We start from the raw sequence: 57,671 nt of genomic DNA, 5'->3' as shown, positions 1-57,671 counted from the left end.
TGGATTCTGTAAGGCTGTGAATGAGGGGATTAAAGCCTCCAGAGCACCTTATGTGCTGCTTCTGAATAATGATATAGGGGTTACACGGGATTTTATTGAGCAGATGCTTCAGGGAATCAGGAGGCATCCGAAAGCTTTCTCCGGGGCAGCCAGAATGATACAGTTTCATGACAGGGACAGACTGGATGACGCAGGCAATTACTATTGTGCCCTGGGTTGGGCTTTTGCCAGAGGAAAGGGTAAAAATATTCATACCTATGAAAAAGAAGAGAAGATTTTTGCTTCCTGCGCGGGAGCGGCTATTTACCGAAAGGATATTTTTGAAAAAATAGGATACTTTGACGAGGAACATTTTGCCTATCTTGAGGATATGGATGTGGGATACAGGGCCAGGATCAATGGCTATGAGAACTGGTATTTTCCCTTGGCTAAGGTATATCATGTGGGCAGCGGTACCAGTGGATCCAGATACAACCAGTTTAAAATTCGCTATTCCTCCAGAAATAATGTGTATTTAATCTACAAAAATATGCCCTTGCTGCAGATCGTGTTAAATCTGCCTTTCCTGGTTATTGGCTTTGGGATTAAAATTCTGTTTTTTGGTCTGAAAGGATTTGGAAGGGAATACCTGGCAGGTATTAAGAATGGATTTCAGATCAGCAGGCGTGACAGAAAAGTAGCTTTCCGAGTGGAAAATCTGCCTCATTATCTGAAAATACAGATAGAATTGTGGATCAATATGTTCCGACGCCTGAGAGGATAATTTTAAAGTTCATAAAAATTTTATAAAATTGGGAAGAAGAATTTGTTGCTTTTACAAATCAACTATTATAATATAAATGCGACAGTAGCTGCCTGTCAGAGAGAATTCTGTGAGTGATGGGGCAGTTACAGGCAATAAAAATGAGGTGACAAAGAATTGTTAAAGGACAATGAAAAGAATTTTAGTCGTCTCCATATGCTGATAGATGCCGTTGTGCTTGCGCTTTCATATTTTCTGGCGTGGCTGATACGTTTTGTGGGTCCTATGTCGACAACTGCGGTAAGAACAAGGAGTTTTCAGCAGTATATGCTGATGCTTGTCCTTATCATACCGGTTTATCTGCTTTTGTATCAGGCATTTACTTTGTATACGCCTATGCGGATGCAGGGACGCAGGCTGGTTCTGGCAAATATTGTGAAGGCCAATTCCCTGGGACTTTTGATTCTTATGTTTACATTTTATATGATTGATGAGGGAGATTTTTCCCGATCCACATATATTATGTTTTATCTGATCAATATTGTTCTTCAGTGGGGAACCCGTATGCTGATCTTTGCCCTTCTCAGGGATATGCGTGAAAAGGGAATGAACCAGACACAGATGATTTGCGTGGGATACAGCAGGGCTGCTGAGGAATATATTGACCGTGTACTGGCCAACCCGCAGTGGGGTTATGTGATCCGGGGAATCCTGGATGATAATGTTCCGGCAGGGACTGCCTACCGGGGGATCAAGGTGCTGGGAAGAATCGCAAATCTGAATGTGATTCTTCCGGAGAACCGCCTGGATGAGATTGCCATTACACTGGGACTGAGTGAGTACTATCGACTTGAGGAGATTGTAGCATTGTGTGAAAAGTCGGGAGTACACACAAAATTTATCCCGGATTATAATAAGATTATTCCTACAAAGCCCTATACTGAGGATATACTGGGTCTTCCGGTCATCAATATCCGCTATGTGCCGCTGAATAATACATTTAATGCGATGGTGAAGCGCGCCATGGATATTGTGGGTTCAATTGCTGGGATTATTGTGACGTCTCCGATCATGCTTCTGATGTGTCTGTTGATCAAGCTGACCTCTCCGGGTCCCCTGATTTACAAGCAGGAGAGGGTGGGACTTCACAATCAGAATTTCCGGATGTATAAATTCCGCTCTATGGAAGTACAGCCAGAGTCGGAGGAGAAGAAGGCGTGGACGGTAAAGAATGATCCCCGTGTGACCGGAATCGGTAAGTTTATGCGGCATACCAGTATTGATGAGCTTCCGCAGCTTTTCAATATTTTAAAAGGTGATATGAGTTTGGTAGGTCCCAGACCTGAGAGACCGTTTTTTGTAGAGAAATTCAGAGAAGAAATCCCTAGGTATATGGTGAAACATCAGGTTCGTCCGGGGCTTACCGGATGGGCGCAGGTAAAAGGCTATCGTGGAGATACATCCATCAGAAAGAGGATAGAATGCGATCTTTATTATATTGAGAACTGGAGTATAGGCTTTGATATAAAGATTATTTTTCTTACCTTTTTTAAGGGATTTGTAAATAAGAATGCATATTAAGATAAGGGGAAAGAAGAGTATGGCTAAACCAGGAAAAAAGAAAAAAGTACTGTTTGTGCTTGAGATTGTTGTGCTTCTGCTGTTTATTGGCGGACTGTATGTCTACGGACAGATTTCTTCCAGACTGGATAAGATCCAGCAGCCGGAGCTGAAGCGTGAGACGATTCCGGTGAATCCGGAGGCTCCGAAAATGACAGGGTACAAAACTTATGTACTGTTTGGAATTGATACTCGTGGTGAGGGATCTAATCTGTCTGCGCAGAACAGTGATACCATGATCATTGTTAGTGTAAACAATGATACCGGTGAGGTGCGTATGGCCTCTATTTACAGAGATACACTTCTGGATGTGGGAGACGGAACCTATACAAAAGCAAATGCCGCCTATGCATATGGAGGACCGGAGCAGGCAATTGCCATGCTGAATACCAACCTGGATCTGGATATTTCCGATTATGCCACAGCAGATTTCTCTGCCCTGGCAGAGGTTGTAGATGATCTGGGAGGACTGGACATTCCTCTTTCCTATGCTGAAATTGTGCATATGAATAACTATTGTCAGGAGACATCCAAGCTGACAGGTAGGAGCTATACTCCGGTGGAAAAGCCAGAGCCAGAGCCAGAGGATCTGGAGGCAATCGTAGACACCTATCACCTGAATGGTGTGCAGGTTACCTCTTACTGTCGTATCCGTTATACTGCAAGCTTGGATATGGGACGTACAGAAAGACAGAGAAAAGTTCTGGGAATGCTCTTTGATAAGGCTAAGATAGCAGGTTTAACCTCTATTTTCAAGATTATGGATGATGTGTTCCCTATGGTACAGACCTCTCTTTCAAAGCAGGATATTCTTGGCCTGATTCCAACAGTGATTGGATATAATTTTTCTGACAGTACCGGATTTCCGGCGAAGTACAAATTCTCAAATATTAAGGGAAGTATCATTGTTCCTACTGATTTAGCAAGCAATGTAACAGAGCTTCACAAATTCCTCTATAATGACCAGGATTATACACCGTCCTCGGAGGTTCTTGACAGAAGCAATAAGATTCTGGAGATTGTAGGCGGAGAAGGAAAACTGGATGAAGCAGCATCTACCACACAGGATGATACAGCTAATACGGACGATAATACATTTGTATGGTCTGGAAATAGTTCTTCCACAGATAATAGCTATTATGATAATAATAGCGGAAGCACAGATTATGATAATGGCGGCGGCACAGATTATGATTACGGCGGCGGTTCGGATTACGATAATGGCGGCGGTTCGGATTACGATAATGGCGGCGGTTCGGATTACGATAATGGCGGTGATTCGGATTACGATAATGGCGGTGATTCGGATTACGATAATGGCGGCGGCTCGGATTATGATAATGACAGTGGTTCAGATTATGATAACGGTGGCGGAGATGACGGTGGATTTTCTGACGGAGCTGCTGAATCCGGAAACGATGATAACGAAGAATAATGGAATTATGCTGAACACAAAGGACCATCCGAACAACAGGATGGTCCTTTGCAAATAAAAAAAGCGGAGATAAATATGAAAAACAGAAATGTGGATGTGATTATTCCCACATACCGTCCGGGAAAAGAATTTATGGAATTGCTGACAAGACTGGAGAGGCAGGAATGTCCTCCGGACAGAATTGTAGTCATGAATACAGGAGAGCAGTACTGGAACCGGGAATGGGAGAAGTGTAAGCTGGTGGAAGTACACCACCTGGAGCAGAAGGATTTTGATCATGGTGGTACAAGAAGACGGGCAGCAGAGCTGTCAGATGCCCGGGTTATGGTGTTTATGACACAGGATGCTCTTCCGGCGGATTATAAGCTGATTGGGAATCTGCTGAAAGCCCTGGACCAGAATGAGAAAATAGGAGCGGCTTATGCCAGACAGCTTCCCAAATCGGACTGTGGTTTTCTGGAACGTTACACCCGCTCTTTTAATTATCCGGAACATTCATCGGTAAAAACCTTATCTGATGTGAAACAATATGGGATAAAGACGTATTTCTGCTCCAATGTATGCGCAGCATATAAAAGAGCGGCTTATCAGGATGTGGGAGGTTTTGTAAACAGAGCTATTTTTAATGAAGATATGATTTGTGCAGGGAATATGGTAAAGCAGGGATATTCTATTGCTTATGCAGCAGATGTCCGGGTTTATCATTCTCACAATTATTCCTGTGTCCAGCAGTTTCACCGCAACTTTGACCTAGGTGTTTCACAGGCAGAACATCCGGAAATTTTTGCAGATGTATCTTCTGAGGGAGAGGGCTTGCGCCTGGTAAAAAGAAGTATGGCATATCTGGTAAAAACCGGACATGTGTGGCTGATCCCCCAGCTGATCCTGCAAAGCGGAGCTAAATATGCCGGATATTTTCTTGGAAAAAGATACCATAAGCTTCCGAAAAAAATCGTACTTGCATGTACAATGAACCCCTATTACTGGAAAAAAGGCTAAGGTTTTCCTTCACGTCATTTTACGATTATTGTCACATTTTGAACACAATTCATTGCTATACTGTTTCCTAAAGAACAGGATATCAGAACAGGACTTTCAATCTGTTGATATCAGAATAAACGGGTGCGAAGGGAGCAGGTGATAATATGTATAATGAAGAAGACCGGAGGGAAGATCAACAGACATCCGGGGAGCAGGCTCCAAGATATGAACATTATCAGTTCCATGAGGAGACAGGAATTGTGCCTGACAGGGTGCCGCCTGTCCGGAATAAAAAAGAAACAGATTCTTTTGGAAAAAAGGCAGGGACGACAGTGGCTCTGGCAGTGCTTTTCGGGCTGGTAGCTTCTGCCGTTTTTCTATCGGTAAGCTTTGTAGCAGGTAAATATCTGAAAACTGATGAAAAAAGTACACATCTTGAAACAACCCAGAGTGTGGCTGGAACTGTGACAGATAACGGTTCTGACGGGGAGAATGGGGTTGATACAGAGTCCGGGAATGGGACTGTGGCTTCAGTAGCCCAGGCATCTATGCCTTCGGTAGTGGCTATTACTACAGTAAGCGTACAGGAAATACCAAGTTTCTTTGGCTATGGTTCGCGTCAGTACAAAAGTGCAGCTACCGGTTCAGGGATTATCGTAGGAGATAATGATGAGGAGCTTTTGATCGCTACCAATAATCATGTGGTAGACGGAGCATCTACTTTAAGCGTATGTTTTATAGGTAATGATGTAATGAATGCGGAAACGGAGACTGAGAATGCCGATGATACCGGCGACCTGAATCTGGAGGATGCAGTCAGCGCCAGAATCAAGGGTACAGATTCTGACAATGATCTGGCAGTGATCGCTGTAAAGAAGGCAGATATTCCTGAGGATACACTGAGCGAGATCAAGATTGCACAGATTGGAAGCTCAGAGGATCTGGTAGTAGGTCAGCAGGTAGTGGCAATTGGCAATGCGCTGGGATATGGACAGTCAGTAACCTCCGGATGGATCAGCGCGCTGAACAGAACGATTTCCACAGAGGATGGTACAAGCAGTTCCGGACTGATTCAGACAGATGCAGCCATTAATCCCGGCAACAGCGGTGGGGCACTTCTGAATATGAAGGGAGAACTGATCGGTATTAATTCTGCTAAATATGCAGACAGTACAGTGGAAGGAATGGGATATGCGATTCCCATTTCCAGGGCAAAGCCTATTCTTGAGGATCTGATGAACCGTCAGACCAGGGAGATGGTTTCCGCTGAAGAGAAAGGCTATCTGGGGGTAGTTCTTTCCAATCTTACTACAGAGGCCATACAGATGTATGATATGCCGGAGGGAGCTTTTGTCAGAGGCGTTGAGGAGAAATCACCGGCTGAGAAAGGTGGCATCTGTAAGGGAGATATTATTGTGAAATTTGATGGACAGAGTGTGACCAGCGGGGATGATCTTCTGGAAAAACTTCAGTATTATAAGTCTGGCGAGAAGATAGAAGCAGTGGTGGCCAGAGCTACTGACGGGGAATACCAGGAGAGCACAGTTGAGATTACTTTAGGATCCAGATCAGAAAACAGCTGATCTGCTTATAAGAAAGAGATACTGCAGAGAAAAGTGGTATCTCTTTTTGCTGATTTTATAAAACTTTAATTTTGAGATATGTGGGGAATATGATATAATTCTATATAATGATGTTAGGGTCAAAAGGCATTTTGCCCCTAACTTTATATCTACGAATTTTTATAGAAATGTTGAGAGGAAGGGAGTCAGTATGACTGATAACTATAATGATGACGAAGTGATAGATCAGGAAGAGAAAAAACAGGAGAAATTCTGTTTTCTCTGCCGCAGGCCGGAGAGCAAAGCCGGACCTATGATCGAACTGCCGAATAATATACATATCTGTACAGATTGTATGCAGAAAAGCTTTAATTCCATGAACCAGCAGTTTAATGATGGAAAATTTAATTATGCGGATCTGATGAATATGCCTAATGTGAGTATGATCGATCTGAGAAGTTTTCAGAATCCCGGACAGCAGCCCAAAAAGATCCATAAGAAAAAGAAGGAAGAAAAGGCAGAAAAACCGGTTCTGGATCTGAAAAATATTCCTGCACCACATAAGATCAAAGAAACACTGGATCAGTATGTGATAGGACAGGAGAAAGCCAAGAAAGTAATGTCAGTAGCTGTTTACAATCATTATAAAAGAGTAGCTACGGATACCATGGATGAGATTGAAATTGAGAAATCCAATATGCTTATGATCGGACCTACCGGCTGCGGAAAGACTTATCTGGTAAAAACTCTTGCAAAGCTTCTGGACGTACCTCTTGCCATTGCTGATGCAACTTCTCTTACAGAGGCTGGCTATATCGGAGATGATATAGAGAGTGTAGTATCCAAGCTTCTGGCTGCTGCAGATAATGATGTGGAAAGGGCAGAGCATGGAATTATCTTTATTGATGAAATTGACAAGATTGCCAAGAAAAAAAATACCAATCAGCGTGATGTCAGTGGAGAAGCAGTGCAGCAGGGAATGCTGAAGCTTCTGGAAGGCAGTGAGGTAGAGGTTCCGGTTGGTGCCAACAGCAAGAATGCCATGGTGCCTCTTGTGACGGTAAATACCAGAAATATTCTTTTTATCTGTGGGGGAGCTTTTCCGGATCTGGAGAATATTATTAAAGAGAGACTGAACAAACAGGCATCTATTGGATTTTATGCAGATCTGAAGGATAAATATGATCATGATCCTCACCTTCTGCAGAAGGTTACAGTGGAGGATATCCGAAGCTTCGGAATGATTCCTGAGTTTATCGGACGTCTGCCGATCATCTTTACTTTGGACGGGCTGTCTGAGGATATGCTGGTCAAGATATTGAAGGAGCCAAAGAACGCAATACTGAAGCAGTATCAGAAGCTTCTGGCATTGGACGAGGTAAAACTGGAATTCGAGGAAGGGGCCCTTCATGCCATAGCTGCGAAGGCACTGGAAAAGGATACAGGAGCCAGAGCCCTGCGCGCGATTCTGGAGGAATATATGCTGGATATTATGTATGAGATTCCAAAAGACGACAATATCGGAGAGGTTGTGATCACAAGGGAATATATTGAAGGCAATGGAGGTCCGAAAGTTCAGCTCAGAGGGCAGGAGCGGATTGAAAAACGATAACTGTAAAATGCAGAACAGTTAAGAAAACCATATATTTTATATTTTAGAAAGGAGCCGGTATTATGGGAACAGATTTTTTGGACGGTATCGTAAAAACATTTTCAAAAACAACAAAGGAGCTTGGAAAAACAACAAAAGAGCTGGGAGCCCGCGCAGAGCAGACTATTGAGACTCAGAAAATCCGCGGAAAAATTTCCGGTGAAGAGCGGACAATCGAAAAATTGAAAGCAGATCTGGGAGACATCATCTACAAGAGACATGCTGAAGGAGAAGGCATTGACGGTGAACTCAGTGTAATCTGCCAGGAAATTGATCAGCATTTTCTGAAGATCAGAGAGTTTAAGGACAGTGCGGCTAATCTCAGAGGAAAGAAAATCTGTCCTTCCTGTGAGAGGGAAGTAGATCTTTCTGTAAGCTTTTGTCCATATTGTGGAACGCCCTGTCCAACACCGGAACCTACAGAATCTGTAGAGGATCCTGTGGAAGCATCCGAAGAGGAGACAGATGAGAAAGGTGAGCCTGCAGAGGCGGAAGCAGAGACAGAAGCTGCCCAGGGGAGTGCAAAAGCAGAAGAGCCGGAGAATCCGGAAAATGCAGAATTCCAGAAGGAACAGTCTGTGGAGGAAAAAACAGAGGAAGCTGTGGAGAAAACAGAAGTATAATTAATATAAGGTTATGAGAAATACAAAGAGAACTGAGAAACCAAATAAAATTTGGATACTTAGTTCTCTTTTACACCTGTATTAAGAAAAATATATTTTACAGATTTGTAAAAATTTTACATTATAATTAAAAAAATGTTGCAATAGGCAGAGAAAAGTGATAAGGTTATATCGTATCAGAGACAGATTGTAACTGCGATGAATGTAACGGTCCGGCACACAGCCGTGAAAAAACAATAATTTTGAAAAGACAGGAGAGAATAAGATGAAAAACAGAAAATTATACCAGTTATTAATGGCAAGCGTGATCAGTGCAACGGTACTGACATCAGGAATAGGGGTCAGTGCGGCTGACTTCAGTGATTCAGCTGTTGAGACATCTGTAAGTGAGGATGAGACTCCGGTAGCAGAGGAAAGTGAGGAGTTTAGTTCTGATGCTGCAGAGGCTGCTTCCACAATTGCAGTGAATACTACTAATTTTCCGGATAAAAAGTTTTACAGCTATGTGCTGGATCATCTGGATACCAATAAGGATAAGAAGCTTTCAGATGCAGAGATCAAGGCAGTGCAGACACTGAATGTGTCTGGTCTTGGGATTTCCAATCTGAAGGGAATCGAGTATTTTACTTCCCTTACTACTCTGGATGCATCAAAGAATAAGCTTACATCTGTGAATCTGACAAAGAATACGAAACTGACAAGCATTAATGTAAGCGATAATGCTTTAAAGGGAACATTGAATCTTAGCCGCTGTACAGGAATGGTAGCTGTTCTTTGCTCTAATAATAAACTGACTAAAATCGCAATGCCAAACATTAAATATCTGAAAAAACTGGATTATATCAATGCCAGCCACAATAATTTTGTATCTCAGGCAAATCTGGGACTTTCTAACATTTCCAGTGATTATCTGAAGAGCCTTACAGAGGTTGATGTAAGCTATAATGCTCTTACATCTTTTAACTGTTCCGGTTTTGCAGGACTGAGCCTGAATCTGGCAAATAACAAAATTACAAAGCTTTCCGGTGGTAATGACGGATATCAGGTAGCTGCTCTGTACATTGAAGGAAATTCTCTCAGCCAGACCTCATCTGTTGACTTTACACCTGAATGGGTTCGCGAGCCTCAAAGATTTAGTTGTGATTCAGCAGTGCGTGGTAAGATAAAAATGGTAAAGGCAAAAGTTTCTGCTTCTGCTTCCTGGGATGAGATCAGCCTGAACATTGGTTCCACTTCTCAGGATGCAAGCTATAAACTGGAGAGAAAGGCAGGAAACGGGGCTTATCAGACTATTAAAACCTGGGGAAAAGGAGATCTGGATGATCCGGAATTTGGAGACAGCTACACAGACAGCAATGTTACTCCGGGAACAACTTATACATACAGACTGACTGCTACTGTTATGGTGCAGGATAAGAATAAGGTAGAACAGCCATGGACAGGAACTGCAGAGGTTAAAGCCAGGGCAGCAGCAACCAGACCGGCTATTTCCGTGAAATCATCCAAGGCAAAAACTGCAACTGTTAAATGGGCAGCGGTAAAGGGAGCAGACGGATATCAGGTATATTATGGAACTTCCAAAAATAAAATGAATTCTGCAGTTACAAAAGGTACAAAATCTTTGAGCGTAACAAAAACTGGTCTTGGAAGTAAGAAAACATATTATTTCAGAGCCAGAGCGTATAAAGTAGTAAATGGCAAGAAGGTATACACTTCCTGGAGCGGAGTGAAGGCTGTAAAAGTTAAATAATGAATGGCTGACAGGAACTTACTGTGAGGATGTTTCCGAAAGGAGGAAGGCTGCTTGAGGAAAATACTGAAAAAGGTGATATTTCTGACTGCAATACTTCTCATATTGCAGTCAGGAACTGTAAGTGCTATAGCTGCCCAGGCTCAACCGGCAGTCCCTGTATTGAAGGGAACGGTAAAGGGGGATACAGTAACTCTGCAGTGGAATAAGGCAAAGGGATTCTCCGGATGTCAGATATTTTTATATTATAAGTTATATAAAAAATATCGTAGTCTGGGAAATTATCCTGCAGGAAAGAATCAGCTGATCCTAAAAGGTTCACAGAATAAGGTATATAAATATAAAATCCGTTCCTACACAAAGAAGAATGGAAAAGTGATATACAGTAAAATGTCAAAAGTATTGACAATTAAGACTGCTCCTTCCAGTCCTGCGGTCAGCCAGGTAAAAAGGAGCAGCGATACAGAGGCATTGATTACCTGGAGTAGGGTTTCGCCGGCAGACGGATATCAGATTTTTCGTGCTGATTCTGAGCAGGGAAAATATATAAGGGTAGGAGTTGCATCTGGAAATAGGGTACTTTCTTTCAGGGATAATACCTTGAATGAAGAACAGGATTATTATTATCGTGTCCGTGCATATTGCAGAAATCCTGATGCAGTGGTTTATTCAGGTTATAGTGAGCCTGTTAAGGCATGCAGGCCTGCACTGAAACCGGTGATCATTCTGGGAGATTCCCGGACTGAAGAGCTTCGGGAGTTCACAGGGGACGATAAGGTTGCATGGATCTGTAAAGGAAGTATGGGATATGTATGGCTTCGTGATACTGCTGTAAAAGCAGTGGATGAACAGATTCAGGGGAATGAGGATCTGTTTTTCTGGCTGGGAGTGAATGACCTGGATAATATTGATAATTATATCAGCCTGCTTAATGAGAAGATTCCCCAGTGGAAGCAAAAAGGAGTTCGGGTACATATCCTGGCAGTAGGACCTGTAGAAATACCGGATGAATATGCGGACAATAAGACAATCAAAGCATTTAATAAAAAAATGAAAGCGCAGATTGCAGGAGCTGATTTTATAGACCTGTATTCCTGGCTGACAACGCAGGGGTATAAGACTGCTGATGGAACGCACTATGACAGAGAGACCTGCATGAAGATATATAACTATATTATGAGTCAGGTGCAGTAACGGATAAAACAGGCGAGGCAATGCATACGGCTGATAGCTTTGGAAATAAAAAAGAAAATAAAAGGGAAGGCATGATTTATTTCGGATTCTGATAAATCGTGCCTTCCCTTTTTGCGGTTATGATAAGGTTGGTTAAAAAAGACAAAAAAATAATGCAGAAGATGGGACTTGAACCCACACGATATTGCTACCACAGGCACCTGAAGCCTGCGCGTCTGCCAATTCCGCCACTTCTGCATTTCTCTTATGAATCAATCGCTCACTTGCGACTGCTCATTTATAATAACCGATATATACATAAAAGTCAAGCATAAATTTTAAATTTTTTTAATTTTTTTTTGAATACGAAAAAAACCTACAATAAACAAAATAATTCACATAGAATAAATATATTTTGTTTATTGTAAATATCAGTATAGAAAAAATATGTCTGGCATGATAAGATGAAAATATAATGTCAGAGACAAGAGACATTTGACTGGTCTTCATTTTGTTCAGGGAAAGTTTTGGGCGAAAAAAGAAAATTTTATGTCATAGGAGGTTGAAATAACCACTTTCTTGTGATACAATCTTGAAGATTTAGGGTTGCATCAGTTTGTAACCATTCAGTAAAATAGATTGATAAGAAAGGGAGATTGTATGAAAGCATTTCTGATATTAGAAGATGGCCATGTTTTTACTGGTACAAGCATTGGTTCCACGAGAGACGTGATCAGCGAGATCGTTTTTAATACTTCCATGACCGGATATCTGGAAGTAATGACAGACCCTTCCTACGCAGGACAGGCAGTATGTATGACATATCCATTAATTGGAAATTATGGTATCTGCTATGATGACCAGGAATCCAGAAAACCATGGGTTGATGGTTTTATTGTCCGTGAATTATCCCGTATCCCCAGCAACTTCCGTAGTGTGGATACCATTCAGCATTTCTTAAGTAAACATGATATTCCAGGTATTGCCGGAATTGATACCAGAGCATTGACAAAGATCCTCAGAGAAAAAGGTACCATGAATGGCATGATCACTGTCAATGAGAATTACGACTTAAATACAATTATTCCCCAGTTAAAAGCATATACAACAGGTAAGGTAGTTGAAAAGGTAACCTGCCGTGAAAAGGAAGTATTAAAAGGTAATGGTCCAAAAGTAGCTCTGCTGGATCTGGGTGCAAAGAGAAACATTGCACGTTCCTTAAATGAGAGAGGATGCCAGGTAACCATTTATCCGGCCCTTACACCGGCTGAGGAAATCTTAAAGGATTCACCGGACGGAATCATGTTAAGTAACGGCCCTGGAGATCCTAAGGAATGTACTTCCATTATTGGGGAAATTAAGAAACTTTATGATTCTGAGGTTCCGATTTTTGCAATCTGCCTTGGACATCAGCTGATGGCACTGGCAACAGGCGGAGATACACATAAGATGAAATATGGCCATCGTGGTGGAAATCATCCGGTAAAGGATCTGACAACAGGAAGAGTTTATATTTCCTCTCAGAACCACGGATATGTAGTAGACGCTGAGGACCTGGAGGCAAAAAATATTGCGAAGCCTGCATTTATCAATGTTAATGATGGCACCAATGAAGGAATGGCATATGAAGGAAAGAACATTTTCACAGTGCAGTTCCATCCGGAAGCCTGCCCGGGACCGCAGGATTCCAGCTACCTGTTTGACAGATTTATGGATATGATGGGAGGAAATAAATAATGCCAAGAAATAAAGACATTAAAAAAGTACTTGTAATTGGTTCCGGCCCGATTATCATCGGCCAGGCTGCAGAGTTTGACTATGCAGGAACACAGGCCTGCCGTTCTCTGAAGGAAGAAGGTCTGGAGGTAGTTCTTCTTAATTCTAACCCTGCCACCATCATGACAGACAAGGATATTGCTGACAGAGTATATATTGAGCCTCTGACAGTAGAAGTAGTAGAGCAGCTGATCCTGAAGGAAAAGCCTGACAGTGTACTTCCTACACTGGGAGGACAGGCAGGACTGAATCTTGCCATGGAGCTGGATGAGAAAGGCTTCTTAAAAGAACATAATGTAAGACTGATCGGTACCACTGCTGAGACTATTAAGAAGGCCGAGGACCGTCAGGAATTTAAGGACACTATGGAGAAAATCGGAGAACCGGTTGCTGCTTCCAAGGTTGTTACCACAGTAGAAGATGGACTGGCTTTCACTAATTCCATCGGCTATCCTGTAGTTCTCCGCCCTGCCTACACACTTGGCGGAAGCGGTGGCGGTATTGCCTACAATGAAGCAGAGCTTCGTGAAATTCTGGAAAACGGACTTCGTCTTTCCCGTGTAGGTGAGGTTCTGGTAGAGCGTTGTATTTCCGGATGGAAAGAAATTGAATATGAGGTAATGCGTGACAGTGCAGGTAACTGCATCACAGTCTGCAATATGGAAAATATTGACCCTGTAGGCGTGCATACCGGTGACTCCATCGTAGTAGCACCTTCTCAGACTCTGGGAGATAAAGAGTATCAGATGCTTCGTACATCTGCATTAAATATTATTACAGAACTGGGAATCACAGGTGGATGTAATGTACAGTATGCCCTTCATCCGGAAAGCTTTGAATATTGTGTAATTGAGGTTAATCCTCGAGTAAGCCGTTCCTCTGCGCTGGCTAGTAAAGCTACCGGTTATCCTATTGCCAAGGTTGCTGCCAAGATTGCGCTGGGATATACTCTGGATGAGATTCCAAATGCCATTACCGGCAAAACCTACGCAAGCTTTGAGCCGATGCTGGACTACTGTGTAGTTAAGATTCCGCGTCTTCCTTTTGATAAATTTATTACAGCAAAGAGAACTCTTACCACTCAGATGAAGGCTACCGGTGAGGTTATGAGTATCTGCCATAACTTTGAAGGTGCCCTGATGAAGGCAATCCGGTCTCTGGAACAGCATGTGGACAGCCTGATGTCCTATGATTTCTCTGAGCTGACAGATGATGAACTGCTGTCAGAGCTGAAGGTTGTGGATGACCGCAGAATCTGGAAGATTGCAGAGGCTATCCGCAGAAATATGCCTCAGGAAGAGCTGCATAATATTACCAAGATTGACCGGTGGTTTATTGATAAGATTGCGATCCTGGTAGAGATGGAGCAGGCACTGAAGAGCCAGGAGCTTACAAAAGAGCTTCTTCTGGAAGCAAAACGTATGGAATTCCCTGATTATATCATTGCAGACCTTGCCGGAAAGACCGAGGCAGAGGTAAAAGCACTCCGTCAGGAATGGGGAATTAAAGCAGCTTATAAGATGGTTGATACCTGTGCAGCAGAGTTTGCAGCAGAGACACCATATTATTATTCCGTATACGGTGATGAGCAGACAGAGAACGAAGCTGCAGCAACACCGGATAAGAAAAAAATCCTGGTACTTGGTTCCGGTCCTATCCGTATTGGTCAGGGTATTGAGTTTGACTTCTGCTCTGTACATTGTACATGGGCATTTGCCAAGGAAGGATATGAGACAATTATCATCAACAATAACCCTGAGACAGTAAGTACTGACTTTGATATTGCAGATAAGCTGTATTTCGAGCCTCTGACTCCGGAAGATGTTGAGAATGTAGTAAATGTTGAGAAGCCTGATGGAGCAGTGGTTCAGTTTGGTGGACAGACTGCCATTAAACTGACGGAAGCTTTGATTAAGATGGGTGTGAAGATTCTGGGAACATCTGCAGAAAATGTAGATGCAGCGGAAGACCGTGAGCTCTTTGATGCGATCCTGGAAAAATGCCAGATTCCAAGACCAAAGGGACACACTGTATTTACTGCTGAGGAAGCTAAGAAAGCTGCCGGAGAGCTGGGATATCCGGTACTGGTTCGTCCTTCTTATGTACTTGGTGGCCAGGGAATGAGAATTGCAGTCAGTGATGAGGATGTAGAAGAATATATCGGAATTATCAACCAGATTGCACAGGAGCATCCGATTCTGGTGGATAAATACCTGATGGGTAAGGAAATTGAAGTTGATGCTGTATGCGATGGTGAGCAGATCCTGATTCCTGGTATCATGGAACATATTGAACGTGCAGGTATCCACTCAGGAGACAGTATTTCTGTATATCCGGCTCAGACGATCAGTGAAAAGGCAAAAGAAACCATTGCAGACTATACCAATCGTCTGGCACAGGCTCTTCATGTAATCGGTATGATCAATATCCAGTTTATTGTATGCGGTGATGAAGTGTATGTAATCGAGGTTAACCCTCGTTCCAGCCGTACAGTGCCATACATCAGCAAGGTAACTGGTATTCCGATCGTTCCTCTTGCTACCAGAGTTATTCTGGGACATAAGCTGAAGGATATGGGATATGAGCCTGGTCTTCAGCCTGAGGCAAAATATTTTGCAATTAAGATGCCGGTATTCTCCTTTGAGAAGATCCGTGGCGCTGATATCAGCCTTGGACCGGAGATGAAATCCACAGGTGAATGTCTTGGTATTGCAGAAAGCTTTAATGAAGCACTGTACAAAGCATTTCTGGGAGCAGGAATCCGCCTTCCGAAGCATAAAAATATGATCATCACTGTAAAGGATGAGGATAAAGAAGATATTATTCCGATTGCAAGAAGATTTGAAGCCCTTGGTTACAGAATCTATGCAACTCTGGGAACTGCAAAAGTTCTGAAAGAGAATGGAATTAAAGTGATCCGTACCAATAAACTGGAACAGCCGTCACCAAACCTTATGGATCTTATTCTTGGACATAAGATTGATGTTGTTATTGATACTCCGCCTCAGGGAGTTGAGCATCAGAAAGACGGATTTGTGATCAGACGTAATGCGATCGAAACAGGTGTGAATGTCCTGACTTCTCTGGATACAGCAGAGGCACTGGCAACCAGCCTTGAGAATACAGATCTGAACAAATTATCTCTGATCGATATTGCTACGATTGCAAGAAGATAATATGAAAAAACAATGACCGCTTTTCACATAGGGGAGAGGCGGTCATTTCTTTGAATAAGAGAATAAGAAAGGAAGTCAAATATATGCTTGAAATGTTGAAGGTTATTTTCCTTGGTATTGTGGAGGGAATCACAGAGTGGCTTCCCATCAGCAGTACAGGACATATGATCCTTGTGGATGAGTTTCTGAAGCTGAATGTAACAGAGGAATTTAAGAATCTGTTTTTTGTAGTGATCCAGCTGGGAGCAATTTTGGCAGTAGTAGTTCTTTACTGGAATAAACTGTGGCCGTTTTATATAAGGCCTGTCTCCGCAAAAAAACAGGCAATTCTGGATCGCCAGCCGACAGTATCCAGAGGAATTCTTACCTTTGTGGAGAAATTTTGTGACAAGGATAAATGGGTACTGTGGTTTAAGATTATAGTGGCCTGTATTCCTACAATTCTCATAGGACTGCCATTTAATGATGTGATTGAAGAGAAATTCAACAATTATGTGGTAGTTGCAATTGCTTTGATCTTCTATGGAATACTTTTTATTGTTATTGAGAACTATAATAAAAGAAGAAAGCCAACCTGTACCAGTCTGGATAAATTATCCTTTAAGACGGCATTTATTATTGGACTGTTTCAGGTATTATCTGTTATTCCGGGAACCTCCCGTTCTGGTTCTACCATTATTGGAGGTATTCTTGCAGGTACTTCCCGTACAGTAGCTGCAGAATTTACTTTTTTCCTGGGAATTCCTGTAATGTTTGGTGCCAGTCTCCTGAAACTTCTTAAATTTGGATTTTCTTTCACAGGAACAGAATTGATGATCCTGATTGTGGGAATGGTTGTGGCATTTGTTGTTTCTGTTATTGCAATCAAATTCCTGATGGGATATATCAAGAAACATGATTTCAAAGTATTTGGATGGTACAGAATTGTACTGGGTATCCTGGTACTGGGATATTTTATGGGTAAAAATTTAATCGCGTAACTCTAATATCTAATAAAAAAAGCTCTGTCCAAGGACAGGGCTTTTTTGAACTGAATCAAGCAGCGAAGCAGATTGCGAATACCTGTCTGACATTTGATAAATATAATTCAGACAGGGTGATTTTCGGAATATTTAATATAGTCTACTACCATCATCGCCAGCTTAAATGTCAGCGCATCTTCAAATGTGCGGATATCCAGTCCAAACTTCCGCTGAAGCTTTTCGAAGCGGTACACCAGAGTATTTCTGTGTACATAAAGCTGTCTGGAGGTTTCTGAGAGATTCAGGTTGTTTTCAAAGAAGGTACGGATAGTGATGAGTGTTTCTTCGTCAATAGAATCCAGTGTTTCCTTATGAAATATCTCATCAATAAACATTTCACAGATGGAAACAGGAAGCTGGTAGATCAGCCGGCCGATTCCCAGCTGATTATAGCCAAAGACATTTTTTTCTGCATAGAAAATCTTACCTACTTCCAGGGCAGTATGAGCCTCCTTGTAGGTATCAGGCAGTCTGGAAATATCCTCTGCAATATTGCTGTAAGCAACCCAGGCAGAGGTCATAGCTTCTGTATTCAGCATATCCACAAGCATACAGGCAATAGAGTCCAGATCGTCATAGTTTTCTGTAGATTGGAGTTCACGGACAATGATAATTCCGGAATCATCAATGGCTGTAATAAAATCCCTGGTTCTGGCAGAAAAAATATTCCGAATGGTTGCCAGTGCATTTTCGTCTTTACTTTGCTTGGTTTCCACAAGAAAAACTGCACGACGGACAGATGTGGCAATATGAAGTTTTTTAGCACGATTAAAAGCATCCATCTCGGAATAGGTACCTAAAAGGAGGTTCTGCATAAAGGTGTTCTTGTCATTTTTTTCAGCGTAGGCAGTAAAGAGACTGTGAATCTGGCATACAGCCAGTTCTCCGATGGTAGAAGCAGCTTCTCCTTTGCCCCAGACAATAAGCAGATAGGAGTCGGTCTGGATTTCTGTGAGTTTATAGAGACAGCAGCTGGTATTGGAAACGCAGAGGGCGTTGCTCTGGCGAAATTCATCCAGTTTCTTTTGGGCAGGCAGTTTTTTGTCGCAGGTGGAGACAAAGACATTATTTTCTGAATCTATCAGGCAGAAATCCAGCTGGCTGATATTTTTCCAGTCAGTGAGACATTTCTGCAAAATCTGTTGTATTTTCATTGAACTGGTCCTTTCTCATATTATGAGGTACATTATAACACAAAAACCCGAGGATTTCTCCTCGGGTTTTTAAAAAGATTCCTAAAATTAGTTGCAGATTGTAAGTTCTGTTTCTTTGTCGAAGAAATGAGCTTTCTCCATATCAAATGCGAATTTGATCGGGTCACCGGTTTTTGCTGTTGTACGAGGATCAACTCGTGCTGTAACCTGAGTTCCGTCAACATCAAAGTATAAGAATACTTCAGCACCCAGAAGCTCATAAACCTTAACTACAGAGCTCATTGGAGCACTTGGAGAAGCTTCGATAAACATCTGAGAATCATGAATATCTTCTGGACGGATACCAAGAACAACTGTCTTGCCTACATAACCGTTATCTTTAAGAATTTTAGCTTTTCCAGTAGGAACAAGCAACTCATGCTCGCCAACTTTAGCAATGATATTTCCGCCTTTTTCAGAGATTGCTGCGTCAAGGAAGTTCATCTGCGGTGATCCCATGAATCCTGCAACGAATAAGTTGCCTGGTTTCTGATACAGGTTCTGAGGTGTATCTACCTGCTGAACAACACCGTCTTTCATAACAACGATTCTGGTACCAAGAGTCATAGCCTCTGTCTGGTCATGTGTTACATAGATGATTGTAGCACCCAGTCTCTGGTGGATCTTGGAAATTTCGATACGCATCTGTACACGAAGTTTAGCATCCAGGTTGGAAAGAGGCTCATCCATAAGGAATACCTTAGGATTACGTACGATAGCACGTCCCATAGCAACACGCTGTCTCTGACCACCAGAAAGAGCCTTCGGTTTACGATCAAGAAGTTTTTCAAGGTCAAGGATTCTTGCAGCTTCACGAACTGCTTTGTCGATCTGGTCTTTCGGAACTTTACGAAGTTTAAGTCCGAATGCCATGTTATCATATACTGTCATATGAGGATACAGAGCGTAGTTCTGGAATACCATTGCGATATCACGGTCTTTAGGCTCTACATCGTTCATAACTTTGTCACCGATCTTTAATGTACCGCCGGAAATTTCTTCCAGACCAGCAACCATACGAAGTGTAGTAGATTTACCACATCCTGAAGGTCCTACGAAAATGATGAATTCTTTATCTTCGATCTCCAGATTGAAATCTTTAACTGCCTGGAAACCATTTGGGTAAGTTTTGTTAATGTGCTGTAATGATAAGCTTGCCATAATTATTCTTCCTCCAAAATTATTTTATATTATTTTTGCTGATTGATTACTCGCTTTTTTCATCTGTAGACAGTATAACGAAAAGGAGGGGGGATGGCTAGGGAAGAATCGTACAAAGATTTGTTGGGTTTCTTGTCAATCTGACGAAAAGCTGGAATGGACATCCGGGGATTACGTCAAACTGTCAAAAGACATGAGAAAAACGCAGGACAAAATGACGAAATTCTGTCTGCGTTTCTCAAAATTGGAGTTAAAATATGAAGGATCTGGTGAGAGAACACGAATATTGTGCTAAAGTTACAGGGTACCCAGAGAAAGCAAATCCTCAGGAAGCATTTTTTGCAAATTCTGTGTTGACCAGTTCTGCATACGATGTACGTTCTTTCAGTTCACCTGCGTCTTCCAGGATATCCTGCAGAAGCTCAAATCCTTCCTGTCCAAACACCAGATTTTCTTTCCAGGTGTCCTGATCGTAATAGCGTTTTACAATGGCTGTGATGGTATCCAGATCTGTTTCCGGGAACTGAGGCTCGATGATTTCTGCGATTTCCTCAGGAGTGTGGTTCTGGACAAAATCCATACCTTTTTGCAGAGCATTGGTAAATTTCTGCATGATATCAGGATTCTTTTTCATATAGCTGGTTTTGGCACTATAGGAGGTGTATGGCACATAGCCGGAGTCAACACCCAGGGATGCCACAACATATCCGGCACCCTGCTTTTCAAGAGCAGTAGCAGAGGGTTCAAACTCCACAGTAAAGTCTGCTGAATTATTTCCTGTAAAAGCAGCCGCAGTGGAGCCAAAGTCAATACTCTGGTCAATAGACAGATCTTTCTGAGGGTCAAGTCCATTCTGCTTCAGAATATACTCAAATACCATTTCCGGCATGCCACCCTTGCGGCCTCCAAGAACTTTTTTGTTTTTCAGATTTTCCCATTTAAAATCCGGCATTTCTTCTCTTGCCACAAGGAAATTTCCGGCCCGCTGGGTAAGCTGTGCAAAGTTTACAACAGGATCGGTAGCTCCTTCCTGATAGGCATAAATAGATGCTTCTGCGCCCATAAATCCGATATCTGCCTCACCGGATATGACTGCGGTCATAGTTTTATCGGCTCCAAAACCAGTTACAAGGGTCAGATCAAGCCCCTCATCTTTAAAATACCCTTTTTCAATTGCTACATACTGCGGAGCATAGAAAATAGAATGTGCCACTTCATTTAAGGTAACCTTTGTAAGCGTCTTATCATCCGGACTGTCCTTTTTCTTTGCAAATACTGTTACCGGCAGAGCTGTCACAGCAAGTATAACCGCAGTTGTCAGCGCGATCCATTTTTTATTTTTCATACAGATACTCCTTTACAAACTTCTGCTGTTAAGATATGCAGGAGGCAGAGGAACCGTTCATATATATCAGTCAAATAGATGTTTTACATTTTTATATAAAAAACATCAAACTTTGTTGACAAGCCCCAAGACATTTGATAAACTTTGTCAAGTAACTTAATATTCCATGAGGGAGTAGTTAGCGCGAAAGTGTGGTTTGTCAACATTCTGATTATATTAGAGAGTATAATCTGGCAAATCTTAAATAATGAGACTCATGTATATCGATTAACAGCTTATGTATGATGCACTGGCTGGTAATTGATATACATGAGTCTTTTTTATACCACAGAAAATTGCTATGTAATGTTTCTATAGTATAAAGGCTTTCCGGGCAGAATAGCAGGATTCTTTTACGGCTGTTGGGTATACTCGTAATGGCGGATATTTCGGCTGACAATACTGTTATGGAGAATAAAAGGAGAAAACATATGGAAAAATTCATTAACAACGCCCCATTTGCCCTTGTGCTTGTATTTCTTGTAATAGGTTTTGTGCTGCTTATTAAAGGTGCAGACTTTTTCGTAGAGGGAAGTTCAAGTGTAGCAAAGAGACTGCATGTTCCGTCTATCATTATCGGACTTACCATTGTTGCAATGGGAACATCACTTCCAGAGACTGCAGTCAGTGTATCAGCTTCACTTACTGGCAATAATGAACTTGCAGTAAGTAATGTAGTCGGCTCCAATGTATTCAACCTGATGGTTGTTATTGGTGTGTGTGCAATGATCGCCACAGTAAATGTTGCAAAAGAAACAATAAAGAGAGATATTCCATTTTCTCTTATCTGTGCAGGACTTTTATTGTTTTTGGGAATTGCAGGATTTGGCGATAAAGCAGGCATGATACTTGGACATCTTGACGGTGTAATATTCCTTGGCGCCTTTGCAGGCTATATTTCTTACATGATCAAGGTTGCATTAAAGGCAAGTAAGGAAGGCAGGAAGGTTGAGATTGAAGGCGCTTCAGAGGAGGAAATCAGGCTGATTTCCGTGCCGCTCAGTATTCTGTTTATTATTGGCGGTGCGGCTGCAATCGCAGTTGGCGGAGATATTACTGTAGATGCGGCATCAAGGATAGCAAGTGACCTTGGAATGAGCCAGACACTTATCGGGCTTACGATTGTTTCAATAGGAACATCACTTCCGGAGCTTGTGACTTCAATAGTTGCAGCCAGAAAGAACGAAGTTGATATGGCGCTTGGCAATGCAATCGGTTCCAATGTATTTAATATACTTATGGTACTTGGCATTGCATCAGCAATTAGTCCCGTCAGCCTGATCACTGAGAATATTATTGATCTGTGTGTACTTATTGTATTTACAGTCTGTGTATGGATATTTGCAGGAACCAAAAAGAAAATTGGAAAAATCGAAGGATTTGCTATGGTTGCACTTTATGCGATATATGCGGTTTACATTGTAATAAGATAAAGGAGATATCAGAAAATGATATTGTTTTTTAAGATATTTTTTACTGAATTTATAGCAGAGATGGGAGATAAAACCCAGCTTATGCTTATTGCTCTTACTTCTAAACACAAGTTAAAAGATATTATACTGGGAACTGCAGCAGCAATCCTTGTACTTAATGGAATGGCCGTTCTTGCAGGTGGGCTGGTCAGTGAATTTATTCCTGGCTGGCTTATTAAAACAGCAGCAGCACTTGCATTTCTTTATTTTGCTGCATCAACAATTGCAGGAGATGAGGATGATGAAGAGGAAGAGGGTGGCAAATCAAAGATTAAGTTTGCCCCTCTTGCAGTTTTCTGTACATTTTTCCTGGCAGAACTTGGAGACAAGACACAGCTGACTGCTATTACATTTGGTGTAAATGAAGGTATGGAGGCAGCCTTTGTTGTATGGATCGCATGTTCGCTGGGACTTTTTGCAGCGGACATTCTTGGAATGTTAGTCGGTTATCTTTTAAAGAGCAAAACTCCGGATGGACTGCTTAATACAATTGCATTTATCATATTCTTTGTTTTCGGTGTATATACACTTTACCAGGCACTTAAGCTTATCAGTGCAGATGTCTGTCCAATCCCGGTATGGCCGGTGCTTATGGTTGTGACTATTGTTTTTGTTGCTTTATGTGGCTGCTTTTTTGTGAAAAAAAAGAAAAAAATCAAATAAATTTGTCATGCATAGAAATATGTGTTAAAATAACCACCGAAACTGGTTCGAAACCCTCCCAGTATAAAAAACTAGGCAAAGTAAAAAAATATTGCGGCCGTTTATGAGCTATCATAGGCGGTCTGTTTGCTGATGCTTTTGTTTATTGGAGGGATAAACAAAGGCATTTTTTACTTTGACAGAAAGGAATTAAATGAAAAAAAGAAAAGTAATTATTGATTGTGATCCGGGGATTGATGACAGTCTTGCGATTATGCTTGCACTGAAATCACCGGAGATCGAAGTGATCGGAATCACCATTGTGTGTGGAAATTCACCGGTGGAGATGGGCTTTGGAAATGCAAAGAAAATCCTGAAGCAGATGAATCGTCTGGACGTTCCCGTGTACATTGGGGAAAGCACTCCCTTAAGGCGGGATTACGTGAATGCTCTGGATACTCACGGAGAAGACGGGCTTGGAGAAAGCTTTCTGCCGGAAGTAACCGGTTATCAGCAGCAGATCAGTGCTGTGGATTTTCTTGCTGATGTATTGAAAAAAGAGAAAGTATCCATAATCGAACTGGCACCTATGACCAATCTTGCCAGACTGATCCAGAAGGATAAAGAAGCATTTTCCTGTATTGAGGAGATTGTTTCCATGGGCGGCAGCTTTAAAAGTCATGGAAACTGTTCACCTGTTGCAGAATACAATTACTGGTGTGACCCGGACGGCGCTTCCCTGGTGTATGAGACACTCCATCAGAATGGTCAGAAAATCCATATGGTGGGACTGGATGTGACGAGAAAGATTGTGCTCACGCCTGATCTGCTGGAGTATATGTGCCGTCTGAACAAGGAAACAGGGGAATTTGTAAAGAAGATTACGAAATTCTATTTTGATTTCCACTGGGAATGGGAGCATATCATTGGCTGTGTGATCAATGATCCCCTGGCAGTGGCATATTTTATCAATCCGGAACTTTGTAAAGGCTTTGATTCCTATGTACAGATTGAAACAGAGGGGATTTCTCTTGGACAGTCTGTTGTGGATTCTATGAATTTCTACCGGAAAGCATCAAATGCAAGGGTGCTGACTGAGGTAGATGTGTATGGATTCTTTCAGATGTTTCTTTCAAGGATTCTTGATCAGGAACCGGAAAAACTGGATATTTTACAAGATTTAATACGAGGAGATTTAAAATGAAAACTGAAAAAATAAGTGTACAGAAGATCTGTATGATCGCTTTTGCTATCTGCATTAATTTTGTGGGAGGACAGATTGCTTTATTTCTGAAACTTCCTATTTATCTGGACAGTATTGGAACTGTATTTGTGGCTGCTGTTCTGGGACCCTTTTATGGAATGCTTCCTAATCTGCTCAGCGGCCTGCTGATGGGAATGACTGTAGATATTTATTCCCTGTATTATGCACCGGTAGGAATTCTTCTTGGTTTTGTGACAGGTCTTGTGTACAGAAAATTCCAGCCGAAAAAGTGGCAGATATTTCCGGCTGCTCTTGTGATCACACTTCCATCTACTATAATCAGTTCCTGTATTACGGCATTTTTATTTGGAGGAATTACTTCTTCCGGATCCACTGTTCTTGTACAGCTTCTGGCAAAAACACCTCTTGGAATGGTAGGAAGCTGCTTTGTGGTTCAGTTTATCACAGATTATATTGACAGGGTTCTGTGTATTGCAGTAGCAGCAGTTCTTATTACAGCATTGCGTAAAAGTATGAAGGAGAATTTTGCCTGATGAAAGTCCTGATTACAGGCACAGCATCCGGGATCGGGAAAGGCTGTGCAGAATTTTTCCTGAAAGAAAATCATGAAGTCTATGGATTTGATAAAAATATATCCTCGATCCAACATCCGAAATATACTCATTTCTGTCTGGATATCAGAGACAAAAGCTCTTATCCGGAAATCGGACCGGTAGATATTCTGATCAATAATGCAGGGGTTCAGAATGGCGATGATATTGATGTAAATCTGAAAGGGACGATTTCTGTTACAGAACATTACGGCATTCATCCTAATATTTATTCTGTTATTATGATCGGATCAGCAAGCGGGCATACAGGTTCTGAATTTCCGGAGTATGCAGCAAGTAAAGGAGGAGTCCTTGCCTATACGAAAAATGTGGCCATGAGGATAGCTCCTTATCAGGCCACATGCAACAGTCTGGATTTCGGTGGGGTAATGACTGAACTGAACCGGCCGGTGATGGAGGATGAAAAGCTCTGGGATCAGATCATGGAACTTACACCTCTGAAACGATGGATGTCTGTGGAAGAGGCAGCAGAGTGGATTTACTTTATGGCGGTAAAAAACCGTTTCTGTACAGGCCAGAACATTCTCATTGACGGTCTGGAGGCCGGAAACTGTAATTTTATCTGGCCATAGAGTGGGTCTGAAAAATTATCTAAAAAATCATTCCTGCAATCTGCTGTTATTTTGTGCCTGAATATGATAAAATGAAAAAATAATGATAAAGAAATTTCAAAGATAGAGAAAGTATTTAACTGGAGGCGCAAAAATTATGGATATCAAAGAACAGATTCATGGATTAACAGAGGAGATGCTTACCAATCTGGGAAGGCTGGTTGCCATTGATTCTCAGCTTGGCACTCCCGCAGAGGGGAAACCTTTTGGAGAAGGACCTGCCAAAGCATTAGAGGAAGGTCTTAAGATTGCACAGGAGCTTGGATTTAAGACAGTCAATCTGGACAATTACTGTGGTTACGCAGAGATGGGCGAGGGTGATGAGATTGTTGGTATTGCCGGACATCTGGATATCGTACCTGTAGGCGGGGACTGGAGTTATGATCCTTTTAAACTGACACGCGAGGGTGATTATGTTTACGGTCGTGGAACAACAGATGATAAGGGACCTGTTCTGGAAGCTCTTTATGCAATGAAGCTTCTCCGCGATTCAGGTGTGAAGCTGAACAAGAGAGTACGTCTCATTATGGGATGTAACGAGGAAACAGGTTCCAAATGTATGGAACATTATAATGAAGTGGCAGAAGAATTATCCTGTGGCTTTACCCCGGATGCCAGTTTTCCGTGTATTCATGGCGAAAAGGGACTTCTGCAGATGATGGCTTATTCCAAGAACACGAAAATCATCTCTGCAGATGGTGGTTTTGTTTTTAACGCAGTATGTGATTCCTCCACAATAGTTGTTCCTGCCGAAGAAGGACTGAAGGAGAGACTGGAAGCTGTACTTGCAGAGACAAAGCTTCAGGAATATAAGGTAACAGAGGAAAAGGGACAGATCAGTATCTATGCAAAGGGAGTTCCGGCACATGCCAGCACTCCGACTCTTGGTGTCAATGCAATAGGTGCTACTTTTGAATGTCTCGCGAAAGCAGGATTTAAGGACGATTTTGTGGAATTCTATAATACACATATCGGTACATCCTGCGATGGTGAAGGCATTGGACTGAAATTTGCAGATGAGTATGGTGAACTTACTCTTTGCAATGGTATGATCAAAACAGAGAATGATGTGATCTCCTGTACAATTGATATCAGAGTACCTGTAACACTGAAATCAGATGAAGTCCGCAGGATGTGTGAGGGCAGACTTGAGGATGAGAATGGACGTATAGAGATTCTGGGAATTGGTGATGCCTTATTTTTCCCAAGAGAATCACCACTGGTAAATGCTTTATACAAAGCTTACACAGATGTAACAGGCGATACAGAGAACAAGCCGATGGTGATCGGTGGCGGCACTTATGCAAAGTCTCTTAAGAATATCATTGCATTTGGACCTGAGAAGCCGGGAATCGATTATCGTATCCACAGTGCAGATGAATTTATCCTCGTATCCGGCATGGAAGAGGCAGTTCTAGTCTATATGGAAGCAATTAAGAATCTTCTGGCAATCTGATGAAAAATGATAGAGCAGTTATTAAATGGAGAGCAGAACATGAAGTCAGCAGTATTTTTCCCTGGTATCGGGTATCATTGTGACAAGCCGCTTTTATATTATTCACGAAAGCTGGCGCAGGAATGTGGCTATGAAGAAACAATTGCATTAAGCTATACTTATGATGGCGGAAATATCCGGGGAAATGAAGAAAAAATGCAGCAGGCATTCGAAAGCCTTTATGAACAGGCAGAGAAAAGTCTTTCTGCCATTGACTTTGACAAATATGATGAAATATTATTTGTCGCAAAAAGCGTAGGCACGATCATAGCATCCGCATATGCAGAGAAACACAGCATCAGATGCCGGCAGATACTATACACACCGTTGAAATACACATATAATCTTGTTCATAGAGATGCCATTGCCTTTATCGGAACTTCAGATCCATGGAGTATTGTTTCTGAAGTACAGGCTCTTTCACAAAAACAGCAGGTGCCAATGTATACTTATGAAAATGCAAACCATTCACTGGAAACAACAGATACACTGGAAAATCTGAAAATTCTCCAGGATGTTATGGGGAAAACTAAAGGATTTTTGAAGCGGAAATAAGAAAAAGCATATAATCATATTGAGTAGATGCGTGCAGAGAAGTGTCAAGAAACTATTTCTTGACACTTCTTTTTGCTCCATGCTATACTCGATTACACAAACTGTTCTGTGTGAAAGTGTTTTCCATAATGTCTCTTTGAAGGTGGTGATATTAATATGAATTTTAAAGACCAGATACAGCAGATTTTTGGAACAACAGATATTCATGAACTGAAGCAGATATCCAGAGATGCCGACAATTACAGAGGTTTGAATGCTGATATGAATAACAGCAGTATTTCTGAAAAGAAGAAAAATACCGGAAGAAAAAATTCGTTTACAGAAGAACAGCTGGCACATATTTTGGCATTGCAGAACCGAGGAGAAAAAATTACAGATATTGCCAGACAGTACCATGTTTCCCGCCAGACGATTTACAGTCAGATAAAGCGAGCCTATAATTTTTCTGATGATCCGGATGTGAAAATGCGCATGAATTTTATGAATCATGATGATCTGTGTACAACGATAGATATTGATTTCAGGCATGAAAAAATCAAGATTAAAAACTACACAGATCAGATTATTTTCCGGGCATTTGGAGTTGTAACTGATCCGGATTGGGCTGATTTTGAATATTTTCTGGAAGAACGCTGTTTTCCCAGAACACGCGATCACAGGAAAGATATTCTGAGAGAGATGGGGCTTCCATTTTATGATCCGTTATTAATTATTGAAAAAACACAGGGGCGCATGTCAGATGATCATCAATGGATTATGATTCTGAAAAAGGAGGGCTGATCAAAAATGGAAATTCGCAATTTTGATGCATATTCTCCCTTGCATAAGAGCGGTCATACTTCCAAGGGAGATCAGCTTAAATGGAAAATTGATGACAGGTGGTATAAGGCTGATTATATGGGATATGAAGGTTTATCTGAAGTTCTTGTATCTGACCTTTTGCAGAAGAGTACTTGTCCTTTTCCTTTTGTTGAGTATGAATCAGCTGTAATTGAGTATAATGGGAAAATATTTCAGGGCTGTTCCAGTTTGGATTTTCTGAAAGCAGATCAGATTCTGATTCCGCTGGAAAAATTGTATCGTCGATATACAGGTGAAAGTCTGGCAGTAAAGCTCTCATATTTTGCAGATGTTTCGGAACGCATTCAGTACCTGGTAACTCAGGTGGAAGAAATTACAAAAATAGATAATTTTGGAGCATATCTGACTGCAATGCTGGAAATAGATGCATTTTTCATGAATGAGGACAGACATACTAACAATATTGCGGTCATTTATAATGAAAAAACACAGAAATATGAACTGAGTCCTTTTTTTGATCAGGGACTTTGTATGTTTGCCGACATAAATCAGGATTATCCTATTGATCAGTCATTGGAATATTGTCTGGAAAAAATTGAGGCGAAGCCATTTAGCTCGGATTTTGATATACAGTTGGATGCAGCAGAAGAACTGTATGGCATTCAGATTGGTTTCCAATTTACGTTCAAAGATATTCAGATATACTTACAGAAAAATTCGGAAAATTATCCCAGGGAAGTAATAAGACGTGTGGAGCAGCTGTTAAGAAGGCAGATGCGTAAATATGGGTATCTGATGAAAAAATAATATTACAGAGAGAACGTGAAGTTACAGGCAGGTAAAGGTTAAAAAAGTCATTTACCTGCCTTTTCTGGTAAATTTTTGTAACAGCTGTGAGTCGGAGACTGTCAAATCAGTCAATGATACTATACTGCATCATTTCATAATGTAATCTGCATCCTTCCGTAATCTCAAAGGGCAGAAGTGCCCGTGCTACGAGCTTCAGTTCTTCTTCAGGCAGATCTGTTCTGCGAAGATGTGCATAGTCACCGTCAATAGATTCTACGATATAATCACAAACTAACATAAAAATCCTCCACTTTATATTTTGCGTAACGCAATGATCATATCTATAGAATAGCACAGAGAAAACGGGTATCACAAGTGCCTTCAGATTATATAGACATAAAAAGAGGGCAGTGTTATAATTTTTCCTAAAGAAAATGCATATGGGAGGTATCGCAATGTCTAAAGTTGTAAAGCTTTCATCCGTAATGGAAAGGGAAGAAAAATTAAAGGAAATCTATGAAGGTCTGGAAGAGATAAAAGATCAGCTGACAGCACTGATCGATGAGTATGAAGAAGAGGAGACACACACAGGAAAAGCAGATGAACTGATCGAAGCCCTGGATGCCCTTGAAGATGCTTCGGAAACTATAGAGGATGTGCTGGAAAATTAATGAGGGAGAAAGCATATTTTCACCTGCCCGGGCTGTTTGAGTTTTATGAACTGTATCGGATGTTTTTGCCATTATATCGGGAACACAGGGAATATTTTTATGACTGGTGCGAAATAGGTTCCGTATATGGTGCTCCGGCAGACTGTGTCTGGGGTGGAGGCAGGGCAGGCTTCGGAGAGAATGATCCGGAGGAGGTTCTTGAACTGATGCAGGAATATGGGATTTCTGCCCGACTGACTTTCAGCAATTCCCTGCTTCGCCAGGAACACCTTTCAGACAGAAAATGCAATGCACTGTGCCGGTTGTTTGAGAGAAACAGAGAACCGCAAAACGGCGTGATCATTTATTCAGAATTGCTTTTGGAATATCTTAAGGAGCAGTATCCGGGACTCTATTTTGTTTCCTCCACTACCAAGGTTCTGACAGATTTTACACAGCTTGAGGAAGAGATCCGGAGAAAAGATTTTCGTTATGTTGTGCCGGATTTCCGGCTAAACAAGGCTTTTGATAAGTTAAATACATTGTCTCAGGCTGAGAAGGACAAAGTAGAATTTCTCTGCAATGAATGCTGTTGGTTTGGCTGCAGGGACAGAAAAGCCTGCTATGAAACGGTCAGCCGCAAGAATCTGGGTGAAAACTGCCCGGAGCATTACTGCAAGGCACCGGACGGGTCGAGAGGCTATCTTTTTTCAAAAGCTATGGAGAATCCGGGGTTCATTGGAATCAATGATATCCGGGATATCTATCTGCCAATGGGATTTTCAAATTTTAAAATAGAAGGAAGAGGACTCGGAAGTGCTCTGATACTGGAATTTCTGCTCTATTACATGACCAGACCGGAATACCAGATACATGTCAGAGAAAAAATCTATCTGGACAGTATGCTGGATCTGTTTTGAGAGATTTATACCACCGCATTGTGTTACTATATGACAATGTGGTGGTTTTTCTGTCCGAAAAAGTATGTAGATACCAGAACTCGGTTGCCGTAGCAGTGAAGTTGTCAAAATTATTCCGGAAACAGTTGACATAGTATACAGGTTCCTTTATTATATAGATAACCGATATATAGACAATCTATACAATAGGAGGTGAATACTATGGCCATTGAAAAATCACTGGTTTCCGGGAGTATGACAATGCTTATACTGAAATTGCTGTCAGAAAAGGATATGTATGGATATGAGATGATCGATACCCTGCGACAGAAATCTCAGAACGTGTTTGAACTGAAAGCAGGAACTCTGTATCCGTTACTGCACAGTCTGGAGGATAAGGGATTTCTGACAGTATACGAACAGGAGGCAGCCGGAAAGACCAGAAAGTATTACAGCCTGACCAGACAGGGAAGGGGATTTCTGGAAAAGAAAGTAGAAGAATGGAAAGAGTATTCTGCAGCAGTGACCAACGTGCTTGTAATGGAGGTGTGATCTATGGACGAATATCTGAAAACATTACTGGAACAGATTCGCTGTAAGAAAGCGCGGCCTTATGTAAAACAGGAATTTCAGGATCATATAGAAGATCAGATCGAGGCAAATATGCAGGCAGGCATGGATCGTGAACAGGCAGAGAGGGAAGCTGTCCGGGATATGGGAGATCCTGTGGAAACAGGAATCTCTCTTGACAGTGTCCACAGGCCTCAGGTTGCATGGAAACTTCTGGGGATAATCGTTCTTATCAGCATTGCAGGCGTTTTGATACATGCAGGGATTGTCGGAAAAATCACTGAGAACGCTGCGGCCGGTTCGGACAGATATGTGTTCCATGTTTTGATCGGACTTGCAGTTATGATGATTTTATATCTTCTGGATTACACTGTACTGGCAAGATTTTCGAAAATAATTGCCGTCATTTTACTATTTGTCTGCCTGATTACCTTGTTGGGAGGCTGTCAGATAAATGGGGCAAGATATTTTATTGTGCTGCCAGGAGGAAGAGGAATATCCATGCAGACTCTGATGCTGTTTTATGTTCCCATATATGGAGCAATTTTGTATAAATATCATGGATGGGGATATAAGGGCTTGATGAGAGCAATCATATGGATGATTGCACCGGTTATATTGGTCTGTGCCATGCCTGCGTTTATGACAGCTTGTGTGATGCTGGTATCTATGCTGGTTATGCTGACAATCGCAATTCGAAAGAACTGGTTTACTGTGAGAAAAAAGAGAGCCATGTGCGGAATCTGGGCTGGTTTTCTGGCTATGCCTGTGGCAGCTTTTCTGATCAGGTATCTGAGAAGCAGCTTGACAAAATATCAGATCGCACGTGTACAGGCTATTTTTTCAGGTGGTGGAGAAAAGGATTATTTCACCGGAATGCTGCATTCATTCTGGCAGCAGAATAAATGGATAGGGAAAAGTGGATCAGATGTAATGGGAAATCTGCCGGCCTTTAATGCGGATTATATTCTGACCTATCTGTCATCTGTATATGGAACAATTGCAGCCATACTTTTATGCTGTGTTCTGGCAGTTTTGATTTTTGCAGTTTTTAACACTGCCATGAGACAGAAGAATCAGCTTGTCATGATGATGGGATGTGGATGTGGAATTGTATTCCTTATAAACTTTTTCATAAATATCCTGGAAAATCTGGGTATATTTCCACAATCAGTAACATTTCTTCCCTTTTTATCAGCAGGAGGAAGCTGCATTATAGTTTCCTATGGACTGATGGGGATTGTACTGAGTACATACAGATATAAAAATATCTATCCACGGCATCTGAAAATAGGTTTCAAATTCGATAAAACTAAAGCAAGAAAAGCTCTGTATGTCTCAAAAATGTCCATGTGTATATTGACAGGAGGCACTGTTGTTGTTATGTGCGTTGCCATATATTGGGATTTGTGTAAGAGTTATATGAATATTCCGTTTAAAATTATAACCATTGTACTGATATTGCTTCTGGTTGGAAATATGAGAAAGATTGTGCAGCACAATGAAATGAACAGATAGAAAATGTAAAAAAATGTATTAAGAAAAATACCGCCATATTGATTGTGATAAGTCAATATGGCGGTATCTTTATCCGTTAACTATTTGGAGTAATTGACTGACGGTATAATTTCCGGAATACTTCATCTGCATTCTTGTCTTTCAGATAAATCGGTTAGGTACTCCCTTATTTGTTAAGTATAGTCCTCATTCGTGCCTTGAAAATGTCTTCGGCTGTTCTTTTGGTTTTTATCATTTGTAAGGAATCAGCTTGTCCTCCTTTATATGCTCATTTTATCAGAATATACTTCATTTCTCCAGTCAGAAATTGTGAAAAGATAGCGAAAAGACATGTTGACTTTTCGACAGTATATTGTTTACTCTGAAAAAAGAAAATTATTTTTATTAAAACTGCAACTTTACCATTCAAAATCCGTCTTATCTTATGAAGACAAAATAAAAGAAACGTGAGGTGAAAAAAGTGGAAGATACAGTAATTATCAATCTGTATTTTGACAGATCGGAAAAAGCCATACAGGCGACCGAAGAAAAGTATAGCAGGTACTGCTTCAGTATTGCCTGGAATGTTCTGTATGATAAGGAAGACTCCGATGAATGCGTCAATGATACATGGCTAGCCACATGGAACTCCATACCACCCAGAAAACCGGCAATTCTATCTGTTTTTCTTGGAAAAATAACCCGAAACCTGGCAATTGACTGTTTTCGCAGGAAAAAAGCTGCAAAACGGTCAACAGAGCACATATTAGAATTATGCAAAGAACTGGAAGAGATAGAGGATGTAACAGCATATTCTTTGAATGATGAAATTCAGAGAAAAGAGATTCTGGAAATTCTTGAAAAATTTCTGGAATCCCTGAAAAAAGGTGACTGTGACATTTTTATACGACGCTACTGGTATATGGACAGCATCAGCGAAATTTCAGCCCGTCATGGAATTTCAGAAAGCAGAATCAAATCCAGCCTCTATCGAAGCAGAAAAAAACTATGGGAAAGGGTGAAGCATTTATATGGAAAAAGGATTTAAAACATTAGAACTGATCGGTGATCTGGATGATAAATACATATATGAAGTTTCTAAACCATGGAAAAAACAGCACCGCTTTTCACGGATGCAGAGAAAGTGGAAAATAGCAGCAGCCGGAATCATACTGCTTATCACTGCAGGATGTACACTGAAGTATCAGGAAGATGTAAAAGCAGCATTACAGAGAGTGACCTCCTGGATCGGACAGGCACTGGGAATTGAGAACGGTGACACCGATTCTTATACAAATGTTGTAGGAAAAAGCATCTCAAGAGATGGAATCACCATAACATTGAATGAGATTGTAATGGACAGCAAAAATCTATGGATTGCATATTCCGACAGTGAAGACTTAAACGACAAGAATCACACCGGAAAAGAACAAACGAAAAAAGACCTGACCTCTCAGGACACAGACTCAGATACACAGAATACAATAGAGGACAAAATCTTATTTACAGAAGTACGAATTAATGGTCAGGAAATCCATCAGGGTCTGGGGCAAAGAACAGTCAATAACAATGCTTTGTCAGAAAATCCAATAACAGTAGAAGACTTTACAATTGGAGAAGAAATCAACACAGAGGGAACTGTAAACATAGAGTTCAAAGTATGGTCGATCGCAATGTCTGATGCCGAAACATGGGAAAACATCCAGAAAATACAGGCCAATACACAACCTTATACATTTAAACTCACAACATCAAAAGAAGAGCTGGAGAAAAACACCGTAGATATAAATCTGGATCAGAACATTAAATTCGATTCCAACATTCTCAACCTTACAGAATTCAGATGGAATCCATTCGAAAGTACAATTTACGGAACATATGATGGAACAGTGTATATTGACAGTGACTATTATCTGATTGGAACAGACGATCAGGAAAACAAAATCTGCTATCAGGAGACAGGAAGAAATGGCGAAGAAACTGCATTCCAACAAACCATAGACCCTGAATTCACCGTCTACAAAGAAATCTCTCCGGAAGCAAAATTAATCACATTACAATTATATGAAGTAAAAAACGATACAGCCCACCAGGTATTCGAAGAAAAAACAGATAAAGATTCCTCAGATGATGTCTACGAAGAATCTGCAGGCTATGTATATAATGAGGGAGAAAGCCCCACAGATGACGCAATACTAATAGGAGACAAGTTTACAGTACAGATAAGATGAAAATGAAGAAGACATATTATTTAAACAAAGATGTTCTGCCGACAATCCCGGTACCACATGATTGTATAATTAAAAAAATCCGTATAGAGCACAAATGGCTAATATTTACCTTTGACAATGATACATCCTATTATGATTCTGTCAGAAAACTTAGCCCAAACATCAGGAATTTGATTTTGAAATATCATCTAAGTAATCCAGAAGACTTTTCTGTATATAAGTGTAGTAAAACTTTAAAACGAATCTTAAATAAAGAATGCTATATACGCCAGAATACCAGGAAAATTACAAAATTACCCCGCAAACGTCTGGAATATTTGTACCATAATGTAGGATACTGTTCGATTATAACTAAGTTGCATTCAGATGCTCCTGTTATGATAGATGCAGGGGTTGATTATCTGGTATATGAGTGGATAGAATAGTATGACTAATGAAGTAAAATATATATCTTTGTAGACGTTACATCTTCGAAACGTTATACTATTTCCATAAACTAATCGAGGTGATCCCAAAATGAAAAACAAAATCCTGGTAATCGAAGATGACAGAGCAATTTCCGAATTATTATGTATGAACCTAACCATAGCTGGATACGAAACAGTAGCCGCCTACGACGGAATAGAAGCCCAGCGCCTATTGCTATGGAATGAAGATGCAGACCTTGCAGTTGTCGATATTATGCTTCCCGGCAAAGATGGCTTTGCTCTGATGGAAGATTTCCGCGCAAAGAATCTCCCGGTGATCTACCTTACTGCAAAAGATGACGTAGCATCCAAAGTAAAAGGCCTGAAACTCGGTGCAGAAGATTATATGGTAAAGCCTTTCGAAATGTTGGAACTTCTTGTACGGATTGAAAAAATCCTTGAAAGAACCGGCCGTGCAAAGAGAATTCTCACAATCAAAAATATTCAGGCAGATCTCCAGAGCCATCAGATTCTGAAAGATGGGATTCCCGTAAACCTGAAACCACTGGAATACGATCTCTTTATCCTGCTCTTACAGAACAAAAACATCGCACTTGGAAGAGAAGAACTATTAAAACGTGTCTGGGGCGAAGAATATCTGGGAGAGAGCAGAACTGTAGACGTGCATATCGGCCAGCTCCGCAAGAAACTGGAGTTGTACGATGAAATAAAAACAATCCCAAAACTTGGCTATCGACTGGAGGACTAACCGCTATGAAGTTGTGGAAACGGACAGTAGCACTTATGCTGATAACACTTTTGTGCTCTCTGATACCGGTCGGTGTCCTGAGCCTGTATGTCACAGGAAAAAGAAGCCTGAATAATGCTGCTGAAACCTATGGACGACAGCTTGCAAATGGAAAAAATCTCCTGGAACAATTCTGGGACAACAGTAAATATGAGCAGATGTCAGAAACAGGAAAAAAATCTTATCTGGAATTCCAGTTTCTGAGATGCTGCGGTGAGAAAATGCTCTTCATTAATTCCGAAAGTAAAGAAGCCGTAGTAAACCGCACAGATTATGAGATTGTCAGCATGGATAATCTCGGTTTAAACAACAAAACGGATTCCTATGAGTACAAAATCCAGAAACTGAATCACAAATACTTACTTTTACAGCATACGCTGCTTACAAATCCAGAGGGTTACGAAATACTTTCAGTCCGTGATGTTACTTCTATGTTTACGGAACTGAGACAGACGGCAGCCTGGTTCCTGGGAATCTATCTGGCAGTATTTTGCATTGCTGGTCTGTTTATCTATCTAATGATGAAGCGGACCGTACAGCAAATGGAAAAACTGCAGGAAGTAGCCGGAAAACAGGAAATGCTTATGGGAGCACTTGCCCACGAAATGAAAACACCACTTACTTCTATTATCGGATATTCAGACACCCTGCGTCATGTAAAATTAAACGATGAACAAAAAGACCGCGCCCTGGAACATATAAGCCGCGAGGGAAAAAGACTTGAAAAACTTTCCGGAAAAATGCTCCAGATGCTGGGACTCCATCAGAATGATTCAATAAAAATGGAGTTACACACGATAGGAGAACTGCTAGAACATGTAGTTCAGCTGGAGGCAGAACCAGCAGCGCAGAGACAGATACAATTACAGACAGAGTACGAAGATTTTTTCCTGAAAATGGATGATGAATTAATGGAAAGTCTTCTTGTAAATCTGATAGATAACGCTCTCCGTGCTACAGAAGCAGGAGGTCGTATTACCGTAAAAGCATATAAAGAATCGGGTAGGAAAATTCTGGAAGTTGCAGACAACGGTCGGGGAATCCCACAGGAAGAACTGGGAAAAATTACGGAAGCTTTTTACATGGTAGACAAATCCAGAAGCCGCCAGGAGGGCGGAGCAGGACTTGGACTTGCGTTATGTGTAAAAATCGCAGAAGTTCATGGAGGCAGACTGGACATCACAAGCCAGCTTGGAACAGGAACGAAAGTAAGAGTAATATTTGATAAAAAAAGATAAGGATTTAACCTGATCAAACAAATATTCTGCTTCAATTATGAATAACTGACCGATCCAGACGTATTCACTCGTTATTACATGGACAATATTAAACAGATGAAATTTACAACTTGTTTACATCTTGATGAATACATTAGAAGTACAGTATGGTACTCTTTTCTTATAAGAAGAGGGTACCTTTTTTAACTAAACTGCGAAGCAGATGATTTTATCCGCTTGACTGAATCAGGAATGTAAAGAATGCGGATAATTTTATCTGACTGACCAAATTAAGCAGCAAAGAAAATATTTTATCTGCTCAGCTACATATGCGAAAGGAGGAGAAAGAAATGAAGAAAATAAAAATATTTGTGGGAGCTCTTTTATGTATGAATCTTTTAACAATATCAGGATGTGACAAGGTCGTTCATTCTGCCGTTGTAGAAGAAAAGGATAAGACTGTTGTAAAGACAGAGGAAAACAAAGAGAAAGAAACAGTTCAGAAAACAGTCGCTGAACAGGTTCAGGCTCCGGAAACCTATCAGACAACCATTCAGTCGGATTTAAGATCCTCAGAGCGAACAGATCAGGAAAATCCTATGAAATTTACCTTGACAGCCGATGCACCGGTGGAAGTGCCGGATGTGGATGCCATATGTCTGAAAAATGTAAAAAAAGCGACAATTTCTGAAGAAGAGCCACAGAAAGTACTGGATACTTTTGCCAAAGGGCAATTGTTGAAACAAGACTATGATGGATTGGCAGAAACATATGAGGTGGATGGACTGACGTACCAGTATACAGGTACATTCCCCGATTTAGAAGCATTTAGTTTTTGGGAAAAATATGCTGCGTTTGATGATGTGAACGAAGAAAATATGTCTCAGGATGAGAAAAAACAAAGAGCAGAACGATTTCAGAATTATATAAAAGCAGGAAATCAGAATATGACTGATGACGGCGCAGAAAATTATGTAAAGGATATTGTTTCTGGAGAATGGCACCTGTTTGACAGTGCATCAAAAGAACTCACAGAAGAAAACTGCACTTTGGAAAAGACCTCTTTTTTCTTTGAAAGAATGGTCGATGGTGTACCTGTTAATTATATACGGAATTCTTATCTGCCATATGATGAATTATCCCGTCCCTGGATAGATGAAGACGATAATTTTCATGAAGCGCAGTGCGATGTGTGGGATAATGAATCGCTGACAATGATTTTCTGCAGCGGAACACTTCAGAGTTTCCAACACAGTGATCCAATTGAGGTATCAGATGCTTCAGATGAAGCATTGTTTCTTCTGCCATTTGATGAAGTCAAAGATATTTTTGAAAATACGATTACCATGCAGATTATGACAGAACAGGAATACCATCTGCCGGCAGTAGATGGCATAAGTTTCTGTCGTTATCCATCTGTTGATGCACAGAGTGTTGAGATGACAATAACTAAAGTTCAACTGGGATATATGCGTGTGCGGGAGGGTAACAGCAGTACAGAGGGAAGTCTGATTCCGGTATGGGATTTCTATGGAACCTGGAATTCCCAGGAACCGGCCTATGCAGATGGCGGTGATGAAATGGTTATAGACAGCGTTACTATGGATCGCATCGGTGTACCACTTCTCACAATTGATGCACGAGATGGCAGTGTCGTACAAAGAGTACAGAATGGACCATCATCAGGTACATTTCCTGGTGGTGTTGGAGAGTGCGAATAAAACGAATAAATAAGAAATGACATCTCCTTATGGCATGAGATAAAAAATATCGCCACATTGCCTTATAATGGGACAATGTGGCGTACACTTTATCAGTTAGTTGTTTATAGCAATTCCATAGAATGATTAGAATATAGAATATTTTCTGGTTTTGCTATAATTTTGTTTATATTTTCAAAAATCCTGTTCATGTACAACCAAAACAAGTCAAAAGTATAATAAGGGAAACCACTGAAATCAGGTTTCCGTAATGGACATTTCTGTGATGGCAGAAATGTCTTTTACATATAACGGCAGATTTTAAAGTAGTTAGCGTAAAAGTTCATAACGTAATGAATGTAGGATACAAATTTTTTCATTTGGTTTTCCTCCTTTTCTTTATCTTACAGGCACATTATAGTATAGGAAAGAGAAGATTACCTGCCAAATGAAAGGAAAAAGTAGACAAAACTTGCAGGAGATTAAATAGTATGTTTCCGGTATATGAAGAAAAAAAGGAAAATCTGCATTTGAGGTTAATGGCATCTGGACATGCTTCTCCTCATCTGCACAATTCAATTGAGTTTATTTATGTGACAGAAGGTACGCTGGAACTGGGAATGGGGCAGGAATTATTTCATATGGAGACAGGGGATTTTGCAGTTATATTTCCGGATGTGATTCATCATTACCAGGTCTTTTCAGATGGAGTGAATAAGGCATGTTATCTTTGGGCACAGCCATCTCTTGGAGAACAGTTTGCTGCTACAATGCAGAATTTTTGTCCGGTGAATCCGGTGATAAAGAAGAAAGAAGTATCACCGGACATTGTAAATGCGATTCACTGTCTGAGGGAAAACAAGAAACAGAAAAAGAGAGATGCAGTCGTTGAGCAGGCGTATGTACAGATTTTACTGGCCAGAAGTATTCCCTGTTTTAGTTTAACAGAGAAAGAGAATGTGGAGAGCAATGACATCATTTATCAGACGGTATCCTACATTGCCAAGCATTATAAGGAAGATATTTCTCTGGAAACAATGGCCAGAAATCTGGGAATCAGCAAATACGCACTGTCCAGAGTATTTTCGGGAACTTTTCATCGTAATTTTAAGCAGTATTTGAATGAGCAAAAATTAAACTATGTCTGTGTACACCTGGAATGTACGGATAAAAGCATTACAGATATTTGTCTGGATGCAGGATTTGAAAGCCAGAGAACCTTTAACAGGGTTTTCCGTGAAAGATATAAAGTAACTCCGAGAGAGTACAGGAATCTTTACAGGGAACAATATAGAGTTCAGCCTCAGGATAGTAATATGTGAAATATAAAGGTAAATCACAGGGGATAAAATATCCGATTACCTCATATCAGAGAAATATATGCAATATGCACAAAAATCACAGTATAAAACTGTCTATATTTATTATTGCGCAAATATTGCGTAAAGAGAAAGTTAAAAACTCTTTAATTTTGTGCATATTTTGTCTCATTCGGTTTATATAGTTTCGATTTCTTTTATTTTATAATAATCACCGAACAAAGGCGAAAACCGCCTGAACGGAGAAATCGGTATAAACTATGAGAGGAAGTAGAAAATGGAAGAAAAAAAGTACTTAAAATGGTATAACAAAGTCGGATATGGCTCGGGTGATGTGGCAGGTAATGTTGTTTATGCATTCTTATCCTCCTTTGTAATGCTGTATTTGACCAATACGGTTGGATTGAATGCAGGTATCGTCGGAACCCTGATCGCATTGTCAAAGTTATTTGATGGTGTAACAGATATTTTCTTTGGTTCCATGATTGATAAGACGCACACAAGAATGGGAAAGGCAAAACCATGGATGCTTTATGGCTATATCGGATGCGCCGTAACCCTGATCGGTATCTTTGCAATCCCGGAAAGTCTTGGAAAAACAGCACAGTATGCATGGTTCTTTATTGCATATTCCTTACTGAACGCAGTTTTCTATACAGCAAACAACATCGCATATTCAGCGCTGACAGCACTGATCACAAAGAACAGCAAAGAACGTGTGGAAATGGGATCTTACCGTTTCATCTTTGCATTCTCTACCAGTCTTCTGATCCAGTCTGTTACAATTAAATTTGTAGAGATCATGGGTGGCGGAGCAGCAGGATGGAGAACTGTAGCCATCATTTACGCGATCATCGGTCTGGTCGTTAATACAATTTCCGCATTATCTGTTAAAGAACTTCCGGAAGAAGAATTAAATGACGGTGTGGATAATTCCGCAGATGAGAAATACTCTCTTGTTGAAGCAGCAAAACTGCTGTTTGCAAATAAATATTACATTATGATCTGTGTTACTTATATTCTTCAGCAGATTTACTCAGCTATGCTGAATATGGGTATTTACTATATGATGTATGTTCTGTTAAATGAAAACTTATTCCCTGTATTCTCATGGGCGATCAACATTCCACTGATCATTGCTCTTCTGATCACACCATCACTGGTGGCAAAATGGCAGGGATTATATAAGTTAAATGTTACCGGCTATGCGATCGGAACTATTGGAAGAGGACTTGTAATCGTTGCCGCATATATGCACAGTGTTCCGCTTATGCTGGCGTTTACAGCAGTTGCAGCTTTTGGTATGGGACCATGGCAGGGAGATATGAATGCAGTAATTGCCAATTGTTCTGAATATACATACCTTACAAAAGGCAAACGTGTAGATGGAACGATGTATTCCTGCACATCTCTTGGTATCAAACTTGGAGGCGGACTCGGAACCGCTATCACAGGATGGCTTCTGGCATTCAGTAAATTTGATCAGAATCTGGCAACACAGCCAGCTTCCTGCATCAGCATGCTTCATATTATGTATCTCTGGGTACCATTTGTTATCTGTATTATTATTACATTTATCATGTCAAGAATGAACGTAGAGAAAGCAAACAAAGAGCTGATATCCGGAAGAAGATTAAACGGATAATAAATAAAAATCATATAAAGACTAAAAAGATAATTCCCCTCTGTTTTGATAGAAGCAGAGGGGAATTATTAAATAGAGATAAATGGGCATTTTGTACTATAACAATGCCGGAAAATATTGTTATAAGAAAGTAATATATAGGGTGAGCAAATGTCAAACAGGAGAAGAGAAGCCAAATTCAAATATTGCCAGATCCCGGACGGAGAGGACCTGCTGGCAGTGCTGGGAAGCGCAGGAATCAAAACATATGGTCTGGATGAGGTGAGAAGAATCGTTCTGCCGAATCATTTCCATAATTTACTGGAGATTGGAATCTGCAGAAGGGGCAGAGGGACGGTAGTATTTAATAATGACAGAAGATTTTATACAGAGAATTCAGTGATCATTATTCCTGCAAATTTTCCTCATAATATTATTAATGCGGAGGGAGAGAAAAGTTTCTGGGAATTCATTTATGTTGATACTATGGAATTTTTATTAAATGCAAAGTTCAGAAAAAGAGATGCACAGCGTTTCCAGAACAGGATTGAAAGCGGTCCGATCAAAAGGCAGAAGGAAGAAGTCCCGCTGCTTGTGCGTGAACTTGACTGCCTTATGGATCAGATCAGAATACAGGACTATGGGTACAGAAATTGTGTAAAAGGACTTTTATTTACAGTACTTATGGAAATCGTGAAAATTAATTCGGATGAATTTGTAAATGAGAAACGTCAGGACACAATGGAATATGTAAATGATGATAAGTCCGGAAAGCTGCAGCTTGCATTGTCATTTGTGGAGGAACATTTTGCGGAAGACATCAAAATATCTGATATTGCGGAAGCAACATTTATCAGTGAAAGCTATCTCAGAAGGTTATTTTCCGAAAAATACAATATGACTCCCGTTCACTATGTAAATTATGTCCGGATACAGGAAGCCTGTAAACTGTTAAAAAATAAAAAATTTAATATCAGTGAAGCAGCACAAGAAGTAGGATTCAATAATATGTCTACGTTTATAACAAATTTCAGAAAAGTAAAAAATCAGACGCCAGGGCAGTGGATAAAAGATGTACATAAAAGCATAGGGGAAAGGTAACTGTTTGGTACTTTTATAGTTATGAATAAAGGATAGATAAGCAGTAAAACCGGGAAAAAGCAAAAGACATGCGCAAAAACTGAAAATAAATTTGCGCATGAGAATAAAATATTCATTTATTGTAGCGAAAACGATAACTTTTTGAATAAGAAATTAGGTATAATTTATATAAGTTGAATCGGTTTAACAGAAAATATTGTACATAATAACCAAAAATAATGCGCAAAATATAGGAGGAATGAGAGTGAAAAAGCGAACAAAAATGATTGCTCTTCTTATGGCGACTATCGTAGGCAGCAGTCTTTTAGCTGGATGTGGAGCAGGAACGGATACAAAATCATCAAAATCAGACAGTTCTTCTGATACAGAGAAATCAGACAGTGCGGAGAAGACATCTTCAGATGGTGATGACCAGACTCTGACTGTATGGGCATGGGACCAGTCATTTAATATTTACGCAATGAAAGAGGCAGAGAAGATCTATCAGAAAGATCATCCGGATTTCAAGCTTAATATTGTAGAAACTCCATGGGATGACATGCAGACTCAGCTGGGAACAATTGTTGGCTCAGGAAATTATTCTCAGCTTCCTGATATCTGTCTGATGCAGGATTTCGCATTCCAGAAATATGTAACTACTTATCCGGATCTGTATCAGGATATTACAGATTCAGGAATTGATTTTTCACAGTTTGCTGAAAGTAAACTGGCAGCATCAACAATTGATGGAAAGAATTATGGTGTTCCATTTGATAATGGTGCTGAGGTTGCATGTTACAGAACAGATATTCTTGACCAGGCAGGTTATACACTGGATGATCTGACTGATATCGACTGGAACAAATTTATTGAAATCGGATCTGATGTTTATGAAAAAACAGGTTACTCCTTACTTTCTGTTCAGGCAGGAAGCTCAGACTTGATCTATCAGATGATGCAGTCAGCAGGATTTGGAACATGGAAGGACGACGGTACTCCTGATATTGCCGGAAACGAACATATTAAACAGTGCATTGAGATTTATCAGGAAATGGTCGAAGCTCATGTCCTTGCAGTTGTAAACAGCTGGGATGAATATGTAGCAACCTTTACAAGTGGAAAGACAGCAGGCGTTATCAATGGATGCTGGATCCTTGCATCTATCCAGACAGCAGAAGACCAGTCCGGAAACTGGGGACTGACAGATATGCCGGCAATTCCGGATGCGGAAACTGCTACCAACTATTCAAATCAGGGTGGTTCCACATGGGCGATCACTACAAACTGCAAAAATACAGAACTTGCAGAAGATTTCCTTGCAAAAACATTTGCGGGAAGTGTAGAACTGTATGACACCATTCTTCCAAGCTCCGGAGCACTTGCTACATGGCTCCCGGCAAGTGAGAGTGAAGTTTACAGTGAGCCGCAGGAATTCTTCGGCGGACAGGCAATTTACAAACAGATTTCCGACTTTGCTTCCAAGACACCAACTGTAGATCTGGGCGTATATTACACTGAGGCAAATCAGGCACTTGCTACAGCAGTGGCAAATGTATCCGGCGGATCAGACATTGATTCTGAACTGAAGACAGCACAGGATACAGTAGAATTTAATATGGGACAGTAATTCAGACAGAGAGATGCTCCTGTATAAAAAGTGCATGAGCATCTCTTTCCATATCATCTTTCCCATAACAATTTTTCTGATCATATAAGTGTGAAAGAATATCGTAATGAAAGCTGGTGTAAATCTATGAATAAAAAGAAAGGTCTCAGTATGAGACAGAAACAGAATGCAACCGGATGGTTATTCCTGGTTCCTGCGATCATACTGATCTGCGGATTCAGTATCTATCCGATGATCAGTGCCCTGATCACTTCTTTCAAAACAGGAACCGGTACAAACATGACATTTACCGGACTTACAAACTACATAAGATGTTTCAAAGATGATGTATTTATCCAGTCACTGAAGAACTGCTTTTTCTATCTGATCATTCAGGTTCCGGTCATGCTGATCCTGGCATTGGCTCTGGCATCTATCCTGAATAATCCGAAGATCAAAGCAAGAGGATTTTTCAGAACAGCAATTTTCCTCCCATGTGCAACTTCTCTGGTTGCATATGCGATCATTTTCCGTTCTTTATTTGCAACAGACGGATTTATTAACACCATTGCTGTAAAACTTGGAATTCTTGACAGCGCATATAATTTCCTGGCAAACCCATTAAGTGCAAAGATCGTTATCATTATTGCGCTGGTATGGAGATGGACAGGATATAATATGGTATTCTATCTGGCAGGACTTCAGAATATTGAATATTCTGTTTATGAAGCAGCCAAGATTGACGGCGCTTCTGCAATCCAGACTTTCTTTAAGATCACAGTACCTTTACTGAAACCTACAATCCTGATGACTGCCATCATGTCCACAAATGGTACACTGCAGTTATTCGATGAATCTATGAACCTGACACACGGCGGTCCTGGAAATGCTTCCATTACCATGTCTCATTATATTTATAATATGTCATTCAAGGGCGTACCGAATTTCGGATACACTTCAGCAATGTCATTTATTATCCTGATCATGGTGGCAATCCTGGCACTTGTACAGATGAAAGTAGGTGATGATCGTGAATAATAAAGTAAAAATGACTCTTATGTATATTTTCCTCGGAATCTGTACAGTAATTTCTGTATTCCCGTTATTATGGATGATCATTGCAGCAACAAACAAGAGCGTGGATGTTATCGCAGGTAAGCTTACTTTCGGTTCTTACCTGATGGAGAACTACAGAAATCTGATCAGTCAGCAGCCATTGTGGGGAAACTTCCTCAATTCCTGTAAATATACGATTCTTGTAACTGCTTTCTCCCTGATTGTAAGCTCTCTGGCAGGTTATGCTTTTGAGATTTACCGTGACAAGGCAAAAGAGAAAATGTATGCCATCGTATTGATGTCCATGATGATTCCGTTTGTTGCACTGATGGTACCGTTATTCAGAATGTATTCCCGTCTGGGACTCTTAAATACAGCAGTAGGCTTTATGCTTCCGTCTCTGGCAACACCGCTTCTGATCATGATGTTCAGAACTAATGCCAAAGCATTTCCGGTAGACATTATCGAAGCTGCACGTATTGACGGTCTTAGCGAATTTGGAATTTTCTTCCGCATGTATATCCCATCCATGAAATCCATTTTTGCGGCAGCTGGTGTAGTTACATTTATGAATGCATGGAATAACTACTTATGGGCGAAGGTAATCATGTCTGATAATACAACTCAGACAATGCCTATGCTGATCTCCAACCTGACATCAGGATATGTGACTGACTACGGTATGGTTATGCTGTCAGTTCTTATCACGACAATTCCGACAGCGATCGTATTCTTCTTACTGCAGAAGAACTTCGTAGAAGGTATTACAGGATCAGTAAAATAAGACAGACGAGAGGATGCACATACATGGATAATAAAGTAAATATCAGCCAGGTGGCCAAGGATGTAGGTGTATCAGTTTCGACAGTTTCGAGAGCTTTGTCCGGCAAAGGGCGGATCTCAGAATCTACAAGAGAGAAAATCAACAGCTATCTTTCAGAAAAGCAGCTAATTCCTAACACAAGGGAAAAACGTTATACAGACATTGTTACGAAGATGATATCTGTGGTGTTACCCGGAGAAGAAAACTTTGCTTCTATGCCATATTTTTTAAACATTTTGCTGAGTGTATATGATTATTTTTCCATCCGTGGCTACCAGGTAAATCTGATCAAGGTGACACCAACAGATATTTCCAATCTGACACATGCGGTGGAAGAACATGTCATGGATGGCGTGATCCTTACACGTATGGTGGAAAACAACGACGAGATTGTTTATCTGAAGCAGGCCGGTGTTCCATTTGTAGTAATCGGGCCTTATGATGATCCATCTGTACTTCAGGTGGATACAGATAATGAAGCTGCATGCTGTGATATTACGAATGTACTGCTTCAGAAAGGTCTGGACAAAATGGCAGTTATGTGTGCGAAACAGGAACATTACATTAACAGAAAGAGATTTCAGGGAATATTGAAAGCCTACATGGAAAGTTACATGTTGCTTGACCGCAGATATGTTTTTTATGATACAGAATTCGAGAATATAGCGGAAATGGCGATAGAGAAGGTGCTGGCATCTGATGTAAACTGTATTCTGTGTATGGATGACAATATCTGTTTGGTGATCTTAAGAATTCTGCGCAAAAAGGGAATTCCGGTTCCTGAAAGAATAAAAGTGGCTTCTCTTCATAACAGTAATCTGCTGGATGAATGGTATCCACCTGTCAGCTGTGTTCACTTTGATGTGGATGAGCTTGGAAAAGAGGCAAGCAGGATTTTGTATGTATATCTTACAGAAAATAAGAGACTGCCGAAATCTATATTAGGCTATGAACTGCAAATGAAGGCTTCTACAAATTAGCCGGTAAAAATATAAATCGGATGTAAAAAAAGGCTTATTTGCCGGATAGAAAAAACGATGTCAGATCCCAAGAGGTGTTCATGATCTGACATCGTTTTTCCATATAAGTATATTTATGTTAAGGAGGTTTTTATGGAGTTTAAAACAGACATGCTGCTTCATGGCGGCGACTATAATCCGGAACAGTGGTTAAAGAGACCTGATATTCTTGAAAAAGATATAGAAATGCTTTCAGAATCAGGATGCAATGTGGTAAGCCTTGGGATTTTTTCCTGGGCAACACTGGAACCGGAAGAGGGAGTTTTTAACTTTGGATGGCTGCAGGAGATTATTGATAAGCTTTATAAAAGAGGAATTTACACAATTCTGGCAACTCCGTCAGGTGCGAGACCGAAATGGATGGCAGATAAATATCCTGAGGTTCTCCGTGTAGATGAAACACGACACAGAAATCTCTTCGGGTTCAGACATAATCACTGTTATACATCTCCTGTATACAGAGAAAAAGTACATATCATAAACAAAAAGCTGGCAGAAGAAGTGGCCGTACATCCGGGCGTAATTTTATGGCATATTTCTAATGAATACGGCGGAGAGTGCCATTGCCCGCTCTGCCAGGATGCATTCCGCAAATGGCTGAAAGAAAAATACCAGACGATCGAAAATCTGAATGATCAGTGGTGCACTACATTCTGGAGCCACAACTATAACAGCTTTGATCAGATTGAGAGTCCGTCAAGGATCGGAGAAACTCAGCTTCATGCATTAAATCTGGACTGGAAACGATTTGTTACCCATCAGACTGCGGATTTCCTCCATCATGAAATTCAGGCAGTGAGGGATGGTGGAAGCAATCTTCCTACAACAGCAAATCTCATGTATCATTATAAAGGGCTGGACTATTTTAAGATTGCAAAAGAAATTGATGTCGTTTCCTGGGATACTTACCCTACATGGCATAAAGAAGATGCGATCGACACAGCTGATGATAATGGATTGTATCATGATCTGATGCGGTCTCTGAAGGGAAAACCATTTATCCAGATGGAATCCTGCCCGGCAGCTACTAACTGGCAGGGTGTAAGTAAACTGAAGAAGCCGGGAGTTCTCTTTGCACAGTCTATGGAAGCAATCGCACATGGAAGTGAGGGGGCGCTTTATTTCCAGATCCGTCAGAGCCGTGGAGCTTCTGAGAAGTTCCATGGAGCAGTGATCGATCATTATGGCGGAAAAGATACAAGAGTATTTAAAGAGGTTTCTGAAACCGGAGAAGCCCTGAAAAAGATAAAAGAACTGGCCGGAACAGTCGTAAACAGTAAAGCAGCGATCATCTATGACTGGGACAGCCAGTGGGCAATGGAAGATAGTCAGGGACCGAGAAACAAGGGACTTCACTATATGGAAGCACTGAGAAAATTTTACAGAGGTTTCCGCAGACAGGGTCTGAATGTAGATCTGATAGATATGACCTGTGATCTGGACAAATATAAGATACTGGCACTGCCTATGGTATATATGTTTAAAAAGGGATTTGCAGAGAAAGTCCGTGCTTTTGTGGAAAATGGCGGTTATCTGATCACAAGTTACTGGTCAGGAATCGTGGATGATACAGACAGATGTTATCTGGAGGGAACTCCTCACGGACTGATGGATGTACTGGGGATCAGAAGTACAGAGCTTGATGCTCTTTACGACTGGGAAGAAAACAGACTGATTCCTGTACAGAATAATGAACTTGGACTGGACAGAACCTATACCTGTAAATATCTGTGTGATCTTGTGGAACTTCGCGGCGCACGTTCACTGATGACTTATGGAGAGGACTTCTATAAAGGATATTCCTGCCTGACAGTCAATGAGTACGGAAAAGGAAAAGCATGGTATGTAGCTGCTGACGCTGAAAGAGATTTCTATGATGATTTTATTGGAAAAGTAGTTGCTGACAGTGGTATTTCCTGTGGAATAAAAGGCGAAATCCCGGATACACTGGAAATTACAGTAAGAGAAAATGACGATGCAAAATATTATATTTATCAGAACTTCGGAACAGATGCAGTTGAGCTTCCATTGCCGGAGGGAGAGATAGAATGGGTTTACGGCAGCGGAGAAGAACGACTGAAAGTTTATGGACTTGCGGTTGCAAAGATAAAAATAGTTTAACTAAATAAACTGCGGAGCAGTTATTTGGTGTAGAGCCACGTAGCGAAGCGGATGATTTTATCCGCTTGACAATTGCAGCTAACAAAATGTTATATAAATAAATGAAAAAAGGTGACAGCTGAATGGATTTTCAGACGGTCACCTTTTCGGTTAAAAAGATCATTAGAAGTACTAATATAGTCAAATGGAGAAATATTCGTTTCACTGTCTGTTCATAACCAAATGACAGACATGAAATTCTATTTAGAATGAATTTCTTCATTGATCAACAGCTGCTTACGAAACTGTGAGGGAGAAACTCCAAACTGTTTTTTGAAAAAACGACTGAAATAAAGAGGATTCTCATATCCTACCAGATTGGAAATCTCTGAAATATTATAATTAGTTGTTTCCAGCAGAGATTTGGCATTGGTGGTTCGCAAAAGCTGGACATATTGAGCCGGCGTAGTATTTGTATATTGCTTGAAATTCTGGATAAACCAGCTGACGCTGATATTGTGGGAAGCAGCATAATCCTCAATACTTACAGGTTTATTATAATGTGTCCGAAAATATTCCACAGCCTGAGCCATGTCATCCATGATCATTGGATTCTTTTTTCTCGGTTTGGTAAGATGCTGGCGGTGAATCAGAATAAAAAGCTGACGCAGATAATTGACCAGTAATTCTTCATAGTCTTCCTGCTTAAGCTGCAGTTCCTGAATCATGTTTTGATACAGTTGTTTATATTCCATAGAAATACCAGAGCAGATTACATGCACATCATCTGCAATCCCGTATTTACGCAGGATATTCTTTACATTATTTCCTGTGAAATGAACCCAGTACACTTCCGGATGCTCCGCTCCATAATAATAGTAGCGCTGTTCTTCTTTCGGACGGTACAGTACCATGTTTCCCGCAGATACGACCTGCTCTTTTCCATTAAAATAGAAGTGAGCTTTTCCGGAAGCAATGTATAAAAGCTGATAATCTACACGCCCGCGGGGACGGTGAGTGGGAAGTTTTTTTACTGTATAGAGACGGTAAGTACCGCAGCTTCCGACAAATAGAGAATGCTTTTTATCTTTAAAATCAACACGGGACTGATGCCAGTATGCGGAGTTTGTGTACATAGGAAAACCTCCTGTAGAATTCGGATCTGATATTTAAAATTATATCATTTTGTGCATGTTTTGTCGAATAGAGTTTATATGTTTTCCGGCTCCAAAATACTATAATAACAGTATTCACGGGGTGAATGGAAAACTTTGATCCGGGCGTGAAAATATAAGGGATTTCACGCAGAATATAATGAGAAAAAGTATTGGGAGGAAGCCACATGATTGTACCAAAATATTACGAAAACCTGAACGTGTTACATGAGAACACTATGCCATATCGTGCATATTATATGCCGGCATCAAAAGAGATGGGACCGCTGGTCCATGACAGAGAAAAATCAGACAGAATGCAACTTCTGAATGACGTATGGAAATTCAAATTCTACAAGAGCATTTACGACCTGCAGAATAAATTCTATGAAGATGGAGCTGACACAGACAATTTTGACCGGATTCCGGTACCAGGTATTTGGCAGAATTTCGGCTATGACAGTCATCAGTATACCAATGTCCGTTATCCAATTCCACTGGACCCGCCATATGTACCGCAGGAGAACCCATGCGGAGCGTATGTTTACGAATTCCAATATCATAAAGATGCAGATGCACCGGAAGCATTTCTGAATTTCGAGGGTGTAGATTCCTGCTTCTATGTGTGGATGAACGGCTTCTTTGTGGGTTACAGCCAGGTATCCCATGCGACAAGCGAGTTTGATGTAACTGCCTATATGCGTGAGGGAACAAACAAACTGGCAGTGTTGGTTCTGAAATGGTGTGATGGAACTTATCTGGAAGACCAGGACAAGTTCAGAATGACAGGAATCTTCCGTGACGTATATATTCTGAAAAGACCAGAATACGTTCTGTATGATTATTTCATCAAAACAGAACCACAGGAAAACAGCGCCAAAATTGAAATCCAGGCATCCTTTATGGGAGAAAAATGCATCGCAGATGACACAGAGATCCTGCTTCGCGATATGTCTGGAAATCTGGTAGACACAGAGAAATTCACTCCTGCAGAATGCAGTGACGGATATAATTACAAAGCAGAATTTGTCCTCAGTGATCCGCAGCTTTGGACACCTGAAAAACCATATCTGTATGAAATCGTATTTGTATCAGAGCAGGAAGTAATCACTGACCGCGTCGGTATCCGTGAGATTCACCGCAATGGAAGTGTAATCTATGTAAACGGCACAAAGATTAAATTCAATGGTGTAAACAGACATGACTCTGACCCGGTAACAGGTTCAGTGATCAACATTGACAAGATAAATAAAGACCTGACAATGATGAAACAGCATAACTTTAATGCAGTCCGCAGCAGCCATTATCCGAACTCTCCGTATTTCTATCAGTTATGTGATGAATATGGATTCTTTGTGATTGCAGAAGCAGACAATGAGAGTCATGGAACACAGACACAGTATCTGCAGAATTCAGAATGGGACAATGTAGTGGAGCACTGGAACAAACGAATTTCCAACAATCCGGATTTCATTCCGGCCACTCTGGATCGTACAAAACTTTGCGTATGCAGAGAGAAGAACCGTCCATCTATCGTGATCTGGTCAATGGGAAATGAATGCGGATACGGATGCACCTTTGAAGAAGCACTGAAGTGGACAAAGGATTATGACCCGACTCGTCTGACTACTTATGAGAGCGCCTTTTATAAGAGCACAGACAGAGAGTATGATTATTCCAATATTGATATTGTAGGCAGAATGTATCCTGCATTTGAAGAAATCGAAGACTATATGGAAAAAACTCCGGACAAACCTCTGTTACTGGTAGAATACTGCCACGCTATGGGAAATGGTCCTGGAGATTTAGAGGACTATTTTAAATATATTCAGAAATATGATTCTCTCTGTGGTGGATTTGTATGGGAGTGGTGCGATCACGCCATTTACAAAGGAGATGCAGAAAACGGAAAGCCAATCTACTTCTACGGCGGTGATCATGGAGAAGAAATCCATGACGGCAACTTCTGTATGGATGGTCTGGTATACCCGGACAGAACACCGCATACCGGACTGAAAGAGTACAAGAATGTATATCGTCCTGCAAGAGTCGTATCCTATGATCAGGGATCAGGAAAAACTGTACTTCACAACTATATGAATTACATAGACTTACAAGATTATCTGTATCTGACCTATGAAGTAAGCTGCGACGGAAAGAATGTACAGATAGGAGAAATACAGCTGAAAGAGAGTATACCTGCCGGAGAAGAGGGAAAAGTGATTATTCCAGCCCAGACACCAGATGCCGGAAAATGCTACCTTAAAATCAACTACCATCTGAAAGATGAAACAGCACTTCAGGAAAAAGACCAGGATCTGGGATTTGATGAAATCCTGTTGACAAACAAAGATGGAAGAAATCAGACTGTTGCAAACTTGTTTGCAGGTAAGATGCAGAGTAATGATGATTCTGAAAATGCTGGCGGTGCTGACGGAGATAGTGAAACAGGCAGAAACGCCACAGAAAATGAATCTATAGACAGAAGCACTACAGAAATCGAGGATACAGACAAATATCTGAAAATCACTGGCAAGAAGCAGGGCTATGTATATGTATTCAATAAACTGACCGGCCTGTTTGAGAAAATGTATGCAGGAAATAAGCAGCTTTTCACACAGCCAATGGAATTAAACATCTGGCGGGCACCGACAGACAATGACCGAAAGATTAAACTGGAATGGATGAATGCACACTACGACCAGAGCTATGCAAGAGCATACAAAACGACTTATGAATTGGCAGAGGGAACAGTCCTGATTCACAGTGTGATTGGCCTGATGGCACCTACCGTCCAGAAAATCCTTGAAGTAAAAGCAGATTGGCAGATCACTCCTGACGGAGCAGTGTCAGTAAAAATGCAGGTAGAAAGAGACCTGGAATTCCCAATGCTTCCAAGATTTGGGCTTCGCCTGTTCCTGGACAAAGAGTTCACAGACGTTACCTATTCCGGAATCGGACCTGCAGAGAGTTACGTTGATAAAAGACAGGCAGGATACCATGGAGTATTCCAGACAGCAGTTGAGGAAATGCATGAAGACTATCTTCGTCCACAGGAAAACGGAAGCCATACAGACTGTGATTATGTAAAACTTTCCAACAAAGATCAGAGCATCTACGCAGTCAGTGACCTGACATTCTCATTCAATGCATCTGTCTATACACAGGAAGAACTCACAAACAAAGCACACAGCTATGAACTTGAGAACTGCGGCAGCACAGTATTATGCCTGGACTATGCACAGAACGGTATCGGCTCTAACAGCTGCGGCCCGGAACTCTCAAAGAAATACCGCCTGGATCAGGAGAACTTTGAGTTTGATATGAAATTGGTTTTTCAGAAAAAATAAATCTATCAGATAAGACTGGAATATATACTGACTTTTATACCGCACATCAAAAGCTAAGTGGAAAACCTGACGATTGATGTGCGGTATTTTAACTGAAGACTTCGAAGCTATTTGGTTATGAGCAAGTATCGAAGCGGATGATTTTATCGCGTTTGATTGCGCGGATTAAGAAATATAGATTTATTAGATTTGAAAAAGTCAATATCTGTATCATGTAAATCAATACAAGAATCGTCTTTCAGACAGGTTTCGAATATAATTAGCCATGCAGCAGAAATAGAAGTATTTATCAGACATTCTGCCGCTTAAGAGAATTGTATTCACCAGGATTGCAGCCGAACTGCTTGCGGAATGCGTGAGCAAATCGGCTTGCATTACTGAAACCTGTCATGTCTGCGATCTGGATCATAGAGTACTGACTGCTCTGTACCAGTGACAGACTCTGGTTGACACGGTATTCTTCCAGATATCCGGTAACTGTCTTGCCAGTCATTTTCTTAAACAGACGGCAGCAGACCTCTCTGGACAGATGAACCTGATCAGCCAGTTCCTGCAGAGAAACTACAGACTCAAAATGTGTATTAAGATAATTCAACATTTGCTCCAATCGTTCCAGTTCAAGTTGGTTAGACGGAATGAATTTTGTGAATTCTTTCTGATGTTCACAAAGAATCAGACTGTACACTTCACAGAGAAGACCTTTGATCTTCAGTTCATAACAATAGGACTTCTGATCAAAGATTTCCTCAACTTCATTGAGTCTCTGTAACACGCTTTTAGTACATTCGTTTTCTTCATTCAGCAGAATACAGGGAACCGCAGAATTCTGCAGAAAAGGCCGAAAACAGTTGCGTTCCACATCACTTCCGAATTCGCCATATATGAAATCCGGACGTGCCAGGAAAGTGCTGTATCGCGCATGACTGTTATTGGGCGAATGGCAGCTGTGCGGTACATTTCGGTTCAGTACAAGAGCTTCCCCAGGTCTGACAGTATAGCTTTTCTGGTAAACCTGATAAATCGCTGCCCCTTCTCTGGGAACGCTGATCTCCAGGTCGTTATGCCAGTGAATAGGAACACTTTTCCCCTCAAAAGCCCAGAGGTCATCATGATTTACGGTCATGGGAAAGCCGGCAGTTCCATGTTCACAAAGTTCTCGGTTGGTGTCATCCACCAGAATTTTACGCATAGCCATTTTACAATTCTCCGATTCTGATTTAAAAGTAATAAATTTATTATAGCGTTAGACACATTAACGCGCAAGGAGGAGTAAACATGGCAAGATCAAAAGAGATGGATCTGACTACAGGCAATCCGTTCCGGTCACTGCTGAAATTTGCGATTCCTGTAATTCTGGGAAATCTGTTTCAGCTTTTTTATACACTGGCGGACTCTGTGATCGTAGGAAAAACGCTGGGAGCAGACTCCCTGGCAGCAGTAGGTTCCACCAGTATTATTATTTATTTTGTATTCTGTTTTATCAATGGATTCACAGGTGGATTTGGTATCTGTCTGGGACAGAAATGCGGGGCAAAGGATGAAAAAGGAATGCGCAAGAGCGTTGCGGTTTCCGCGCTTCTGAGTATTGCCTTTACAGTAGTGCTGACACTGATCTGCTGTCTGCTTTCTCATCAGATTCTGCGCTGGATGCAGATTCCTGCTGATATTTCCGGTGAAGCATATGACTATATGTTTGTAGTTTTGCTTGGCACAGGTGCTACCGTTTTTTATAATATGATCTCAAATATGCTCCGCGCATTGGGAGACAGTAAAACACCATTGTATTTCCTGGTATTTTCATCTGTATTAAATATTTTTCTTGATATTCTGTTTATTGTACCGTTTCATATGGGGGTGGCTGGTGCTGCATGGGCGACTATTCTGTCACAGTTCCTTTCCGCAGTGCTGAGTCTGGTTGTAGGACTGAAGAATTTTCCGATTCTGCATCTGCACAGAGAAGATTTTACAGATTTAAAAGACACGGCAGTCCTGCACCTGAAGACCGGATTTCCAATGGGATTCCAGATGTCTGTCATGTGTATCGGACAGCTTGCCATGCAGGCAGTGGTAAACTCACTGGGTACTGCAGCAGTTGCAGGATATACCGCAGCATCGAAAGCAGATCAGCTTTCTGTACTGGTAAACAATGCAATGATGACCGCAATTTCCAACTATGTAGCTCAGAACTTTGGTGCAGGCAGATGGGACCGTATCCGTCAGGGCGTGCGCGCCTGCCTGATCCAGACAGAAGCATTTAATCTGATCATGTGTATTGGAATTCTGCTGCTGAGACATCCGATCGTAAGAATGTTTCTCTCAGATCCCACAAAAGAAATCTATCACTATTCAGATATGTATCTGACGATTGTAGCTCCCTTTTACTTTGTGCTTGGGCTGCTGGCAGTATATCGCACATCCATCCAGAGCATGCAGAATGGCAAAGCACCTTTTGCTGCATGCATGATTGAACTGGTTATGCGAATCGCTGCAACAGTAGGACTTTCCGGAATCATCGGATATACATCTGTATGTATTGCCAGCCCAATGGCATGGATCGGAGCCTGTGCACTTCTGATCCCGGTTTATTATAAGATGATGAAAACATCGAAGACACCAGAAAAATAGAAATGTGTCAGAGGTTTCCCTGACTTAAACGGCTGTTATGATATTTGCCAGAGTTTGTAACATCTTCTCCGAACCATGCAGGCGGAGTATACTTGAGTGCCTGCTCTTCAGAAGAAAATTCCACTTCCGCGAGGAAAAGTCCTTCATATGGTGTATCAAATACATCCAGTTCGATAGTAAGCCCATTTTTTTCCGGGATAAGATAGCGGGTTTTGGAGATGAGGATTCCGTCAGCTTTTGGACGCATGTGTTCATAGGATTCTTTTGTAAGTGGAAGGTTGTACTCTTCACGGGTCATGAGACCTTTGGACTTGTAGGTGAGATAGTAATTATTATCCTCTTTGCGGATCCGGACTACCGGTGCGGTGGATAAATAGCCTTGTTCTAGCCTGTGATGTGGATAAGAGTCAAGATTTTTGGGCAGATTTTCCTTGGATATTAAAAATTTACGTTCGATTTCCATGAGAAATGTTCCTCCTTAAATAT

Annotated in this window: 47 protein-coding genes, 1 tRNA gene and 1 riboswitch (1 of these 49 only partly in view); of the genes, 40 read left to right on the top strand and 8 right to left on the bottom strand. The window is 40.9% G+C overall.

The window, feature by feature from the left end:
- The 9 genes from ACTNDS_RS04570 to ACTNDS_RS04530 all read left to right on the top strand — a co-directional run.
- Window positions 1–763, top strand: partial view of a glycosyltransferase family 2 protein gene (locus tag ACTNDS_RS04570; RefSeq protein WP_441033991.1) — the 3' portion only. Its footprint begins 194 nt before the window's first position; the window shows 763 of its 957 coding nt (coding positions 195–957); the start codon falls outside the window, past its left edge; it ends in the stop codon at window positions 761–763.
- Between the two features lie 156 nt (window positions 764–919).
- The gene (locus ACTNDS_RS04565; protein ID WP_441033989.1) at window positions 920–2,323 is read left to right on the top strand and encodes an undecaprenyl-phosphate glucose phosphotransferase; all 1,404 of its coding nucleotides are present in this window, start codon (window positions 920–922) and stop codon (window positions 2,321–2,323) included.
- 19 nt (window positions 2,324–2,342) lie between these two features.
- On the top strand, window positions 2,343–3,797 hold the full coding sequence (locus tag ACTNDS_RS04560; RefSeq protein WP_441033987.1) for an LCP family glycopolymer transferase: 1,455 nt from the start codon (window positions 2,343–2,345) through the stop codon (window positions 3,795–3,797).
- 75 nt (window positions 3,798–3,872) lie between these two features.
- On the top strand, window positions 3,873–4,796 hold the full coding sequence (locus ACTNDS_RS04555) for a glycosyltransferase family 2 protein (protein WP_441033985.1): 924 nt from the start codon (window positions 3,873–3,875) through the stop codon (window positions 4,794–4,796).
- A 146-nt stretch (window positions 4,797–4,942) separates the two neighbouring features.
- Window positions 4,943–6,361 (top strand): S1C family serine protease, encoded by a 1,419-nt coding sequence (locus tag ACTNDS_RS04550; RefSeq protein WP_441033983.1) that lies wholly within the window; start codon window positions 4,943–4,945, stop codon window positions 6,359–6,361.
- A gap of 190 nt (window positions 6,362–6,551) precedes the next feature.
- Window positions 6,552–7,952 carry an ATP-dependent Clp protease ATP-binding subunit ClpX gene (clpX, locus tag ACTNDS_RS04545; protein ID WP_441033981.1) on the top strand — a complete coding sequence of 467 codons (1,401 nt, stop codon included), beginning with the start codon at window positions 6,552–6,554 and terminating at the stop codon, window positions 7,950–7,952.
- A 62-nt stretch (window positions 7,953–8,014) separates the two neighbouring features.
- Window positions 8,015–8,614 carry a DUF7575 domain-containing protein gene (locus tag ACTNDS_RS04540; RefSeq protein ID WP_441033979.1) on the top strand — a complete coding sequence of 200 codons (600 nt, stop codon included), beginning with the start codon at window positions 8,015–8,017 and terminating at the stop codon, window positions 8,612–8,614.
- 265 nt (window positions 8,615–8,879) lie between these two features.
- On the top strand, window positions 8,880–10,364 hold the full coding sequence (locus ACTNDS_RS04535; RefSeq protein ID WP_441033977.1) for a hypothetical protein: 1,485 nt from the start codon (window positions 8,880–8,882) through the stop codon (window positions 10,362–10,364).
- 54 nt (window positions 10,365–10,418) lie between these two features.
- Complete coding sequence (locus ACTNDS_RS04530) at window positions 10,419–11,558, top strand: hypothetical protein (protein ID WP_441033975.1); 1,140 nt, start codon at window positions 10,419–10,421, stop codon at window positions 11,556–11,558.
- A gap of 153 nt (window positions 11,559–11,711) precedes the next feature.
- On the opposite strand, the gene ACTNDS_RS04525 is transcribed toward ACTNDS_RS04530, so the two are convergent.
- Window positions 11,712–11,795, bottom strand: a tRNA-Leu gene (locus ACTNDS_RS04525).
- A 402-nt stretch (window positions 11,796–12,197) separates the two neighbouring features.
- Between ACTNDS_RS04525 and ACTNDS_RS04520 the strand changes: the two genes are divergently transcribed.
- From ACTNDS_RS04520 to ACTNDS_RS04510, 3 genes are all read left to right on the top strand, one after another.
- Complete coding sequence (locus ACTNDS_RS04520) at window positions 12,198–13,274, top strand: carbamoyl phosphate synthase small subunit (RefSeq protein ID WP_186994156.1); 1,077 nt, start codon at window positions 12,198–12,200, stop codon at window positions 13,272–13,274.
- Window positions 13,274–16,489 (top strand): carbamoyl-phosphate synthase large subunit, encoded by a 3,216-nt coding sequence (gene carB, locus ACTNDS_RS04515; protein ID WP_441033972.1) that lies wholly within the window; start codon window positions 13,274–13,276, stop codon window positions 16,487–16,489. The genes ACTNDS_RS04520 and carB overlap by 1 nt, the downstream gene beginning before the upstream one ends.
- A gap of 83 nt (window positions 16,490–16,572) precedes the next feature.
- On the top strand, window positions 16,573–17,469 hold the full coding sequence (locus tag ACTNDS_RS04510; protein ID WP_441033970.1) for an undecaprenyl-diphosphate phosphatase: 897 nt from the start codon (window positions 16,573–16,575) through the stop codon (window positions 17,467–17,469).
- 107 nt (window positions 17,470–17,576) lie between these two features.
- On the opposite strand, the gene ACTNDS_RS04505 is transcribed toward ACTNDS_RS04510, so the two are convergent.
- From ACTNDS_RS04505 to ACTNDS_RS04495, 3 genes are all read right to left on the bottom strand, one after another.
- Window positions 17,577–18,665: a PucR family transcriptional regulator gene (locus ACTNDS_RS04505; RefSeq protein WP_433845111.1), complete on the bottom strand. Its 1,089-nt coding sequence runs from the start codon at window positions 18,663–18,665 to the stop codon at window positions 17,577–17,579.
- Window positions 18,666–18,752: 87 nt separating this feature from the next.
- Window positions 18,753–19,865 (bottom strand): ABC transporter ATP-binding protein, encoded by a 1,113-nt coding sequence (locus tag ACTNDS_RS04500; protein WP_441033967.1) that lies wholly within the window; start codon window positions 19,863–19,865, stop codon window positions 18,753–18,755.
- Between the two features lie 325 nt (window positions 19,866–20,190).
- Window positions 20,191–21,210, bottom strand: a complete 1,020-nt coding sequence (locus tag ACTNDS_RS04495; protein ID WP_441033965.1) for an ABC transporter substrate-binding protein — start codon at window positions 21,208–21,210, stop codon at window positions 20,191–20,193.
- Between the two features lie 470 nt (window positions 21,211–21,680).
- Between ACTNDS_RS04495 and ACTNDS_RS04490 the strand changes: the two genes are divergently transcribed.
- The 9 genes from ACTNDS_RS04490 (at window position 21,681) to ACTNDS_RS04450 (ending at window position 29,468) form a co-directional block, all read left to right on the top strand.
- Window positions 21,681–22,682 (top strand): calcium/sodium antiporter, encoded by a 1,002-nt coding sequence (locus tag ACTNDS_RS04490; protein WP_441033963.1) that lies wholly within the window; start codon window positions 21,681–21,683, stop codon window positions 22,680–22,682.
- 15 nt (window positions 22,683–22,697) lie between these two features.
- A complete protein-coding gene (locus tag ACTNDS_RS04485; RefSeq protein WP_441033961.1) occupies window positions 22,698–23,384 on the top strand; it encodes a TMEM165/GDT1 family protein in 687 nt (228 codons plus the stop codon).
- A gap of 36 nt (window positions 23,385–23,420) precedes the next feature.
- Window positions 23,421–23,465: riboswitch (PreQ1 riboswitch) on the top strand.
- Between the two features lie 112 nt (window positions 23,466–23,577).
- Complete coding sequence (locus ACTNDS_RS04480; RefSeq protein ID WP_118758797.1) at window positions 23,578–24,567, top strand: nucleoside hydrolase; 990 nt, start codon at window positions 23,578–23,580, stop codon at window positions 24,565–24,567.
- A complete protein-coding gene (locus ACTNDS_RS04475; protein WP_008706068.1) occupies window positions 24,564–25,121 on the top strand; it encodes an ECF transporter S component in 558 nt (185 codons plus the stop codon). Before ACTNDS_RS04480 ends, ACTNDS_RS04475 begins: the two co-directional genes overlap by 4 nt.
- The gene (locus ACTNDS_RS04470) at window positions 25,121–25,771 is read left to right on the top strand and encodes an SDR family NAD(P)-dependent oxidoreductase (RefSeq protein ID WP_019160766.1); all 651 of its coding nucleotides are present in this window, start codon (window positions 25,121–25,123) and stop codon (window positions 25,769–25,771) included. The genes ACTNDS_RS04475 and ACTNDS_RS04470 overlap by 1 nt, the downstream gene beginning before the upstream one ends.
- 136 nt (window positions 25,772–25,907) lie before the next feature.
- Window positions 25,908–27,266 carry a M20 family metallopeptidase gene (locus ACTNDS_RS04465; protein ID WP_441033958.1) on the top strand — a complete coding sequence of 453 codons (1,359 nt, stop codon included), beginning with the start codon at window positions 25,908–25,910 and terminating at the stop codon, window positions 27,264–27,266.
- 39 nt (window positions 27,267–27,305) lie between these two features.
- Window positions 27,306–27,860 (top strand): alpha/beta hydrolase, encoded by a 555-nt coding sequence (locus tag ACTNDS_RS04460; protein ID WP_441033956.1) that lies wholly within the window; start codon window positions 27,306–27,308, stop codon window positions 27,858–27,860.
- A 156-nt stretch (window positions 27,861–28,016) separates the two neighbouring features.
- The gene (locus ACTNDS_RS04455) at window positions 28,017–28,640 is read left to right on the top strand and encodes a helix-turn-helix domain-containing protein (RefSeq protein WP_441033954.1); all 624 of its coding nucleotides are present in this window, start codon (window positions 28,017–28,019) and stop codon (window positions 28,638–28,640) included.
- A gap of 6 nt (window positions 28,641–28,646) precedes the next feature.
- Window positions 28,647–29,468, top strand: coding sequence for a hypothetical protein (locus tag ACTNDS_RS04450; RefSeq protein ID WP_441033952.1), 822 nt, complete (start codon window positions 28,647–28,649; stop codon window positions 29,466–29,468).
- Window positions 29,469–29,574: 106 nt separating this feature from the next.
- Here the strand turns inward: ACTNDS_RS04450 and ACTNDS_RS04445 are convergent, their stop codons facing one another.
- Window positions 29,575–29,748 (bottom strand): hypothetical protein, encoded by a 174-nt coding sequence (locus tag ACTNDS_RS04445; RefSeq protein ID WP_019160770.1) that lies wholly within the window; start codon window positions 29,746–29,748, stop codon window positions 29,575–29,577.
- Window positions 29,749–29,905: 157 nt separating this feature from the next.
- Between ACTNDS_RS04445 and ACTNDS_RS04440 the strand changes: the two genes are divergently transcribed.
- The 17 genes from ACTNDS_RS04440 (at window position 29,906) to ACTNDS_RS04360 (ending at window position 50,077) form a co-directional block, all read left to right on the top strand.
- Window positions 29,906–30,121: a hypothetical protein gene (locus ACTNDS_RS04440; protein WP_022379879.1), complete on the top strand. Its 216-nt coding sequence runs from the start codon at window positions 29,906–29,908 to the stop codon at window positions 30,119–30,121.
- Complete coding sequence (locus ACTNDS_RS04435) at window positions 30,121–31,020, top strand: hypothetical protein (RefSeq protein ID WP_441033949.1); 900 nt, start codon at window positions 30,121–30,123, stop codon at window positions 31,018–31,020. Before ACTNDS_RS04440 ends, ACTNDS_RS04435 begins: the two co-directional genes overlap by 1 nt.
- 201 nt (window positions 31,021–31,221) lie before the next feature.
- A complete protein-coding gene (locus tag ACTNDS_RS04430) occupies window positions 31,222–31,551 on the top strand; it encodes a PadR family transcriptional regulator (RefSeq protein WP_019160773.1) in 330 nt (109 codons plus the stop codon).
- 3 nt (window positions 31,552–31,554) lie between these two features.
- Window positions 31,555–33,087: an FtsW/RodA/SpoVE family cell cycle protein gene (locus ACTNDS_RS04425; protein ID WP_441033947.1), complete on the top strand. Its 1,533-nt coding sequence runs from the start codon at window positions 31,555–31,557 to the stop codon at window positions 33,085–33,087.
- Between the two features lie 460 nt (window positions 33,088–33,547).
- Window positions 33,548–34,114, top strand: coding sequence for an RNA polymerase sigma factor (locus tag ACTNDS_RS04420; protein ID WP_055058379.1), 567 nt, complete (start codon window positions 33,548–33,550; stop codon window positions 34,112–34,114).
- Window positions 34,098–35,297 carry a DUF4179 domain-containing protein gene (locus tag ACTNDS_RS04415; protein WP_441033944.1) on the top strand — a complete coding sequence of 400 codons (1,200 nt, stop codon included), beginning with the start codon at window positions 34,098–34,100 and terminating at the stop codon, window positions 35,295–35,297. Before ACTNDS_RS04420 ends, ACTNDS_RS04415 begins: the two co-directional genes overlap by 17 nt.
- A 516-nt stretch (window positions 35,298–35,813) precedes the next feature.
- Window positions 35,814–36,473 (top strand): response regulator transcription factor, encoded by a 660-nt coding sequence (locus ACTNDS_RS04410; RefSeq protein ID WP_025581106.1) that lies wholly within the window; start codon window positions 35,814–35,816, stop codon window positions 36,471–36,473.
- 5 nt (window positions 36,474–36,478) lie between these two features.
- Window positions 36,479–37,750: a sensor histidine kinase gene (locus tag ACTNDS_RS04405; RefSeq protein ID WP_441033942.1), complete on the top strand. Its 1,272-nt coding sequence runs from the start codon at window positions 36,479–36,481 to the stop codon at window positions 37,748–37,750.
- A 329-nt stretch (window positions 37,751–38,079) separates the two neighbouring features.
- On the top strand, window positions 38,080–39,450 hold the full coding sequence (locus ACTNDS_RS04400) for a DUF6034 family protein (RefSeq protein ID WP_441033940.1): 1,371 nt from the start codon (window positions 38,080–38,082) through the stop codon (window positions 39,448–39,450).
- A gap of 470 nt (window positions 39,451–39,920) precedes the next feature.
- Window positions 39,921–40,751: an AraC family transcriptional regulator gene (locus ACTNDS_RS04395; protein ID WP_441033938.1), complete on the top strand. Its 831-nt coding sequence runs from the start codon at window positions 39,921–39,923 to the stop codon at window positions 40,749–40,751.
- 274 nt (window positions 40,752–41,025) lie between these two features.
- Window positions 41,026–42,393, top strand: coding sequence for an MFS transporter (locus ACTNDS_RS04390; RefSeq protein ID WP_441033936.1), 1,368 nt, complete (start codon window positions 41,026–41,028; stop codon window positions 42,391–42,393).
- Window positions 42,394–42,543: 150 nt separating this feature from the next.
- Entirely contained in the window at window positions 42,544–43,473 is a 930-nt protein-coding gene (locus ACTNDS_RS04385; RefSeq protein ID WP_441033934.1) for an AraC family transcriptional regulator, read from the top strand.
- A 244-nt stretch (window positions 43,474–43,717) separates the two neighbouring features.
- Window positions 43,718–45,079 carry an extracellular solute-binding protein gene (locus ACTNDS_RS04380; RefSeq protein ID WP_330687407.1) on the top strand — a complete coding sequence of 454 codons (1,362 nt, stop codon included), beginning with the start codon at window positions 43,718–43,720 and terminating at the stop codon, window positions 45,077–45,079.
- Between the two features lie 126 nt (window positions 45,080–45,205).
- On the top strand, window positions 45,206–46,096 hold the full coding sequence (locus ACTNDS_RS04375; RefSeq protein WP_216459197.1) for a carbohydrate ABC transporter permease: 891 nt from the start codon (window positions 45,206–45,208) through the stop codon (window positions 46,094–46,096).
- On the top strand, window positions 46,089–46,898 hold the full coding sequence (locus ACTNDS_RS04370) for a carbohydrate ABC transporter permease (RefSeq protein ID WP_330687408.1): 810 nt from the start codon (window positions 46,089–46,091) through the stop codon (window positions 46,896–46,898). Before ACTNDS_RS04375 ends, ACTNDS_RS04370 begins: the two co-directional genes overlap by 8 nt.
- Window positions 46,899–46,921: 23 nt before the next feature.
- Entirely contained in the window at window positions 46,922–47,917 is a 996-nt protein-coding gene (locus ACTNDS_RS04365; RefSeq protein ID WP_300335379.1) for a LacI family DNA-binding transcriptional regulator, read from the top strand.
- Window positions 47,918–48,049: 132 nt separating this feature from the next.
- Window positions 48,050–50,077 carry a beta-galactosidase gene (locus ACTNDS_RS04360; RefSeq protein WP_441033930.1) on the top strand — a complete coding sequence of 676 codons (2,028 nt, stop codon included), beginning with the start codon at window positions 48,050–48,052 and terminating at the stop codon, window positions 50,075–50,077.
- Window positions 50,078–50,316: 239 nt separating this feature from the next.
- On the opposite strand, the gene ACTNDS_RS04355 is transcribed toward ACTNDS_RS04360, so the two are convergent.
- The gene (locus tag ACTNDS_RS04355) at window positions 50,317–51,192 is read right to left on the bottom strand and encodes an AraC family transcriptional regulator (RefSeq protein ID WP_291808955.1); all 876 of its coding nucleotides are present in this window, start codon (window positions 51,190–51,192) and stop codon (window positions 50,317–50,319) included.
- 206 nt (window positions 51,193–51,398) lie between these two features.
- On the opposite strand from ACTNDS_RS04355, the gene ACTNDS_RS04350 reads away from it, so the two are divergent.
- Window positions 51,399–54,560, top strand: coding sequence for a glycoside hydrolase family 2 TIM barrel-domain containing protein (locus ACTNDS_RS04350; RefSeq protein ID WP_291808957.1), 3,162 nt, complete (start codon window positions 51,399–51,401; stop codon window positions 54,558–54,560).
- A 289-nt stretch (window positions 54,561–54,849) separates the two neighbouring features.
- Here the strand turns inward: ACTNDS_RS04350 and ACTNDS_RS04345 are convergent, their stop codons facing one another.
- Window positions 54,850–55,755, bottom strand: a complete 906-nt coding sequence (locus tag ACTNDS_RS04345; RefSeq protein ID WP_441033927.1) for an AraC family transcriptional regulator — start codon at window positions 55,753–55,755, stop codon at window positions 54,850–54,852.
- A gap of 80 nt (window positions 55,756–55,835) precedes the next feature.
- Between ACTNDS_RS04345 and ACTNDS_RS04340 the strand changes: the two genes are divergently transcribed.
- Entirely contained in the window at window positions 55,836–57,185 is a 1,350-nt protein-coding gene (locus ACTNDS_RS04340) for an MATE family efflux transporter (protein ID WP_441033925.1), read from the top strand.
- 7 nt (window positions 57,186–57,192) lie between these two features.
- Here ACTNDS_RS04340 and ACTNDS_RS04335 read toward each other — a convergent pair whose 3' ends face one another.
- Window positions 57,193–57,648: a CYTH domain-containing protein gene (locus ACTNDS_RS04335; protein WP_173742749.1), complete on the bottom strand. Its 456-nt coding sequence runs from the start codon at window positions 57,646–57,648 to the stop codon at window positions 57,193–57,195.
- Window positions 57,649–57,671 lie beyond the last annotated feature (23 nt).

The organism is Blautia sp. HCP3S3_C12 (assembly GCF_052064155.1).
Lineage (GTDB): Bacteria > Bacillota > Clostridia > Lachnospirales > Lachnospiraceae > Blautia_A.
This window is presented reverse-complemented; position numbering and strand designations above follow the sequence as displayed.

Bases quoted from the DNA above. Each gene is read 5' to 3' on its own strand.
- ACTNDS_RS04415 (WP_441033944.1), top strand. From the start codon at position 34,098: ATGGAAAAAGGATTTAAAACATTAGAACTGATCGGTGATCTGGATGAT.
- ACTNDS_RS04485 (WP_441033961.1), top strand. From the start codon at position 22,698: ATGATATTGTTTTTTAAGATATTTTTTACTGAATTTATAGCAGAGATG.
- ACTNDS_RS04480 (WP_118758797.1), top strand. From the start codon at position 23,578: ATGAAAAAAAGAAAAGTAATTATTGATTGTGATCCGGGGATTGATGAC.
- ACTNDS_RS04350 (WP_291808957.1), top strand. From the start codon at position 51,399: ATGATTGTACCAAAATATTACGAAAACCTGAACGTGTTACATGAGAAC.
- ACTNDS_RS04540 (WP_441033979.1), top strand. From the start codon at position 8,015: ATGGGAACAGATTTTTTGGACGGTATCGTAAAAACATTTTCAAAAACA.
- ACTNDS_RS04375 (WP_216459197.1), top strand. From the start codon at position 45,206: ATGAATAAAAAGAAAGGTCTCAGTATGAGACAGAAACAGAATGCAACC.
- ACTNDS_RS04550 (WP_441033983.1), top strand. From the start codon at position 4,943: ATGTATAATGAAGAAGACCGGAGGGAAGATCAACAGACATCCGGGGAG.
- ACTNDS_RS04345 (WP_441033927.1), bottom strand. From the start codon at position 55,755: ATGGCTATGCGTAAAATTCTGGTGGATGACACCAACCGAGAACTTTGT.
- clpX (WP_441033981.1), top strand. From the start codon at position 6,552: ATGACTGATAACTATAATGATGACGAAGTGATAGATCAGGAAGAGAAA.
- ACTNDS_RS04395 (WP_441033938.1), top strand. From the start codon at position 39,921: ATGTTTCCGGTATATGAAGAAAAAAAGGAAAATCTGCATTTGAGGTTA.
- ACTNDS_RS04450 (WP_441033952.1), top strand. From the start codon at position 28,647: ATGGAAATTCGCAATTTTGATGCATATTCTCCCTTGCATAAGAGCGGT.
- ACTNDS_RS04425 (WP_441033947.1), top strand. From the start codon at position 31,555: ATGGACGAATATCTGAAAACATTACTGGAACAGATTCGCTGTAAGAAA.
- ACTNDS_RS04335 (WP_173742749.1), bottom strand. From the start codon at position 57,648: ATGGAAATCGAACGTAAATTTTTAATATCCAAGGAAAATCTGCCCAAA.
- ACTNDS_RS04560 (WP_441033987.1), top strand. From the start codon at position 2,343: ATGGCTAAACCAGGAAAAAAGAAAAAAGTACTGTTTGTGCTTGAGATT.
- ACTNDS_RS04460 (WP_441033956.1), top strand. From the start codon at position 27,306: ATGAAGTCAGCAGTATTTTTCCCTGGTATCGGGTATCATTGTGACAAG.
- ACTNDS_RS04535 (WP_441033977.1), top strand. From the start codon at position 8,880: ATGAAAAACAGAAAATTATACCAGTTATTAATGGCAAGCGTGATCAGT.
- ACTNDS_RS04385 (WP_441033934.1), top strand. From the start codon at position 42,544: ATGTCAAACAGGAGAAGAGAAGCCAAATTCAAATATTGCCAGATCCCG.
- ACTNDS_RS04455 (WP_441033954.1), top strand. From the start codon at position 28,017: ATGAATTTTAAAGACCAGATACAGCAGATTTTTGGAACAACAGATATT.
- ACTNDS_RS04505 (WP_433845111.1), bottom strand. From the start codon at position 18,665: ATGAAAATACAACAGATTTTGCAGAAATGTCTCACTGACTGGAAAAAT.
- ACTNDS_RS04410 (WP_025581106.1), top strand. From the start codon at position 35,814: ATGAAAAACAAAATCCTGGTAATCGAAGATGACAGAGCAATTTCCGAA.
- ACTNDS_RS04355 (WP_291808955.1), bottom strand. From the start codon at position 51,192: ATGTACACAAACTCCGCATACTGGCATCAGTCCCGTGTTGATTTTAAA.
- ACTNDS_RS04435 (WP_441033949.1), top strand. From the start codon at position 30,121: ATGAGGGAGAAAGCATATTTTCACCTGCCCGGGCTGTTTGAGTTTTAT.
- ACTNDS_RS04490 (WP_441033963.1), top strand. From the start codon at position 21,681: ATGGAAAAATTCATTAACAACGCCCCATTTGCCCTTGTGCTTGTATTT.
- ACTNDS_RS04470 (WP_019160766.1), top strand. From the start codon at position 25,121: ATGAAAGTCCTGATTACAGGCACAGCATCCGGGATCGGGAAAGGCTGT.
- ACTNDS_RS04520 (WP_186994156.1), top strand. From the start codon at position 12,198: ATGAAAGCATTTCTGATATTAGAAGATGGCCATGTTTTTACTGGTACA.
- ACTNDS_RS04475 (WP_008706068.1), top strand. From the start codon at position 24,564: ATGAAAACTGAAAAAATAAGTGTACAGAAGATCTGTATGATCGCTTTT.
- ACTNDS_RS04365 (WP_300335379.1), top strand. From the start codon at position 46,922: ATGGATAATAAAGTAAATATCAGCCAGGTGGCCAAGGATGTAGGTGTA.
- ACTNDS_RS04500 (WP_441033967.1), bottom strand. From the start codon at position 19,865: ATGGCAAGCTTATCATTACAGCACATTAACAAAACTTACCCAAATGGT.
- ACTNDS_RS04400 (WP_441033940.1), top strand. From the start codon at position 38,080: ATGAAGAAAATAAAAATATTTGTGGGAGCTCTTTTATGTATGAATCTT.
- ACTNDS_RS04405 (WP_441033942.1), top strand. From the start codon at position 36,479: ATGAAGTTGTGGAAACGGACAGTAGCACTTATGCTGATAACACTTTTG.
- ACTNDS_RS04555 (WP_441033985.1), top strand. From the start codon at position 3,873: ATGAAAAACAGAAATGTGGATGTGATTATTCCCACATACCGTCCGGGA.
- ACTNDS_RS04390 (WP_441033936.1), top strand. From the start codon at position 41,026: ATGGAAGAAAAAAAGTACTTAAAATGGTATAACAAAGTCGGATATGGC.
- ACTNDS_RS04340 (WP_441033925.1), top strand. From the start codon at position 55,836: ATGGCAAGATCAAAAGAGATGGATCTGACTACAGGCAATCCGTTCCGG.
- ACTNDS_RS04465 (WP_441033958.1), top strand. From the start codon at position 25,908: ATGGATATCAAAGAACAGATTCATGGATTAACAGAGGAGATGCTTACC.
- ACTNDS_RS04445 (WP_019160770.1), bottom strand. From the start codon at position 29,748: ATGTTAGTTTGTGATTATATCGTAGAATCTATTGACGGTGACTATGCA.
- ACTNDS_RS04430 (WP_019160773.1), top strand. From the start codon at position 31,222: ATGGCCATTGAAAAATCACTGGTTTCCGGGAGTATGACAATGCTTATA.
- ACTNDS_RS04510 (WP_441033970.1), top strand. From the start codon at position 16,573: ATGCTTGAAATGTTGAAGGTTATTTTCCTTGGTATTGTGGAGGGAATC.
- ACTNDS_RS04495 (WP_441033965.1), bottom strand. From the start codon at position 21,210: ATGAAAAATAAAAAATGGATCGCGCTGACAACTGCGGTTATACTTGCT.
- carB (WP_441033972.1), top strand. From the start codon at position 13,274: ATGCCAAGAAATAAAGACATTAAAAAAGTACTTGTAATTGGTTCCGGC.
- ACTNDS_RS04360 (WP_441033930.1), top strand. From the start codon at position 48,050: ATGGAGTTTAAAACAGACATGCTGCTTCATGGCGGCGACTATAATCCG.
- ACTNDS_RS04440 (WP_022379879.1), top strand. From the start codon at position 29,906: ATGTCTAAAGTTGTAAAGCTTTCATCCGTAATGGAAAGGGAAGAAAAA.